Raw genomic sequence first — 55,323 nt, 5'->3', positions numbered from 1 at the left:
GTCATTCGATCTGGATACGCCCTCGGACGCACATCATGACAATCAGGCGGATAATTCCGAAGCAACGCCAGGTGTTGCTGAGCCTGATCGCGAAATTCAACATACAGCTACCATTCAAAAAACGATCCCGGATCGGGGTCTGGATATGAGGCTTTAGACGATGATCTCGGCAACCAATTCAGCGGCTCAGCCTGCTTCGCAGCAACAAACCACACAGCAATCGAAAAGCTCGGGCCTGACTTCAGATTTTGAGACCTTTCTGCTGATGCTGACAACGCAGGCCCGAAATCAAGACCCGCTCAAGCCCCTTGATTCTTCGGAATACGCCTCGCAGCTGGCGCAGTTTTCGATGGTTGAACAACAGGTTCAGACCAATGATATGCTCGCCACTCTTACTCAGGCTATGGGTAGCGTAAAGTTGGAAGAGTTGTCCAACTGGGTCGGCATGGATGTTCGCTCAGCTTCGGCCTTTCAATTCGACAACACCCCTGTCGAGATCTTTGCAAATCCCGAGGACACTGCTGATAAGGTCGTTCTTGTTATCAAGGATGCCGAGGGTACAGTCATTGACCGCATCACTGTATCGGCAACTGAAAATGAATTTACTTGGGCGGGCATGGATGAATCGGGGAATCCGCTGCCTGCTGGCAACTACTCGGCCTCTCTCGAAAGCTACAAAGACGGAAAGCTGCTGTCTGATAAACCTGGGTCGGTTTACAGCCGCGTGGTAGAAGCGCAGGTAAGTGAAGGCACCATCATACTAACACTAGAAGGCGGCACCGTGATTTCCGCAAGAGATGTGACCGCAGTTAGGGCAGGCGCTTGATCTGACAGGTGGGACAGGTCAAGTCTTGGCGAATTGCGATTCGCCCCAAGCCACTGGTAAAAAGCCCTGCCTGATCTTTCCTCACCTCCAACTGGTCTTATCGCGCAACTCTTTGACGAGGGGTTTGTCGCGGCCAACGCCAGTTTTGAAACGCTGTATGGAGGGCGCACCAATCGGGTATGGAAGGTTGTGGGTGGCGACGGTGACAAGGTTCTGAAGCTCTACAACTCAGAGCTACGAAACCCTCTTTTCCGGAACGATGCAGAGCTCGAGGCCCAATGTCTACACGCCTTTGATTCAACCGGTTTCGTGCCCCGCTTGCGGGCGGCCGGGGTCTTCGGACTGGATCGCTGGGTGTTTTATGATCATGCCCCCGGGACGCCATGGAACAGGCAAGCTGAAAACGTTGGGAAACTGCTCAAAAACCTGCATTCCCTTCGGGTAGATATAGATGCGCCTCAAGGGTGCAATGGTAGTGAGGACCTTGCTGATCATGGCGAGCGTATCCTGGCAGGTTGTCAGTCCAAGCGTGTTGCGCAGTTACGGCAATTGCGCCCGCGAAAACACGTAATACCTCTGACGCAAAGACAACTGATCCACGGGGATCCAGTGGCAGGGAACATCCTAGTCGCGCCGACCGGGCTCACACTGATTGACTGGCAATGCCCGGCTTTGGGTGATCCATGCGAAGATCTGGCAATGTTTCTCTCACCGGCTATGCAGCAGCTTTATCGTGGGCAGCCGCTGTCCGCGTCGGAGACTGCAGAGTTTTTAACTGGCTATGACCAGTCAGATGTTGCTGCCCGATATGAGGCCCTTCGCCCCTGGTACGCATGGCGTATGGCTGCGTACTGCCTCTGGCGCGTGGAGACCGGTGCTGTAGACTATAACGCAGGGTATGAACTGGAAATCACAGCCCTTCTATAGGCATCAGACATTCAGAGATCAGCCAATCCCATGAGTGCATAGGCCGGGGGCATCAATGCCCGGCGCCACGTTCCCAAAGGAAATCGGCCCGGTGGTTGTGATATAGGGGAAGGCAACTCAATACTGTGACCCAACGCCAAGCGGGCCAGCGCCTTGCCACAATAGGTTCCCATCGCAACCCCGTTTCCATGATATGCAAAGCCTGCGAACATTCCGGATTGTCTGGGCACCGGTCCGACATAGGGGGTTAAGCCGCTTGTCAGGCACACCATTCCTGACCACATATGTGTGGCTTCTACCTCTGCCCAGGCTGGAAACATTGTTCTGAAATCCTTGAGGGCTTTCTTGCGAATTCCAGCCTCTGCGCCGGGCGAAGACAACAAACCACCACGCATTCCGAACAGGAAACGACGATCCGGCATCAAGCGGAAATAATGGAGCAGGTTACGTGTATCATATGACATCTGATCCGATGTCCAGCCTTGCGCCTGAAGTTCCGCATCGGTTAGCGGACGCGTAACCATCGCCGTCGATTGAGTGGGCATGTAACGTCCAGCCATCCAACGCGGCAGATCTTCGCTGGAATATCCGTTGGTGCAGATAAGGACGGTACTGGCTTTGATGCGGCCACTTCGGGTCCGTAGTTCAAATCCTGATGCCGCCCGATTAATCTCGGTCACTGCGCTTTGCTGAAACAGTTGTGCGCCCTGCAACTGCGCTGCGGCAGAAATTCCAAACAGGTATTTTCGCGGGTTAAGACCAAACCCTAACGGGTTGGTGTAGCCGCCAAAGAAATTCCCCCCAAACCCCAGTTCCGGAAGATCTGCAGCTTCATGCAGCACGCCGGTTTCATCGGCATTCCGACGCAGCTTCTCCATAGCGCGTGGTGTATGCGCCAACTGCGTCTCGCCATTGGAGTGGATATCGGCGTCAACCTGATGTGTGGCCAATAGTTTCGCAACCAGAGATACGGCGTCTGTTTCGGCCTGCTCATAAGCCTCGGTTTCACCCGAACCATATCGCCTGACCATTTTGGCGTGATCGAGTTTCGATCCGCCGAGGCAGCAAAACCCCCCGTTGCGCCCGGATGCGCCCCATCCCGGCGTTTCAGCCTCAAGCACCGCAACCGAAGCGCCCGCCTCGGCGAGGTGCAACGCAGCAGAAATACCCGTAAACCCGCCACCAATAATTGCCATGTCGACACTAAGATCGCCTTCCTGAATCGGCCAATCCGGGCTGTCGATGGTTTCATCCCACCAGCAATTCGTGCGCGGACCGGGTCCGTAGGTGTAGTCTGGAAAAATCCGCCTCATTCTGCGCGCGCTGCTGCCATTTCATCCTGCCTTTGACGCATCATCGCGCGTTTGGTCACCAGCGACGCTGTGATGACGCCCACTGTGACAACAGCGATCATGATGGTGGACAAGGCATTGATTTCCGGACTGACTCCCAAACGCACCGCCGAGAAAATCTTGATCGGAAGTGTCGTGGCCGAAGGCCCGGAGGTGAAGGATGCAATCACCAGATCATCCAATGACAGGGTAAAGGCAAGCAACCAGCCCGAGATTACTGCAGGGGCAATGATGGGCAGCGTCACAAGACGGAATGCCTGAGCCGGAGAACAACCCAGATCGAGTGCGGCCTCTTCCAGCGATTGATCGAAAGTCACCAGACGTGAAGACACAACCACGGAAACGAAACACATCGAGAAGGTCGTATGCGCCAAAACAATGGTCAGGATACCCCGATCCAGCCCGATACCGATGAAGAGCAGCAACAACGACAAGCCAGTGATCACTTCGGGCATCACCAACGGTGCGTAGATCATTCCCGAAAACAGGGTTCTGCCAAAGAAACGGCCACCACGTACCAGAACATAGGCAGCTGCAGTCCCCAAAATAGTGGCGAGAGTTGAGGAGAAAACAGCGACACGCAAAGTAACCCATGCCGCATCAAGAAAGGCCTCGTTCTGGGCAAGTTCGCCATACCATTTCGTTGAAAACCCGGCCCAGACCGTCACCAGCTTGCTTTCATTGAAGCTGAAGACGATCAGGATAACCATCGGAATATAGAGGAAGGCAAACCCCAGCGTCAGGGATACTGCGTTGAACCAGCTCAGCCTGTTCATTGCTCGGCCTCCGTCTGTTTCTGCTGGTTCCGTTGGAACAGCACGATCGGAATGATCAGGATGAGCAACAGCACCACTGCCACTGCGCTGGCCACTGGCCAGTCGCGGTTCGAAAAGAATTCCTCCCACAGAACTTTGCCGATCATCAGAGTACCCGATCCGCCCAGCAAGGACGGGATCACGAACTCACCAATCACCGGAATCATGACGAGGAAACACCCAGCGATGATACCGGGGCGCGACAGCGGGATGGTCACCAGCCAAAAGGCTTGCAGGCGCGAGCATCCCAGATCCTCGGCCGCTTCGATCAAGGATCCATCCATACGCTCCAGTGCAGAATAGATGGGCAGGATCATGAAGGGCAGATAGGTGTAAACGATACCGATATAGACTGCAGTATTGGTGTTCAGAATCGTCAGAGGGGTCGAGATTATGCCTGTCCACAACAGCAGTTGGTTCAGATACCCTTCGTTGCTAAGGATACCCATCCACGCATAGACGCGGATCAGGAACGAGGTCCAGAAGGGCAGGATTACCAGCATCATCAAAGTCGGACGCCATTCTTCGGGTGCCCGGGCCATTCCATAGGCAATGGGATAGCCGACAATCAGGGTCAGAATGGTCGAGATCAGAGCGATTTTGACACTGGAAAGATAAGCCTTCCAATAGAGATCATCTTCGGTCAGCCAGACGTAGTTTTCGAAATCAAGCTGGCTGAAGAAGTCTTTCAAACCGGCCCAGCCCTCGGACAAATCCAAGGTTGGGGTGTAGGGTGGAATGGCCAGTGCTGTATCCGACAGCGAAATCTTCATGACGATAAAGAATGGCACCAGGAACAGCGCCAACAGCCATAGATAAGGAACGGCAATCAGAAAGGCGCGGCGCATCAGCTGGCCAACAGAACCGCAGCCGTGGCCGTGAACGACAGCCAGACCGGGTCTTCCCAGGTAAAGGACCGGCGCGAGATACGACGGGTATTTGCCGTTTGCGCCTTGATGATCGTGCCGTTCGGCAACTCAACGTGATAAGTCGATAGATTACCGAGATAGGCAATGTCGTGCACCTTGCCCTGTATCGCGTTGATTGCATCCGCAGGCCGTTCTGCGGAAATAGCCACCTTCTCTGGCCGGATCGCCAGATGACAGTTTTGCCCGTTCGAAAACCCGGCAGAAGAGGTCGCGGTCAGAGGTGCCTGACCTTCTGCCCAGTCGATCTGATAGGTTTCATCCCCGTTCGCGGATGCGCGACCTACGATGATATTCACGTCGCCGATGAAGTCCGCGACATAAACCGAATTTGGGTTTTCATAGATCCGATCAGGCGTTGCCACCTGCTTGAGCTGTCCCTGATCCATGACCGCAACGCGACTGGCAACGGTCATCGCCTCTTCCTGATCATGCGTCACAATCACGAAGGTGGTGCCGGTTTTCTCCTGAATATCCATAAGTTCGAACTGCGTATCCTGGCGCAGCTTTTTATCCAGGGCACCCAGAGGCTCATCCAGTAGCAACAGTTTCGGGGCCTTTGCCAATGATCGGGCAAGTGCCACACGTTGTCTTTGGCCACCTGAAATCTGATGCGGCTTGCGGCGCGCAAACTGTTCCAGTCGGGTCAGGCGCAACATCTCTTCTACCCGGTCTTCCAGATCCCGTTTTGGCATGTTGTCGCGACGCAGACCAAAGGCGATGTTTTCCCAGACGCTCAGGTGTGGAAACAGGGCGTATGACTGGAACATCATGTTCACCGCCCGCTTGTTCGGCGGGATCGGATCAATGTCCTGACCGCTTAGCAGAATGTGGCCTTCAGTCGGGGTTTCAAACCCGGCCAGCATTCGCATCATCGTGGTTTTGCCACAGCCCGATGGTCCGAGCAGAGCAAAAAATTCACGTTCGAAAATATCCAGCGACAGGTTGTCGATTGCAGTGAATGAACCAAAGCGCTTGGTAACATTCTGAAACTGGATCAAGGGTTTCGCCTGTGGGTCATCCCACGGCGCGAAGACGTCAGAGTTCAAAGCGGCCCCCGTATGTCGGTCTGGACAAATGATGTGCAAGGCGGGTCTGCCGCCTTGCACTGAGCAATCGGATCAGGTGCCCGATTTGATTTTGGTCCAAAGGCGGGTCACGACCCGCTGGGTCTTGGCCGGATAAGGAGTGGTGATATAGAGGTTCTGCATCGTAGCTTCATCCGGATAAATTGCCGGATCGCCAATCACGTCTTCTTCCAGAAACTCTTGTGAGGCTTTGTTGCCGTTGGCGTAGTACACATAGTTCGAAGCAGCTGCCATATTGTTGGCGTCCAGAATGAAATTCAGGAACTTGTGTGCGCCTTCAGGATTCGGTGCATCAATCGGAATTGCCATCTGGTCGAACCACATCAACGACCCTTCGGCAAAGGGGTAATATTCGATGTTCACACCGTTGTCGGCCTCGGCTGCGCGATCACGGGCCTGAAGGATGTCACCCGACCAACCCACCGCTACACAGATATCACCGTTGGCCAGAGCATTGATGTATTCTGAGCTGTGGAACTTCTGTACATACGGACGAACTGCGGTCAGAATTTCCTCGGTCTTTGCGATAACATCCTTGTCGTGGCTGTCCGGATCTTCACCAATGTACTGCAGCGCCATCGGGATGATTTCTGTTGGGGCATCAAGAAAATGCACGCCGCATTCGGCCAGCTTTTCCATATTCTCCGGCTTCAGGACCAGATCCATGCTGTTCAGCGCCACGTCCTCGCCCAGCGCTTCTTTGACCTTGTCAACATTTACGCCGATCCCTGTGGTTCCCCACATATAGTTGATCGAATAGGCATTATTTGGATCATAGCCTGCGGTGCGTTCCTGAATGACGTCCCAAAGATTGCCGGAGTTTGCTAGTTTCGACGTGTCGAGTTCCTGAAACGCCCCAGCCTGGATCTGGCGCTGCAGGAAAGTTCCCGAAGGAACAACAACGTCGTAACCCGATCCACCGGCTAGCATCTTGGTTTCCAGAACCTCGTTGCTGTCGAACACATCATAGATCAGCGTCAGACCGGTTTCTTCTTCGAACTTACTCAGCAGTTCTTCGTCGATGTAGTCTGACCAGTTATAGACGCGTACCTCTTCGGCGAATGCAGCCGAAGTCCCCAACGCGACGATCGCTGTCATTGTCAGCGTTTTGATTTTCATTTTCTTCTCCCTGCGTGTGTGAGGGTATTTTCCCTTTTTTTTGGATTTGATCAAGTTTTGCGTTTTCACTCGATACAGCGTATGGTTTCACGAGGCTAAGGAACATGACAAGAGAAGGTTCCTCAAAACGGTATGAACCACTTGGATTTGATCAAAAATAAGGCATCCTCGGAGCAGATGGACAACCCAAAGCAACCGGCACATGAACAAGTTTATCGCACACTGAAATCACAGATCATGTTTGGCGATTTGATACCCGGACAGCCGGTCACGATACAGGGTCTGACTGATTCTCTGGGCGTCGGCATGACCCCGGTTCGTGAAGCGATCCGCCGCCTGATCTCGGATGGAGCATTGATCTTTCAAGGCAATCGGCGCGTGAGTGTACCGCTGCTGAATGACGACGATATCGAGCAGATGATATTCGCACGAAAGTCAATAGAATCAGACCTTTCGAGAAGAGCGGCAAAGAATATGACTGTTGCCGACATAGACCAGCTCGAAAGGATTGATCAGCGTTTGGACCGCACCATCGCGGACGGGGATGTTGGTGGGTACCTGCGATTGAACCATGCTTTTCACGAAACACTCTATGCCCACGCTGACGCCCCGATTCTCAAGGATCTGGCAGAACGTTTATGGCTTCGGTTCGGTCCTTCACTGCGCGTTGTATGTGGACGATTCGGGACCCAAAGCCTGCCTGATCGCCACAAGGACATCATCGTGGCATTGCGCGATGGCGATGCCGAGAAAGCGGCAATCGCTACCGCACAAGACATCGAGCAGGGAATGGAACTTATGGCCGGCGCCCTCACGAACGCCTAGTTTTGTCTCGATTCGATTGACAGCACAAAATTTGATCATATTGTGATCCGCAACCGCTGTTGCAGGAGATTCTCCGATGTCTACCATCACAAACCACATGCCAACTGCTGAGTTGCAGGCCCTGGATGCAGCACATCACATGCATCCTTTTTCAGCCAATGGATCACTGGGCGAAGAAGGCGCACGCGTCATCACCCGAGCCAATGGTGTTTACCTGACGGACAGCGAAGGCGAGGAAATTCTGGACGCCATGGCGGGTCTGTGGTGCGTCAATATTGGTTATGGCCGCGATGAGCTGGCCGAAGTTGCAGCCCGTCAGATGCGCGAACTGCCTTATTACAACACGTTCTTCAAAACGACCCATGTTCCCGCCATCGCTCTGGCCGCGAAAATCGCGGAACTGGCGCCGGGTGATCTGAACCACGTATTTTTTGCCGCAGGCGGATCAGAGGCGAACGACACCAACATTCGTCTGGTTCGCACCTACTGGGCCGAAAAAGGCCAGCCGGACAAGAACATCATCATCAGCCGCAAAAACGCCTATCACGGTTCTTCGGTAGGCTCGGCATCGCTGGGTGGTATGGCTGGCATGCATGCTCAAGGCGGCATTCCGATCCCTAACATTCACCACATCAATCAGCCGAACTGGTGGGCGGAAGGTGGTGATACGTCGCCAGAGGAGTTTGGCCTTGCCCGCGCACGCGAGTTGGAAGAGGCGATACTCGAGCTGGGCGAAGACCGCGTTGCGGCCTTTATCGCCGAACCAGTACAGGGTGCGGGCGGTGTGATCGTTGCCCCCGATACCTATTGGCCGGAAATCCAGCGCATCTGCGACAAGTACGATATCTTGTTGATCGCGGATGAAGTGATCTGCGGCTTTGGTCGTACGGGCAACTGGTTCGGGTCCGAAACCGTTGGCATCAAACCGCATATCATGACCATCGCCAAAGGCCTCAGTTCTGGCTACGCCCCCATTGGTGGGTCAATCGTCTGCGATGAGGTTGCAGAAGTTATCGGCGGTACCGAATTCAACCACGGCTACACCTACTCGGGCCACCCGGTCGCAGCGGCGGTCGCGTTGGAAAACCTGCGCATTCTTGAAGAAGAGAAGATTGTTGAGCATGTGCGTGATGTCGCGGCCCCTTACCTGAAAGAAAAATGGGAAGCGTTGGTCGACCATCCGTTGGTCGGCGAAGCCAAGATCGTTGGCATGATGGCATCGGTTGCTTTGACTCCCGATAAGGCAAGCCGTGCAAAATTCGCGTCTGAACCCGGAACGATTGGGTACATCTGCCGTGACCGCTGCTTTGCCAACAATCTTATCATGCGCCACGTGGGCGACCGCATGATCATCTCGCCCCCGTTGATCCTGACTCCGGCGGAAATCGATGAGATGTTCGTGCGGATTCACAAATCGCTGGATGAGGCGCACGCTGAAATCATCGAAAGAGGTTTGATGAAGGCGGCTTCGTAAGAAAGCGGTTGCAAGCACGAAACAAAGATGGGGTGGCCAATTCAGGCCCACCCCTTTTTTGTACTAAATTTTGTAAGGCAGCACGACAGACAGCTTTGTCGCCCATGAAGCCTGCCTTATCCGTCACGCCCGGGTTCGTCTGGATTACTGGAGAACAGAGCGATCTTGTTGCCTTGAGGATCGCGAAGATAGCCAACATAAAAATTGGGTCCATACGAGTCACGAAAACCCGGCTGCCCCTCGTCAGAACCACCTGCAGCAAGCGCTGCAGCGTGAAGGTCGCGAACCTGCTTTTGACTACTGGCCTGAAACGCAACCATGTTGCCGTTCCCAGCTAAGGCAGGACGGCCATCATAGGGTGATTTCACGTAGAAATCCGGAGAAACGGGGGTCTGGCCCGGCTCTACCGGCAACACGTAACTCAGGTCTCCATGATACTCTTCCAGCTCGTAGCCAAGAGCTGGCAGGAACGCAGAATAGAAACGTTCCGCAAGCGTCATGTCGTCAACACCAACGGTGACGTAAGCAATCATTCTGCGTGTTCCTTTCGGCAAGTTTGCTTAATGCAAAGCAATAGCAATGCAACAGCAGCCAAGGCTATCCCAGGTGCGAACCTTTTATCGCAACCCTTCCAAAAGTTTCAGCGTCGGATACCCGTCCGGTACAAACCCTCGTGCCAATTGATATGCCCGCACTGCTTCGATCGTATTCGGCCCGGTACGTCCATCAATCCCTTGTGTGTCAAACCCGGCCTGCGTCAGACGTTGCTGCAACTCTTTGCGTTCGGTGAAGCTCAGCACTCTGTCGCTACGCGGCCAACCCGCCTGAAATGAGGGTTTTCCAATCAACCTGTCGGACAAATGACCGATACCGATCACATAAGCATCCGCGCCGTTGTAACGCTCGATCACCTTGAAATTGTCGAAAATCATCAGCGCCACACCTTTCCCACCTGCAGGTAACAGGATCGCGGCCTTACCATGATCGGGGACTGCTCTGCCATCTATGGACCGAACTCCACGCGCGCGCCATTCTGATGGCATCAGGGTGTGATCCCGCCGGGCCGTTGCATAATCGAAATCCTCCGGCAGGCGGACCTCAACTCCCCAAGGCTGACCCTTGGTCCAGCCGTGACGCGCCAGATAGGCTGCAGCAGACGCCAACGCATCCGTTGGATCATCGGACCAGATATCGCGTCGTCCATCCCCATCGAAATCCACCGCATGTTCCAGATACGAGGTTGGCATGAATTGGGTATGACCCATCGCGCCAGCCCAACTGCCGATCATGTTGCCGGTACTGACATCGCCCGCCTGTATGATCTGCAACGCTGCCACCAGCTGCGTTTCAAAGAACTGGGCACGACGTGCATCGAACGCCAAAGTCGCGAGTGAGCGGATGGTCTGATTGCCACCTCGATATGTCCCGAAAGAAGTTTCCAACCCCCAGATCGCCGTAACAACCTCTTTCTCTACCCCATATTCGGTTTCGATCCGCCCCAGCGTCTGTCGGTTCCGCTCCAGCGCCGCGCGACCATTGGAAATCCGCGTATCAGACACTGCTGAATCGAGATATTCCCAGATCGGTTTTGAAAACTCAGCCTGGTTGCGGTCTCTCTTTATGATGTCTTTATCATAACTTATTCCCGTCAACGCCCGATCCAGCGTTGTATGAGACAAACCCTGTTCTGCCGCGCGTTCCCGAAACGCGCCCAGCCAGGCCTGAAATCTGGCATTTCCACCTGCTGACACGCGATGAACCTCAGCCGAAGGTCTTGGCATCGGACGAACCGATACGGTTACGTCTGCCGATGCCAGTTGGATGTTGTCCAACATTGGCCTGACCTGCGGCCGAAGTGAATTGTTTGTTGTGTCCGCCTGCACGATGGATGCCCACAATGCGGCGGTCATGACGCCACCTACGCATATACGCATTCCGATTTTTCCTGATTACTGCTCAACCTCAGGATAGCGCAAAAACGAAAATTCACAAAGCACTCAGGTTTGCGAGTCACGTTGTTTTGCTGTGTGTTCAGCCCGAATGCGAGCCAGCGCCTCACGCAGCAATGGCACGCGATTGGGCCTAAAGCTTTCATCGGTCACGGACATTTCCTGCATCCTGTCCAATCGAAACACGCGGAAATCCTGCCTTAAATGGCACCAACTGAGCAGCACGCTGGACCGGTCCATGTAGACGATGCTCAGCGGATTGACCTTTCGGCGTGTGTTGTCACCCTTTGCATCTGTGTAGGCAAATTCGATCGAACGCTCATCCCAGGCGGCCTGACGCAACTCGGCCACTTCGATCGTTGGCACAGCAGGCCGGTCAAAGCGAGTTGCAGCCAGGACCGCATGGCTCAGGCGATGCGACTGACGCTGCGGTAACCGCCCCTGCAGCTTTCGCAGTGCTTCAGCGGCGGCCTCGGATAGCGCGGGATCGCCGATGACCTGCACCTCCCGCAACCCCAGAACAAGTGCCTCCAACTCATCATCGGTAAACCCCAGCGGCGGCAGCGTAGCATCTTCGATCAGAGTGAATCCGAAACCAGCTTCTCCGTCGATGACAGCTCCCAGCGCACGCAGGGCGTCGATATCGCGATGCACAGTACGCGCCGAAACACCCAGATCCTGCGCCAACTGGACCGAGGTCTTTGGCGACGGACCAGAACGCAAAGCTTGCATCAGTTGAAACAGACGGGCGGTACGAGACATGACAAACCCTAGCTTAAACCTAATGACACTTTCTGTCATCAGAGACGGGTATCCATCTGGCATCCCCACCATGGAGCCGATGATGCTGACCCTTCTGACCTACCCCTCTGCCTTTGGCCTGTTCAGTGCCAGTCCGTTCTGCGTGAAAACCGCCTATATGCTGCAGCAATCCGGTCATCGATGGCAAAGGTCCGACATGCTTGACCCGCGCAAGATGCCCCACAGCAAACTGCCCGTGCTACGCACGCCCGAGCGGCTTGTCCCTGACAGCGATCTGATCCGGGACTGGCTAGAGGCGCAGGGTGCAAATTTTGATACCGGCCTCAGCGACATTCAAAGGGCGCAATCACGTACCCTAATCAGAATGGCTGAAGAGCATCTGTATTTTCAGATCGTGCAGGATCGCTGGGCCAATGACGAGGTCTGGCCAATTCTGCAAAAGACGTTCTTTATCGAAATACCCGCGTTAATCCGAAAGCCTGTCTCAAACTCAATCCGAAAATCGGTTCTAAAAGGCCTTGTTGCACAAGGTGTTGCCCGTTTCTCGCCAGCCGAACGCCTGGACCGGGTCGAACGGGATCTCGAAGCAATCTCTGCCTATCTCTGGCAATCGCCATTTCTGCTGGGGGATCGCCCAACCTCGGCGGATATGAGCGTCGGGCCCATGCTGGCCGCGATGCGCGCAACGCCGGCAGATACACCGCTGACCCGGCGCATCAAAGAGGATAGTCTGATCAACAGCTATGTAGACAGAATGGAAAAAGCGATCCCACTGGCATGAGACCTTTTGAAGACCCCGCCATTTCTGCAGCTTTTGATGCCCTGCCTCAGGACACCCGTACCGGTGTCCTGAAGCTGCGAGAGCTGATCTTTGAAACGGCGCAGGAATTGCCCAAAGCACTACCGTTGCAAGAGGCGCTGCGCTGGGGTCAGCCAGCCTATCTGGCACCCAAAGGGTCTACTATCCGTCTGGGCGGTCACAAATCTGCGCGGTTCGCACTCTTTGTCCATTGCCAAAGCAGGTTGATGGGCGAATTCACATCGGCCTTTCCGGGCGAAGACCGGATCGACGGGAACCGGGCGATCCTGTTCGACAGCCCGGATCAGATAGATGAAACCCGCCATGGCTGGCTGATCGCCCGGGCGTTGACCTATCACCTCTGACGGCGTTTGCGCTCGACCTTGCGTTTGATCTTGTCTTTCTTCCGCTTGGTACTGACGGCCTTGCGTCTTGCCGGCCGTCCTTTTGACCCGCGCCCGCGCGGTAGGGCCTGATCGTCAATCGACAGCAATTCCAACTCCAGCCCGCCAGTAACCGGCGTTGCCTCGGTCAGGCGCACTGTCACGCGTTGACCAATTGCGATAATCAACCCCGTGTCGGACCCCATCAGCGTTCCCGCCTCACGGTCGAAATGAAAGAATTCGCGTCCAAGGGAACGGACGGGCACCAGACCGTCCGCGCCGGTCTCGTCCATCTTCACAAAAGCCCCGAACCGGGCGATCCCGCTGATACGCCCGGAGAATTCGTTTCCGACACGTTCGCTAAGATAGGCCGCCAGATACCGATCCGTGGTATCCCGCTCGGCCATCATCGAGCGGCGCTCGGTGTCCGAGATATGGGTGGCCGTTTCCTCCAGCCTGCCGATCTCTTCCTCGGTCAGACCGTCTTTGCCCCAGCCATGCGCGGTGATCAGTGCACGGTGCACGATCAGGTCTGCATATCGGCGGATGGGTGAGGTGAAATGCGCATAATTCCGCAGCGCTAGGCCAAAATGACCAAAGTTCTCCGGGTTATAGTAGGCCTGCGCCATGGACCTGAGCGTACTGAGATTGATCAGCTCAGCATCCTCAGTCCCTGCTGCCGCGTTCAGCAGGGCATTCAGATGGCGGGTTTGCATCACCTGACCTTTGGCAAGGTTCAAACCGGCGGCTTGTGCAGTCTCCCTCAGGCTCTCCAGCTTTTCGGGTGCTGGTTCCTCGTGCACCCTGAAAAGCAATGGCCGTCGTTTGGCGATCAGGGTCTCGGCAGCGGCAACATTGGCGAGGATCATGAACTCCTCGATCAGACGGTGCGTGTCGAGACGATCGCGAAACGCAACACTTTCGACCTCCCCAGCATCGCTGAGTACAATTTTACGCTCAGGCAGGTCCAGATCCAGCGGCTGGCGCTCGGCCCGCGCCTTTTTCAGCGCTTCATAGGCGGCATAAAGCGGTTTCAGAACGGGTTCCAGCAATGGCCCCGTCCGATCATTCGGTTTGCCGTCAATGGCCTCTTGCACTTCTGCGTAGTGCAAAGAAGCAGCGGATCGCATCAACCCCCTGACGAACCGATGACCGATCTTGTGACCGTCTGCATCGATTTGCATCCGTACGGCGATACAAGCGCGCGGGACACCTTCGTGCAGCGAACACAAATCGCCTGACAGACGATCCGGTAGCATCGGCACCACACGGTCAGGAAAATAGCTGGAGTTGCCACGCTTGCGCGCTTCGCGATCCAATGCCGTGCCGGGTTGAACGTAAGCGGCGACATCAGCGATGGCGACCCAGATTACATGACCGCCCGGGTTCTTTGGATCATCATCAGCATGGGCATAACAGGCATCGTCATGATCGCGCGCATCTGATGGATCAATGGTCAGCAAGGGCATCTCGCGCAAATCTTCGCGACCTTTCAGACCGGCAGGTTTGGCCTTGTCAGCCTCGTCGATCACCTTGTCAGGGAAGTCATCCGGAATGCCGTGCTGGTGAATCGCGATCAACGAAACGGCCTTCGGAGCTGACGGATCCCCCAGCCGTTCCACGATGCGCGCGCGGGGCAAGCCCATGCGGTTCTTTGGACCGGCCTGCTCGGCCTCCACCAACTCACCATCTTTGGCGCCGTGAACTGCTCCTTCGTGAACCAGCCAGTCGGTCTGACCATTCTTGTCGATGGGCACGATCCGCCCGCCTTCGGCGCCCTTGCGAAAAATACCCACAATGCGGCGCGGGTTCGAGCCAATGCGCCGGATCAAGCGGGCTTCGTAATTGTGGTCCTCCTCATGCACCACTGTCAGGCGAGCCAGAATGCGGTCGCCCTCGCCCAACGCCGGATCACTGGCGCGCGCAACGATCAAAACGATGGGCTCCACCCCTTCGCCGTGCCATTCCAGCGGGCGCGCAAACAGATCGCCATCCGAATTGGGTGCCTTGACCTGCAGCACGCTTACCGGCGGCAAGCGGTCAGGGTCGCGATAGCTGCGCTTGCGTTTTTCCAGATGCCCCTCGGCCTCAAGCTCTTTCAACATGCGCTTTAGATCGATCCGGTCCGCGCCCTTGATGCCAAACGCCTTGGCGATATCGCGTTTCGAAGTGAGGGTGGGGTTCGCCGAGATCCAGTCAAGGACCTCCTGCTTGGTTGGAATGCGTGTCATGTCTCCGCCCTAGCACGGGGATGCGACTGCGTCATGACCAAAAAACGGCGCTTTGGGTCAGGTACGCAAATCAGCGACAGTATCCACGTCGCGCAACGGGTCCAGCATCGCGACCCGAAGATCCGGTACCGAGGCAAGCGTGTCGGCCAAAGCGTGTTCCGTCGACCAGCGCACATCACGAAACAGACCTTCTGGCAACGCACCGTATCGCTGCGCACCGACCAGCCAATAACCGCCGTCGGGTGCTGGTCCAAACACCATCTGAGCCTTCCCCAACTCATGAAAGGCGCGTGCAATATTTCGACGCGTGATGCCGGGGATGTCAGCACCGATCAGGCAAACCGGTCCTTTCGGCACTGCCCGCAACATCCGCCCCATCCGATGCCCCAGATCACCCCGCCCCTGTGCAGCACGGGTGAGATCGGCAGGCCAGACCCGGCTGTTCAGCCCCTCGCGATCGGGGGATACAGCCAACACAATCTGCCAGCGCGGATCACGCAGGCGCCGGATCAATGAACGTGTCTGATGCCGGAACCACCAAGCCGCGCCAACCATGCCAATATCGCGCCCAAGACGCGTCTTGACCCGCCCCGGCCGGGGTTCTTTGACCATGATGACCAAGGAACGCTGCATGGATCAGGAAAAATAGTCGGTCAGTATTCGCGAATAGATCGCCTTGAGCTGGTCAATTTGCGCAACTTCAACACACTCATCAACCTGATGCATGGTGCGACCTACCAGACCAAACTCCACCACCGGGCAATGGTTCTTGACGAAACGAGCATCCGAGGTCCCCCCTGTGGTCGACAGCTCTGGCTGAATACCAGTTTCGGCTTTGACTGCGTTCGCCACCAGATCCGACAGCGACCCCGGGAGTGTCAGAAAACTTTCACCTGAGATTTTGATTTTTGTCTCGATCGCCACATCAAAAGCCTTGGCAACGGCATCGGCTTCGGTCTGCAGCCATTCGCTGAGGCTGGCACCAGAATGAAGATCATTGAACCGGATGTTTACCGCTCCTGTACACTGCGCCGGGATGACATTTGTCGCTGAATTACCCGTATCAATGTTCACAACCGCAAGCGTCGAGGCATCAAAATGATCGCTGCCTTGATCCAGCTCGTGACTGGCCAACCGGTCCATCAGGCGCGCCATGGCCGGCAGCGGGTTCTTTGCACGATGCGGATAGGCCGAATGCCCTTGCACACCCGTCACGGTAAACCACGCCGTCATCGAACCACGCCGCCCGATCTTGATCATCTCACCCATCTGGTTGGGGCAAGTTGGCTCTCCGACCAAACAGACCGACATACGTTCGTCAGCCTGGTCCATATAGTCCAGCAAAGCGGTCGTCCCATCCACCGCATCCCCTTCTTCATCACCCGTGATTGCCAGAATGATCGCCCCGTCCGGAGGCGTTTCACGCACAAAATCAATCGCAGCGGCGGCAAATGCTGCAACACCCGACTTCATGTCGGTCGTGCCACGCCCATACATCACTCCATCATGAACCTCGGCGCCAAAAGGCGGCTTCGTCCATGCGGCTTCATCCCCCACTGGAACAACGTCGGTGTGGCCATTAAAACCGAAACTGCGAGCATGCCCTTTTTTGCCCCAGCGCGCGTACAGATTACTGACATCGCCACGGTCTGCCCGAGCGCATTCGAACCCGGCGTCCGACAGGACACGCTCCAAAAGAACAAGTGCACCACCTTCCTCGGGTGTGACCGATGGGCAACGGATCAGATCCGCTGTCAACTGAACTGGATCGGTCATGGGATACCTCTCAATCTCATTTGCGCCGGGGTTCGCGCACAGATTCAACGAATTGGAAGGATTGCCAACCCCAACCGGTCAAATTCTTCGTGTGATCTGTGCCTTGCCCTGAAACAACACCGCAAGAAATCATCAACCTTTACCCTGCGACTGTCTTGCCGCGCCTTCCTCATTTGCGTTAGAGGGCCGCGAAACAGGTAAATTGACAATGATGCGCGTAGTTTTCGCCCTGCTCTGCCTGACTTTCGCAGTACTTGCACAGCAAAGCCAGGCCCAGACCCTTACGGTCACGACTGTGACCCGTCCCCCGTTCTCGTACGTCGAGGACGAGGTGCAAACCGGATTCTCGATGGATTTGCTTCAGGCACTGTCTGAGTCGCTGGGCTGGGATTACACCATCAATCGCGTAGACGCCTTCGCCGATATGCTGGACGCCGTGCAGAACGGAACAGCAGATCTTGCCATCGCGAATATCTCGATTACCGCCTCTCGCGAGGCTCGCATGGATTTCAGCCAGCCCATATTCGAGGCTGGACTGCAGATCATGGTCCCCTCAGATGCGGCGCGCAGACCATCGTTGCTGCAGGCGCTATTGTCAGCCGAATTGTTCATCGCGATCGGTCTGGCCTTTGCCATCCTTCTGGGCGGTGGCATGTTGATGTGGAGTTTTGAGCGGCGCGCGCAACCCTATTTTGACCGCAAGCTGAACGAAGCGTGGTTCCCGTCGTTTTGGTGGGCACTGAACCTGGTCGTGAATGGCGGATTTGAAGAACGTATGCCCCGCACACCGTTTGGACGGTTTTTGGGTGTTGTACTTGTTGTGTCTTCGCTTTTCATTGTTTCAGTATTCACCGCCCGTATCACATCGGTCATGACCGTCGAGGCGATTGCTGGCAACGTGAATTCGGTCAACGACCTGTACGGCAAGCAGGTGGGCACAATATCCGGTTCGACTGCCGCCAGTTTCCTTGAAAGGCGCGAGGTACAATACAGCGGTTATGCCGGACTGGAACAAATGCTGACGGCATTCAGGAACGAAGAACTCGACGCCGTAGTGTTCGACGCACCTATCCTGTCCTACTTTGCCTCACACGAAGGGCGCAAAATTGCGACCATGACCGGTGGTGTATTCCTGCGTGAGAATTACGGGATCGCCTTCCCAACCGGGTCCCCACTGGTCGAAGATGTCAATCAGGCGCTGCTGTTCCTGCGAGAAGACGGTACCTATGACGAAATCTACCGCAAGTGGTTTGGGGTACGAAACTAAGCTGTTTCCTGATCCCCGAAAAACGGTGTCATTTGCGCTACGATAACCGCATTTTCATCAAGCGCGCGCTGCATCAGAGCCCGTTCATCAGGTTCGATGTCATGTCCCTGTGCCTCGCGTTCGGCCAAAGTGCCATAACCTGTCACATCCAGTGGAGCTGTGTCGGCTTGCTTTAGGATGGCAACGGTCTCACGCACGGCTTCTGCCTCGTCCACGCCACTGGCGTAGCACATCAGCGCCGCCCCGGTCGCGCCTTCGGGCAGACCGTCGCCGTCTTTGCGACCAATCTGAACCAAAAGAGTATAGACTTGCTGGCGTGAGGGTTTCTTTTGCTTTTCCATAGAGGCGGCCTTAGCGACATGCCCGAATGTGGTCAAGTTCAACCAAGTCAACCTTGGTAATGACTGATTGGAACCGTCAGGAGCGCGCGTAGCAATCTAATCCAATGTTGAATGTGGAATTCTTGACTGTGCGAGACGTTGCTTGCGTTCGTCAAGAACGAGGGAAAACAACTGAAACCGCAGACTTAGGCGCATTTTCGATCAATACGTGCGCCCCGTGCACCTGCGCAATCCGCGCCACTAGGGACAAACCTAATCCAGAACCCTGTATGTTCTGTTGTCCTACGCCCCGATAAAATGGTTCCAAGACCTGCTGCTGCTCATTCCGGGGGATGCCTGGACCTTGGTCAGAAACTTTGAGCTGCACCTCATTTTCGTTGGTACGGACGGATACTTCTATCGGCGGAGCACCGTACTTTTGTGCATTCTCCAGCAGGTTTCGAATCAAATGGCGCAGCATCCTGCGGTCTCCTGACACTTCTACGTGGTTTCCAGTAACTGTACCTCCCTCCACGCGACTGACCTCTTCGGAGACAAGCGTCAGTAGATCCAGAGGCTCAAAACAGATCTCCGCTGCCCCAGCGTCAAAACGGGCCATGGCTATCAGGTCGTCGATCAAGGCATTCAACTCGCCAATGTCCTGCCGAAGGCCAGCGCGCCTTTTCGGCGTGTCTTTTGTGTCTAACAGTTCAAGCCCTATCCGAATACGCGCAAGCGGCGTGCGCAACTCGTGAGAGGCGTTGGCAAGCAGCATGCGCTGGCGGTTCAGCAGATCTTCGATGGTCTCCGTCGAGGCGTTAAAACTGGCCGCCAGTTTGGCGATTTCGTCATTTCCCTCCACCGTGACGCGCCTGGACAGATCACCGGTGCCGATCGCTTCGACCTCATTCTGGAGGCGTTCCAGACGGCGAGTAATGCGCCGAACCAGCGGATACATAAGCGAAAATACAAGCAAGACCAGAAGTCCAAAAACCAAAGTGACCGCCAAGCTGTCACCGGCAAATCCAAGAAGGCTAAGATCCGCAATGACAATACGCCCGTCCGCCAGGCGGCTGATCCAATGGGTGCCGTCGATCAACTCCTCCCATTGACCTTCCGTGACTGGTTGTAGCGAAAGCGGAACGGGTGGCCCGCTGGAGCCAATCAAATGGCCGTCTGGTCCGTAGACTGTCAGGTTAACAGAAAGACCTTCGGCAATTCGCTGGATCGCTGCCTGCTGCGTAGCGTCTGGCACCCCAGCCGCGGGCAACAGCAGCACGGATACATCAGAAGTCAGCTTGTCCACTGCCGCGTTGAAACGCGCGTCGAACACACGACTCCAAAAAACTGAGACCAACACAGCAAAAAGGACCAGCCCGGTGATCATCACCAGCGCCACCTGTATGAAAAGACAGTTTTTCATTTCAATCCTGAGACTTCGCAAACAGATAACCTGCCCCGCGAATGGTAATCAGCCTTTTGGGGTGCTTTGGATCGTCCTCTATGGCCGCGCGGATGCGTGAGACATGCACATCGATGGATCGATCGAAGGCATCAATATCCGTGCCCTGCAAATAATTCATGAGGTGATCCCGGCTCAGGACGCGTCCAGCGCGGGTCGCAAGAGCCGACAGCAACTGGAACTGATAGCTGGTCAGATCACATCGCTGCCCGTCGATCCGCGCCTCCATGGCATCGAGATCGATGCCCAGCCGCCCGAATGTCATAATCTGTGTCGGTTGATTGCGAGACCCACGACGGATGATCGATTTTAGCCGGGCAAGCAACTCGCGTGGTTCAAACGGTTTTGCTAGATAGTCATCGGCACCCAATTCAAGACCCAGGATGCGGTCCATCGGATCACCACGCGCTGTCAGCATGATGACCGGCAAGGCTGCCGATGCGGGAATGTTTCGGAACACGTCCAGCCCATCGATATCCGGTAAGCTGAGGTCAAGGATCAGTGCATCGAACTGACCATCGCGAAGAGCTTCAAGCCCTTCGACCCCACTTCCGATCACGGACACAGAGTAACCGAATCCCTGCAAGTACTCGCCGACCATTTCGGCAAGCCGGGCGTCATCATCGATCAGCAGAATGCGTTCCGCCATCGTAGCGGGCTCCTTTCCTCTTTGTTTTGGTGCGAACTGGCACATCTGAAAAGGCTGCTGCTGTCGACCTTTACATAACTTTACATTGCAGAAAGGCGGCAGAAAAACAGCAAGGCCATATGACGTTCGAAGTAAATCGGAGAACCGAAATGGCCCAGCGTGCCAAACTGAAAACCTCTACGCGGATATCACGCTCGAACGCGCAAATGACCTGCACACTGAATGACGCGCCGGTCTCAAAAACTCTTGAAACGTTGCATGGAAACGCCCGGAGTGACTGGTTGCCTATGCTGAAGTATGCCCCGCAAACGATCTGGGGCCTGCTGCGCGGCCAAAGCATGATGAAGGCGCTCACGCCCGAAATGCTGAAAGATGCCTACATCCCCGTGTCGCCCGAGCAGGGTCGCTATCTCTACAGTATGTCGGTGTCCACGAAGGCTCGGCACATCGTGGAATTTGGCAGCTCGTTCGGGATTGGCACGATCTATCTGGCTGCGGCCGCCAAGGATACCGGCGGCCATGTCATCACGACAGAGATTGAGCCCAACAAATGCGCAGCCACGCAGGAAAATCTGGATCAGGCAGGCCTTGGCAAGTATGCCACGATGCGCGAAGGCGATGCGTTGGAAACGTTGCAAGACGTCGATCCTGACGTGGATCTGGTATTCCTCGACGGCTGGAAAGACCTCTACAACGGTGTGCTGGACGTGTTGCTTCCCAAGCTCAAGAGCGGCGCGATTGTTATCGGCGACAATATCAACCTCGCTGAAGGCAAAGAGTATTTTGCCCGCGTTTCTGCGACGAATTCAGGCTTCATCACCACGGCGCTGAACCGGAACACATCAATCTCTGTCTTTGTCGACCAACAAGGAGAGCCTTCATGAAATGTATCCTGATTTTCACAGGCATCATCTGTATGGCTGCGGCTGTACTCCTCGGTGGTGTTGTCGGAGGCTTTTTCCTCAATCCCCGCCTGATCACGAGCGTAGCCTTCGGAGTGAATACGGCTCCGGTCGAGCTGCCCCTGCGCGTCAGTTTCAAGGACCGTGCTCCGGATGCCAAGACCTCGGCCATTGTCTCGGCTGCGGACGCCTTTCTTGGCTCGCTCGACACGACCCAACGGGATGCTGCCACATACTCGTTCTCCGACAATGAACAACGCTCGAAATGGTCGAACTTCCCCGAAGGTATGATTCCACGAGGCGGGCTGCGCATTGGTACACTGTCCGAGCAGCAATATGTTCTTATGGATACTCTGATCGCAGAATTCATGAGCGAAGACGGTGTTCGCAATATTGACTATCAGCTCGCCGCAGAGCGTACGTTTCCAACGGACGACCCCTTCGGCGAATACGGTGTCGATAAATTCTACGTCGCGTTTCTTGGCGAGCCCTCTGAAACGCAACCATGGATGTTCCAGTTCGGCGGCCATCATCTGGGAATCAACGTTACGGTTTATGGGGCTGACGTGACTTTCTCGCCCATGCTGACCGGTGGCCAACCACTTTACATCGACCATGAAGGCAAGAGGGTGTTCATCATTCAGGATGAAGTGGACGCGGCTCAGGCCGTGCTGGAGAGCCTGACCGACCTGCAAAAAACCGATGCCGTGCGTGGAGACGCGGCTATCAATTTGCTGCTCGGTCCCGGCGAGTATGGCACCGTTGTTGTACCAGAAGGTGTGAAAGGCAGTGACCTTTCCCCAAAGCAAAAGAACCTTCTCATCTCACTGATCCAAACGCGTCTCGGCTTCATCAATGACAACGACAACGCGGCCAAGATGAAGACCGTCTTGGCCGAATTAGACGACACATATTTCGGTTGGTGGGGACCACAGGACGCGCCCGGGTTCGCCTACTATCGGATCACCGCACCTTCGACGGTGATCGAATATGCTCCGCAGGACGCACTGGCTGAATCACCAGAGCAGGAGCACGCGCACAGCATGTTCCGGAACCCGTCGAACGATTATGGCGCAGCCTGGATCGGAGCAGAATGATGCGTATTCTTATGGCACTGCTCTTTCTGGCGGGCCCGCTTTCGGCACACCCGCACAGCAAAGTCGAACAGCAAGCCATGCTCTCTATCGATCTCGATCAAGCTGTCCTCAACATACGTATCGTGCCCTCGTATGATGAAGGCTCTGCAATATTCGCCCATATTGATCTGGACGGCGACGGAAAAGTCTCGGCCACCGAAGCCACACAGTTCGGAGAGGAGGTGCTTGCCGCAACAGAGCTTATCATCGACGAAACCACAGCCACATTCGACAACCGGTTGATTACGGTCCCCGATTTTCAGTTCGTTGCTGCAGGCGAAGGAGTTATTGAGGTAAAGGCTAATACCCGGTTTCGGAAACTCGACAACGCCAAGCACGTGATAGGCCTCTCGGTCAGTTATGAGGGTCTGTCACACGATTGGTTCATCCAGCCTTTCTTCTTTGGCAAATTGTCCCAAGTTTTCCCCAAGCAAGGCATAGAAAGGTCAGAGAACGGTTCGACGCTGACGATCAGATTGTCGGATAAATGATGTCAACCGGAAGAGAGGCAAGACACCGGTCTCGCAGCAGAAATATCCTATAGGCACAGATGCCGCCAAGGCGGAACAACACCGCGCGTCTTCTGACGGTCAAGCGAGCTTTCCGCTTTGACGCGGATTTTACTGAGGATGCTTTCAGCCCACTGGCGGCGTGATGCGTCGGTATAATTATCGAAACGCAATATCTGACGGATCGCATCATCATCCATCCCCATCAGGACCATATTGTAAACTGAGGTGCGCACTGAGGGGCTGTGTTTAACCGTGCCAAGGTGCCTTTCGCGTTGAGCCATATCATTCAGATAGGGCACCCCCTGAGGCCCCATCAGGCACAACCCGTGGAATACAGTTTGAAATCCGTCTTCGGGATCACCGTCCGCGATGCGTGCGTCGAGAAAATCAAACAGGATCGCGGCCTGGTCCGGCCCAATGATACCGCGCGACGCCATCAGGCCGCCGGCCATTTCGCGTCCCAAAGGGGTGGCGACCAATTGGTCGAGACGATCGGTGCGCGCAGCGATGTCTTCGGCGGGCTGATCTTCAGCCAGGCGCAGAATCTCAGCATATCGTTGTTTGGATTTTCCAGGCACCGGCCCTTCGCGTGCCGCGATCAACCGGTCCAGAATTGCATCGACCACGGGCATGAGCACTTCGGGTGGTGCATCGTCCAATACATGATACGCTGTCCTCTGCGGATCCCCCGGCGCTGACATCAGTGCCACAAACAAGGGCACATCCGATGGTTTGACGCCACCTCCGGTCAGCTTGCGCAGATAGCTGTTGGCAATCTTGATTCCTTTGGTGATTTCTATCGCGTCGCCTGATCCCAGGGCCGTCAGGGCGGCATCATAACGCGCAGTGGCCAATCTCTTGCGCATCTCAGCTTCTCGCTTTCGCAGAGCATCCCGCTGATCCCGGCTCAGATCAGCGTAAGCCTCGAAACTTGGTAAAACAATGTCACCGGGCAGAACAGCTTGATAGAGGGCTACGCGCGACAGGTCGGGAACGGGGCTGGCCAGTGAAACCATTTCTTTGGGTGGAGCCAGCGAAAGGCCCAAATCAAGCCCATTGCCATCCTCCGAAAAGAACACCATCGGCACGGACAATTTGTTACGAAATCCCGTTGTTGTCCGGTATGATAACCGCAGATTATCTCCGTTGCGCAGGAACAGTTCGGTACGTTTGTCATCCCGGACCTGGCCCGGAGCATCACCCGGCACATCATAGCCCTGGATCACTACGTCAATCTGTTCTGCCATGGGCCCTTCTGCAAAGCAGTAACCGTCCAGTTCAGCCTCGGCAATCGCGATGCGCAAGGTCGATGAGGCCTGATTTAGCGGCCACGGGCACAACCCGATCCCTGCCGGAACGAGCCCCCAGGTGGCAGAACCGGCAGGAGGTGTAGCGGGGTCGCCCTCTTTGATCCGCTCAAAACGGCCAAGCACCACCTGAATATCCGGTGATGACATCAGCAACTCGGCACAGGTTTGACCGCATCGGTCGGCGTTGGAAAACAGCCCAACAACCAACCCCTGAGCCTTTGCCCCGGACAAAGGCACATCCTCGGCGACCGCAAGTGGAAGAGCTTTGTCGACTTGTTGGTTGTGATAGATCGGAACTACATACATCACCCCAGCGACCAGCGCCGCGCTTAGCCCAAAGAGAACCAACCCGTGCGCCCGCCTGAACCCCGGTAAATGACGCAGCACTGTTCGGATGAGCAGGTAAATCCCCAGAATCCCGGTGGGAATCGGCACGTACATCAGGGCCACTGCCAAAGGTATGCCAACCATGCTGAGCATGAGCACGATCAAAAGGCCCTGCCCCGCTTCGGACAATACAATTGCAGACAGAACAACGCCAACGCCGAACAACGCCCACAACCACTTCATACAGACCACTCCAACAGCTTTTTTGGGTAAATCTGGATGGCAATCTGGGCCACAGTACGGCGAAGTTTTTATAAATCTCGTTTTGCAGCCATTGTTGATCAGCGCAGTCGGCTAAACGCTGGTATGGCTCGAGTCCACGAACCGACCAGATTCAAGCCTGCGATCCGTTTTCGCCTTTGTCCTTCTGGTTGTCAGAGTTAACCGAGCGGAACAGAGCGGCCAACAACGGACCTGCCAGTCCTCCCATCAGCGCGCCCAGAGGATCGCGGATGATCTGGCGAACGCCGTCGGCGATATCCGTTATTTCATCAAAGGCCTCTTCCAGATCGGCTTCTATGTCGGCAATCGCAATATCCCGTACCTCTACCAGAGGCTCCAGTTCCGACTCGGCGGTCATACGCATCGCGACCATGACCAGAATTCCCGCTATGACGAAATCGCCAGCGGCAAGGATAAGCCCCGCATTTGCATTCCCGACATGCTCGGCAATCACAAAGAATACGGCGACGTTAAGCATGATGATCCCGATCCCCGCAAGCAGCCCCGCAGCCGCAAGCATACCCGTCTGCATCCTGAGTACCGCAAAGCGTCTTCGGCTGATTGTCTTTTCGGCCCGAAACGCAATGTTGGCGTTGCGGCCAATACGGCGCGTGCTACGGCTGATTTCTTTGCGCAAAGAATAGCTCATGATGACCCTTTCACTTCGATGTACGTCCAAGGAGGAAACCGGCGGCGAATGCACCAACAATCGTCAGACGCGGGTATTGTTGTTGAAACCTATCCAGTTCTTCCGAAATCTCAGGCCAGAGTGTTTCGAGATCGCCCAGCTGCGACATTGGTTCATCACCGTTTGGAGGGTCATCATCGGGTGGCTCACCGGTCTCTGCGCCGGGCGAAGTCTTGGTTTTCCGGGTCTCAGCCAGTTTCGCCCTGAGGTCTTCAAGCTCTTCTAGAAGCTCAGCTTTTGTCGCCATATTTTGTCCGTCCGAAATTAGATAAAGGTGAATATCTGTCCTTTCGTAGCACATTTCCCGGAAACGGTCCTGACACGATTGCGAGCCTCTCAGCCCCGAGGTCTTTTGGTCTGAGTGCGTGGGAAACCACGATGCGCTAAGCAGATCATCGACCAAGGAATGGTCTCATTGGCGCAAATTGGCGTTTGCAGATTTACCAAATTCCACACGACGTTAATCAACTCAGGAGATCTCGCCAAGGGGCGGCGTGAACAGTTTTATAACGGTCGTCCTCTACTGCGTTATCCGTCAAGTCCCGTAGAAAACGCCAACTGGAGAAACAAATGGAAAGGGCCGAGCAGCTTGCAACGAATATACGACGCCGATCAGCTTCCTTTTGCGTTGAAAAGCACTGAGTTGGACTTTCTGACACTCTTGGAAGACGGATACAGGCCACCAATTGCATTCAAGAGTTGGGCGCATCTTGAAAACTGGTGCTCGACGCAGCCGGAGCTCGCGTCGGTCAAAGTTGGTCGAAGATTTGAGAACAGCACCAGATATCTAACCGGAAAAGTCCGTATCCCATCTAACAATGGCAGCTTGTTCTACTCTCAGCTTTGGGTTCGCGCATCTTATTCACTTTATCGGAAAGCTATGTTGGACGTCATCAAGTCGTCAGAGGATTTTGATCGCCCGCTACCCACGCACAATGTGGATCATATGGTTTCCAAATCCTGGCTGGAAAAATATTGGGGAAAAGATGCTGTGGTCAACGTGGTCTTTTCGGAGAAACGTATAAACCAAAGGGTTGGCTCACTTATTGAAACCAGACTACCGAGCCCTTCCTTCGGCACAACATCTGTGTCACTGAATGCCATAAGTCTCGCGAAACTGTTTTATGACAACGATCAAGATTCCAGCGACATCAACGAAATCCTGCAGGAAGCATTCTCCAGATTTCTGGTCTCTCCGGAAATAGATCAAATGTTGAATGACATTGGTCGCGAGTTGCTGCCCGGGTTTTGCAGGCAGCAAAAATGACCGCGACGACATCTGACGATTTGCTGTAGTTCTGAAATTGAGAAGGCCGCTCCGGTTATCGCAGCGGCCTATCTTAGATTACTTGGCTTGTACTTTGATCAGTCCCGCAGCAATTCGTTGATACCGGTCTTGGAACGGGTCTTTTCATCAACGCGCTTTACGATCACTGCGCAATACAGGCTGACGTTGTTCTTGGACGGCATCGAGCCCGCAACGACAACCGAATAGGGCGGCACTTCGCCATACATGACCTCACCGGTTTCACGATCGACGATCTTGGTGGACTTGCCGATAAAGACGCCCATGCCCAGAACGGAGCCCTCGCGGACGATGCAGCCTTCGACCACTTCCGAGCGTGCGCCGATAAAGCAGTTGTCTTCAATGATGGTCGGGCCAGCCTGCATCGGTTCCAGAACACCACCGATACCGACGCCACCCGACAGGTGTACGTTTTTACCGATCTGCGCGCAGGAGCCAACGGTGGCCCAGGTATCGACCATGGTGCCTTCGTCGACATAGGCGCCGAGGTTTACGAAAGACGGCATCAGAACGACGCCGGGGGCTACGTAGGCAGATTTGCGGACCACACAGTTCGGAACCGCGCGGAAGCCTGCGGCGCGCCACTGGTTTTCACCCCATCCGGCGAACTTGCTGTCCACCTTGTCCCACCAGCCGCCGTCTTGCGGACCACCGGTCTGGATTTCCATGTCCTTGATGCGGAAGCCCAGCAGAACCGCTTTCTTGGCCCACTGATTTACATGCCAGTCGCCGCTTTCCAGCTTTTCCGCCACGCGCAGCGAGCCGCTGTCCAGTGCGTTCAGCGTATCTTCGATGGCTTCGCGCTGCTCACCGGTGGTTGCGGGCGTGATGGTATCCCGTGCCTCCCAGGCGGCTTCGATTGCTGTTTCCAGTTGCGCGTTGGACATGGGGCTACTCCCTGCAGAATCTGTTCACGTTGGTTTGGCCTATATGAGAGCCGGAACCAAGGCGCAATGCGACGCAGATTGACCGCTTTGCGGCTGATCCTAAGAGCAAAAGGGGAAAATCAGCTTGCGCGACGGATATGGCGAACCAAAATCGCGGTCGCGGTGGCCGCATCGCGACGCTTCATCGCCTGCACGATGGCTGCATGATCCGCATCTGCACGCTGTGCCCATCGTTGGCGCCAGTGTGCAAACAGATGCCGGGCGCTGGCGATATGCAGATCATCAATCGTGTGCAAAAGACGCGGCCTGGCACAGGGGGTCAAAATGGCCCGGTGAAAAATCCGGTTCCTGGTTTCCCAGGTCGGCATATCCTGCGCTTCATCACACGCGACGCGGGCGTCGTCTGCCAGCTTAAGCGCTGACGGTGTCAAATTCTGAATCGAATGCTGCAGTGCCAGGGTTTCAAGCGCGACCCGCATCTCGATGACTTCGCGAACCTCTGCAGGATCCAAGGCCGTGACCCGCATCCCGCGCCGCGGTTCGCTGCGGGCCAGTCCTCGCGCCTCAAGCCGCAACAGGGCCTCGCGCACCGGGACATGGCTGGTCTCGAAAGCACGTGCAATATGGTCTTGCCGCAGCTTTTCTCCTGCTGGCAGGTCGCCGGTCACTATGCGTTGGCTCAGAGTATCAAAGATGGAATCGGCGATGGTCGCAGTCATGGGATTATAGATAAAATCCCACGACGCGACCCTCAAGGCGATAATTCAGGCACTTAACGGATCCGGGGCAATGTTGCCGCCACAGATCAGTACGGCGACCCGTTCGCCCGGTTCCGGCTGGTAAGCGCCGGATGTCAGCGCAGCCAGAGCGGTCGCTCCGGCAGGTTCGACAAGTATGCGATGCGCCTGCCACAACTTGTCCTGCGCATCAGCAATGGCCTCATCCGATACCAGTACAGACGTCATCCCCTGCGCCAGTTCAAAACAAATCTGACCAATCCGCCGAGCGCCCAAAGCGTTCGCCGCGATCCCTGAAACCGAGACATCAATGGGCTCGCCGGCTTGCAATGCCGAATGCAGGGCACAGGAGGTTTCCGGTTCAACGGCCACAATCTTACGCGCGCCCTGAAACCAAGCCAAAGCCCCCGCAATCAACCCGCCGCCACCGACAGCGACCAGCACTGTGTCCGCCTGAAGGCCTTGTGCCTCCCACTCGGCAAAACAGGTGCCCTGCCCTGCCACAGTCGCAGGTGCATCATAGGCATGAATCTGCATCGCCCCGCTTGCCTCTTCATGTGCGCGCGCCATGGTCAGGGCGTTGGCATATTCACCAGAAACAACGCTCAGGTCTGCACCGATCCTTTCGATCAATCCGATTTTTGAAGGCCCCGCCAGCTCGGGCACAAAAATCTTCGCAGGATGGCCAAGCGCCCGCGCGGCATAAGCTGCGGCAGCTCCATGGTTGCCGCCGGATGCGGCCACAACACCTGCTGCAGGCACATCAAGGCTCAACAATGTGTTGAACGCTCCGCGCGCCTTAAAGCTGCCGGTGTGCTGCATGTGCTCCAGCTTCATTTCAATCGGGTAATCCAGACCCAATGACTGACTTTGCATGACCGGCGTGATCTGCGCATAACCATTGATGCGATCAGCCGCCGCCAAAATTTCCGCTTTCCAATCCATTCTCGTCTTTCCGTGACTGGCACTCTGCCCGCGAACCCTATAGCTGTTTTAAAAACACGCAAGCAGGGATCCCCAGCAATGAGAGAAGACCGCCTCAGCCCCTTCCGCGACGCTCAGACCGACCGCTCGACCGCAAGCGAAGTGCCGGACACGCCGCAAACCCGCTCGTCTGCCTATCGCCTTGCCTTTGCTGACGATGATTTTCTGTGCCGGGACGAGTTGCGCCCGGTACGCCTGCAGCTGGAATTGCTGAAACCCGAAATGATCATGAGCGAGCGCGAGATCACCTCGACTATCGTCATGTTTGGTGGTGCCCGCATTCCCGAGCCTTCTCAAAAGCACACCGCTCGCACTGAAACGCTGGCAGGCCTTTCCACGTATTATGACGAAGCGCGCGAATTCGCCCGGCTGATGACCGAAAAATCCAATGAAAGCGGATGCCGTGAGAACGTGATTGTCACCGGCGGTGGCCCTGGCGTTATGGAGGCAGGCAACCGTGGTGCACAGGATGCCGGTGGCTGTTCGATCGGGTTGAATATCGTTCTGCCGCATGAACAGGCGCCGAATGAATATGTCACCCCGGAACTAAGCTTCAACTTCCACTATTTCGCGATCCGCAAGATGCATTTCCTGATGCGCGCGCGCGCCATCACCATCTTCCCCGGTGGCTTCGGCACTATGGATGAGCTTTTTGAATCCCTGACCCTGATCCAAACCGGTCGCATGGAGCGCGTACCGTTCCTGCTGTTCGGGCGCGAATTCTGGGAAAAGGTAATCAACTGGGAAGCGCTGGCAGACGCAGGCACGATCTCGGACGAAGATCTCGACTTGTTCCGTTTTGTCGATACCGCACAAGAGGCGGTAGACATAATCGAAAACTGGGAGCCCGCCCCACCACGCGATGTCATTCCGGGACGTTAAACCATGAAGACACCCAAAACCGGCGAGATGCTCCACCTGCGCGGCAATGCACTGGACAAAGGTGAACCTGTTGCCCTGCCGCTAACGCAAAGCAGTATGTTTCACCTACCCGGAGCGCCAGATGGACATGCGACTTATGGGCGAGTTGATAACCCGACATGGGTGCATCTGGAACACGTACTGTCCCATCTGGAAGACGCACCCTGCCTGACTTTCCCGTCCGGAATGGGTGCAATTTCGGCGGCGCTGTTTGCCACCGTCACAGCCGGTTCACGCATTCTGATCCCCTCAGACGGGTATTATGTAACCCGATTGCTGGCGGATCGGTTTTTGTCTCGGTTGGGTGTTTCGGTCGAGGAACGCGCAACAACCGAATTCAGCACCGGCGGTTTCGAAGGGTTTGATGTGGTCTTTGTCGAAAGCCCCTCAAACCCAGGTCTCGATATGATTGATCTTGCAACAGTTGCAGCTGAGGTTCGCGCTGCCGGTGGGATCACCATCGCCGACAACACGACCATGACCCCGCTGGGCCAGCGCCCGCTGGATCTGGGTATCGATGTCGTGGTCGCCTCGGACACCAAAGCCATGGGCGGGCATTCCGATCTGTTAATGGGGCACGTGGCCAGTCGAAACACCCAGATCATGAAACGGATCGAAGAATGGCGACGCGTTTCCGGTGCGATCCCGGGTCCGCACGAGGCTTGGTTGTTGCACCGCGGACTGGAAACGCTGGATGTACGGTTCGATCGCATGTGTTCTTCGGCTCAGGTGCTGGCTGAACGGCTTGCCGCACATGCCGAAGTAAAACAAATCCGCTACCCGGGACTGCAGGATGATCCCTCACACGCGCTTGCGAAATCGCAAACCTCACGCTTTGGATTTCTGCTGAGCCTGACACTCGAAAACGAAGCAAAGGCCGAGCAGTTCATCAATTCCTGTACACTGCTTCGCCCCGCCACATCCTTTGGCGGTGTTCACAGCTCAGCGGAACGTCGCGCGCGTTGGGGCGATGAAGTTGACCCCGCCTTCGTCCGTTTGTCGGTTGGCTGCGAACCGGTTGAGGAACTGTGGCAGGCCATGAAGACCAGCCTTGATACTTTGGCCTAGTTACTTTTTCGGCTCACGCAGTTCTTTGAAAACGTAGATCGGCAGCACCACGCTGGCGATCAACGCCCCCAGCCAGACTAGCAATGTGGCGGCCAGCAGGTTCGAGATGCCACCAACCGTCAGACCGGCGGTAATCCAATCCGTCACAAGCAGACCCACGAACGTCACGATCAGGGCAATACCACCTTTGATCGCTGGTGCTTTCTTCTCTCCCAGTTTCAGGATCAGCGGCTCTGCAATGACCTGAACAACGGTAAAGACAAGCACTACCACGATGAACGACAGGGGCCGGATCGAAAAACCGGACAGCAACAGCATCGCCAGCAACAGGCCAACAGCATTCCCGGCCAACAGGGCCAGAGCGGACTTAATTCTGCGCGACATCCTTGGATCTCCGTCAGTTATCATCTCGAAACATGCAGATGTTAGCAGGATTGCGAAATTTTACGAGGTAATTCAATCGCCTCTTCATTTTGACCTGTTGAAATCGCATGATAGAACACATTCATCTAGATCAGACCTGCCCCCGACCCGCGAGAGTGAGATGAGCGACGATCCATATTCGGTGCTTGGTGTATCCAAAAACGCCAGCGACGCCGAAATCAAGAAAGCCTATCGGCGCATTGCAAAAGAGTGCCATCCCGACCTCAAACCCGGTGACGCCGAGGCCGAGGCAAAATTCAAAGCGGCAGCGGCCGCCTATGATTTGCTCAAGGACCCTGAAACCCGCGCCCGCTACGACAATGGCGAGATCGACGCCTCAGGTCAGGAGCGCCCGCAGCAACACTACTATCGCGAATACTCCGAGGCGGCGGGCAACCCCTATCGCTCGGGCGCGACTTATGGCGATCCGGACGACATGTCCGACATATTTGCCGAGTTTATGCGTAACCGAGGCCAAGGCGGTTTCGGCCAGCAGCGCACGCATGAATTTCATGCCCCGGGCCACAATCTCAATTATTCCCTCCAGATCAGTTTTCTGGACGCGGTTTTCGGCGCCAGCCAAAAGCTGACATTGCCAGATGGTGATCGGATCGAGGTGAAAATCCCTGCCGGGATCACCGATGGCCAGACCATTCGCCTGCGCGGCAAGGGCGCACCGGGATATGGTGAAGGGCCACCCGGTGATGCATTGGTCACAATCTCGGTCGCCGATCATCCGGTTTTTGAACGCAAAGGCGACGACATTCACATTTCCCTGCCTATCACGATTGATGAGGCTGTTCTGGGTGGCAAAGTTCCTGCACCCACAATTGACGGTGGCGTGAATGTTAGTGTTCCTGCCGGTACCAGCAGCGGCAAGACCCTTCGCCTGCGCGGCAAGGGTGTCAAAAAACGGGGATCGTCCGACCGTGGGGATCAACTGATTGAGCTTACAATCGCGATGCCGGGCAAAATCGACGATGAATTGAAGCAATTCATGGAGACATGGCGCGAAACCCACAGCTATGATCCGCGCAAAGGAATGCCGTCATGACCCGCTACCTGACAGAAGACGAGCTTATCACGACGATTACCCGCCTGACCTCGGATCGGCTGTCTGAATATCTTGCTGCCGAGATCGTGATCCCGCAGCAGTCCGAACAGGGCTTGGTCTATCAGACCTTGGATGTTGCCCGGCTGGAACTGGCCTGCGAGTTGCACGAGCAATACGACATGGAGGCGGATGCCCTGTCGATGATGATCTCTCTGATTGATCAGATGCACTGCCTGCGGGCAGAACTGCGAGAGGTGTTGAACGCGGTCGAGGCCCAGCCTGAACCAGTTCGTGAAACGCTGATCAAGGTGATCGGAACAGCGCGGTTCAGTCGCAGCTAAGCTGCGGATGCATGGCGGGTTTGCTCTTCTGGACTCGATGAAACTGCCTTAGAAGGCCCCATCGATCCAGAGCCCGGTGCATCCATGACCCAATCCAGATCCGAATTGCTGATGCCTGCGGGCAATCTGCGCAAATTGAAACTCGCCATTCTTTATGGGGCGGACGCGGTTTATCTCGGCACACCTGACATGTCGCTGCGCACGAAATCCGAGTTCTCGCTGGAAGAGGTGATCGAAGGGGTCGAGTTCTGCCATCAGCACGGTCGTCGCGCCTATCTGACGCTGAACCTGTTTTCGCACAACAAGGACATCCCGAAGCTGGATGAGTACATTGACACCGTGCGCAAGGTGAAACCCGACGGGCTGATCATCGCCGACCCCGGCGTGTTCCAATATGTGCGTGAGCGCGCGCCAGAACTGCCACTGCATATCTCGACCCAAGCCAACATCTGTTCCTGGCTGTCGGTGAAGTTCTGGCAGGATCAGGGGGCCGAGCTTGTGGTTCTGGCACGCGAAGTGTCCTACCCCGAACTGGTCGAAATTCGAGAGAAATGCCCTGACATCAAATTAGAGGCATTCGTCCACGGTGCCATGTGCATGACCTATTCGGGCCGTTGCCTGCTGTCGAATTTCATGGCCGAGCGCGGCGCGAACCAAGGCAACTGTGCCAATTCCTGCCGCTGGAACTATGGCCTGAAGTTACGCCTCAAGGACGGCACGCATCAGGAGCTCCGCATCACCGAAGAAAACGCCGACCTGTTCGAGTTCCTGCTGGAAGAAGGCTGCCGCCCCGGTGATCTGATGCCCATCGAAGAGGATGATCGCGGCTCGTACATACTTAACTCACGCGATCTGTGCATCATGCCCAAACTGGATGAGTATCTGAAGATCGGGGTCGACAGCCTAAAGGTCGAAGGGCGCGGAAAATCGGAATACTACGCTGCCATCGTTGCACGTGCCTATCGTATGGCCATTGATGACTATAATGCGGACCCCGATAACTGGGATCCAAAACCCTATATGCGTGAGCTCGAAACCGTCGGGAACCGCGGCTATACACTGGCTTTCCATGAGGGCCGTCTGACCAACTATGCGCACGATTACGAACACACGGCATCTATCGCGCAGTGGGAGTATGCCGGGATCGTCACTGAGGTCACCGAGGATGCATTTCTGGTCGAGGTAAAGAACAAGCTGGAACCGGGTGACGTTCTGGATTTCGTCTCGCCGATCTCGCGCGAAACGGTTCTGCTGCGGGTCTACGATTTCGAACGCGCATCCGACGGCGCACGTCTGGATGTTGTGCATGGCAGCACGAAAACCGTAATCCGCATGCCTTTCACCCTTTTCGATCATGAAAATATCGATGACTTGCGCGCCCGTTTCCCGACCTATTCCGTTCTGCGCAAGGAACGTGCCCTGACCGATGAACATTGGAGCCGAATACGGTTCGATAAACTGGTGCAGGGGCTGGAGACATCAGGTCGCGACAATCCCAAAGCCTATACCCGCCGCCGCGACGAACTGGTTGAAAAAATCGGTGAGGACGTTAACGAACGCCGGTTCAAGACCAACCGGATCGGCACCGAGGGTTGCTGCGGCAAAGGCTGTAATGGCTGCCTGATCTTCTGGCAGGACGAAAAATACGCCTTGGCCCGCGAAGTGTTGTCCAAGCGTAAACAAGGTGAGCAACTCAGCCGCAGCGAAGCGACAGCGTTGAAGCTCCCGGACAATGTGAACTAAGGCGGTCAGTTACCGACGCGATACTCTTCGGGCACAAAAAACGTGTAGTCGCGGTCGGCAACGGCCTCATGGCACTCGTGACAATAGGCAACAGCGGCGGAGCGGTCTCCCATCGTGTCGCCAAACAGTGACCCGTCCGGCATCACCATGATATAGCGCCAGTCGGCGGTTGCAGGGCTGGCCCCTTTGGGCAGCTTCTCCATCACGAACAGCGCGCCTGGGTGGACGTTGCCCTCATCGGTCACGGTCATGCTGTCTTTTGCAAGAACGGAACCCATCGGCAGTTCTTCACCTTCCTGCAGCGTACCGTAATTATGGGCCATGCGATTGGCATAGCTGTTCACATATCGCTGCCCATGAGTGGCCGAGATATATGGGGCATCATTGAACAACGGCCAGTTCTGGTAGTTGAGAAGGATGTCCAGCTGTGCAGCGGCATAGCCGCGCTCCATCCGCTTGGTCAGCGATCGATAATACGCTTCCGCGTCCTCTTTGCTCAAATCTGCGGGGTTTTCGATGGCAAGATGTGCATCCTCATCATTCGCTATTGCGGCACCGGTCATTAAGACCGCGAAACAAAGCAACATCGCCGCGTTTCTTAGAACTTTCTTATTGATTACAATCATTTTTTGGCCTACCTGTATGAACAGTTCGCCTTAATGCCGCCTGCCAGCTCTTGTACAAATGATAGCGGCCCTAAAATAACTTGCCATGACCACCCCAGTCACCTCACCACCTTGTGCGCAAAGGTGAAAGCGAACCATCCTTGGTCAGAACGGGTTAAATATACCAGAATTTGAATGCAAAATCAGGTTCTGAAATATTAAAATTAGCTTCGCTACCACTGGCTGAACGAGTGCTTTAGCTATTCAACCCGGCCTCGGCTTCTATCTGCTTGCGCGACTTTCGGGCGCGTTCAGTGGCCGATTTCAACTGACCGCAGGCTGCCATGATATCTTCGCCACGCGTCTTGCGAATGGGTGAGGCATATCCTGCTTGATAGATGATGTTGGCGAAGGCCCGAATACGGTTGTTCGAGCTACGCTTATACGGCGCACCAGGCCATTCGTTGAACGGGATCAGGTTGATTTTGGCCGGGATGTTATGGCGCTTGATGTGATCGATAAGGCGATGTGCATCCTCGTCACTGTCATTCACACCATCCAGCATGACGTATTCAAAGGTAATCCGTTCCGAATTAGATGCGTTCGGATAGCTGGACAGCGCTGCTAACAGTTCCTCGATGTTCCAGCGCTTGTTGATCGGCACCAGCACATCGCGCGTTTCATCCGTGGTCGCGTGGAAAGAGATCGCAAGCAGACACCCGATTTCTTCGGCAGTCCGTGCGATTTCAGGCACCACGCCCGAAGTCGACAGGGTGATACGACGGCGTGACAGGGAAATCCCTTCGGGATCCATGGCAATCTTCATCGCATCGCGGACGTTGTCGAAGTTATAGAGCGGCTCGCCCATGCCCATCAGGACAATGTTCGATAACAGGCGCGTTTCGTCTTTGGGCGCGCCGGGGGTCGGCCATTCCTCAAGATCGTCGCGGGCCATCATCACCTGACCAACGATTTCAGCAGCCGTCAGATTGCGCACCAGCTTCTGGGTACCTGTGTGACAGAAGGAACAGGTCAGTGTGCAGCCTACCTGAGACGAGATACACAAAGTCCCGCGGTCTTCTTCGGGGATGTACACCACCTCGACCTCATGGCCGCCTGCAATCCGGCAAAGATATTTGCGAGTGCCGTCCTCGGATACCTGACGCGTCACAACCTCGGGAATTTCGATGACGAAATGCTCAGCCAACTGCGCACGATAGGCTTTGGCCAGATTGGTCATGTCGGCGAAGTCGCGCACACCCCACTGATAGATCCACTGCCAGATCTGACCAGTACGCATCTTGGCCTGCTTTTCCGGTGTGCCATGTTCGATAAGGGTCTCGCGCAATTGATCACGCGTCAGCCCGACGAGGTTGATCTTTCCCTCCGGCAATTTGCGAGGGATTGTCATGACATCTTGAGTGATCGGCGCGTTGACAGACATGGCGAGACCTGAAGGATTCTGGCTTGGGATGCGCCTCTATATAGGAATGTACGCCAAGATCAAAAGAAATCGTGCAAATCAATTTGCAAAGCGCAGCAACTCATCCACACGCGCCCGGCCCAGGTCGACACGACACGAGGTTATGGCGATCCCGGTACCAGAGCCGCCTCCGTACGATGCACCCACCGCATCACACTGCGCATCCCGAAAGGTCACCCACGCACTTTGCGATGCTTCCAGCGCGGGCACAGCCTCGACCCGCCCAGTTACATCATCCAACTCTTTTGCGGCTTCGACAGCGAAGGAGTAGCTGGTTTCGATCGCTACATTCACTCGTTCTTCCATCTTAGCGACACAGGACCCGATCTCGACCTGAGAACTTGAATCGGAACACTCCAATGCCGGATCTGCCATCACGGTGAATGGAATGAATAGAAACGCCACTAACCAACGCATGAACTCACCTCCGGAACGCAAAGGAACAAACACCGCCAACTTAACACGGTAACAAAGGTAGGCCCAAATGGTTTGGTCGCGGTGGCTTAACCCAACCGCGACCAGGTCATCAGTTGACTGCAGGAGGAATGTAACAGTCCGCGGCATCCAGCTTTTTAACCGGGTCTTCCGGTCCACATTGTTCGCCAGACACCGGATAAGTGTCACTGGTGTTTTCGCACGCGCTTAGAACTGCGGCGGAGATCATCAGTAATGCGACAAGAGATTTGTGTATCATGAGGTTGGCTCCTAACTACACCTGAACTGATTAGTTCAAATACAGCAGAAGAAAGCCTTGATACGGATCAAGTTGATGACTGGACGTTGCGTAAACAGGATTGCTTTTCTTTTTGTCGCAGAAAACAAAAAACCCCGCCGGCAGGCGGGGTCACATCAAGAACTGATAGCTGATTAATTTGTGCAGCGCTTCTCGGCATCTTCGATCGCTGCGGTAAAGCCCAGCAACGAGAATGTGTCTTTCGTCTGCGTCCCACGTTCGGATCGCGCGGTCAGAACCGCCTCGCTGCCCCGCTTCATTGCAGTCACGATCTTGGCGTCGTCGGCTGCCGTTGCAGGCCACGCCCATTCGCCTTCGGTGAACAACTCGAACTCATTGCCGTCAACCGCAAGGTTTACCGTCGAGCCTGAAGCAAACGGGTAACCTCCGGTAAAGGTGATCTGACCTTTGACCTCAGCATTCGGGCGATAAAAGACGAACAGCAGGATATCGCTGCGACGCACCGAAACAACTCGGCCACCGCGCGTGTTCACAGTTTCCTTCGGCGCAGATACGCTCCAGCATTCGGTGGGATCATCTTCGACAAAGACGCTCCAGTCGGTCTTTGCCGCAACCCGGTTAGTGCTTGTCGCCTGTTGAGCGATTGCAGAAGTGGCCATCCCTGCCACGCACAGGCCCGCGATCACGCGGACGAGCTTTGATCCCATTTGTCCAGCCTCCTAGCTCGACCCATACCTCATAGTCATCAAGGATGCTCGCGAACCCTGCCTGGTTCGTCTATGAACATTGCGCATCCCGATGATTGCCGACATACACACACTAACGCAGGTTTCGCCACAGGCGAAAGGGCGATTGGCAGAATTTTGCGCATAAAATCGGAGGTCCAGATGACGCAGCCCATACCAATGACCGAACTGTGGCGTGGACCTCTGCTCGAGAGCCTGCATCTTGGGCATGCAGTGATCTGTGATGACACTGGCCAGATCGTCCAAAGTTGGGGTGATCCTCAGGCCGTCATTTACCCCCGCTCTTCTGCAAAGATGATACAGGCTTTGCCACTGATCACCTCAGGTGCCGCAGCCAAGTTCGGTTTGACTTCCGAACATCTGGCGCTTGCCTGTGCCTCTCATAGCGGCGCGCACATTCATACTGATCGGGTTACCGCTTGGCTGGATCACCTCGGTCTGTCCGAGCCTGATCTGCGCTGCGGCCCACAAGAACCGCAGGATATGGCCGCTCGCGACGGTTTGATTCTGGCGGATGACACACCTTGCCAAATCCACAACAATTGCTCGGGCAAGCACTGCGGGTTTCTGACGGTCGCACAACACATGGGTGCAGGACCGGAATATCTGGAAATCGATCATCCGGTTCAGCAGGCCTGCCTGTCCGCTATTGAAGAAACTACAGGTGAAACCAGCCCTTGCTACGGAATTGATGGCTGCTCTGCCCCAAACTTTGCGACATCGCTTGTTGGGCTGGCACGTTCCATGGCCTGGTTCGCCTCAGCTGCTGATCGCTCGGATCGGGCCAGTGACGCGGCCCAACAACTGACCGCAGCCATGATGAAGCATCCAGAGTTGGTCGCGGGTGAAACCCGCGCATGCACCGAACTGATGCGGGCCATGGACGGTCGGGTGGCAATTAAGACCGGAGCCGAGGCCGTCTTTGTGGCCATCATCCCAGAAAAACGAATGGGCATAGCACTCAAGGTCACCGACGGGACCACGCGCGCCAGCGAATGCGCCATTGCCGCCCTATTGGTAAGCCTCGGCGTGCTGGAGGCCGATCACCCGGCCACCCGCAAGTTCCTGAATGCTACGCAATACAGCCGTCGGGGACTGGAATGCGGTGTGATCCGACCGGCGCCGGGCTTTCCCGGTTAAGGGCGTCACATCTCGATCTCGTGGACCTCTGCAACTTCGACCGAGCCTGACCCGTTGACCACCATCGGGCAGCCCTTGGCCATTTCGGTTGCGGCGTCGATGCTGTCGGCTTTTACAACCGTAAAGCCCGAGGCCGGATTTGCGCCGCCATTATCGGCGACACCCGACGAACTGACTGTATAGGATTGCCCAACAGGATTGCCGGGTATCTCCAATGCCTCTCCCATACCTTGGAACCATGCGCCCCAGGCAGCCATGGTCGCTTCGACTTCGGCGGGATCTGTTGGTGTGGTTCCACCGTGATAAACAAACAGAAATTGTGGCATAGTCAGTCCTCCCAATGAAAAGCTTATGAAAGATGTCCCTGCAATTTGCGCAGTGACGAGGTCCAGCCCATCTCATGATTGGCAGCGGCTTCCTGGTCGGCGAGTTCACGATGGTCCAGGATCAGGCGCGCGCCGCCGGGGGTCGCTTCGACCGAGAATGTCACGTGACTTTCGGCCCCCCGCTGGTCCTGATCGTCATGCCAGGCCCATGTAAAGCCAACGGATTTGGGTGGATCAATGTGAGTGACGTGACCGGATACTTTGTATCGCTGACCCTCATCATTCACCATGACCGAGTACCAAGGCCCTAGTCGCGAAAAGTCCAGATCGTGTTCGGGGACATGGAGCCCTTCCGGCCCCCACCACTGCAACAACTTTGCCCCGTCGCTGATCCATGAAAAGAGAGTCTCGGGGCTGGCGGAGAATTCCCGCTCCAGTCTCAGGTCGGCCATGAATTCTCCTTTTCCAGAATGTCACCCAGCCGGTCGAGGCTCGCCTCCCAGAACTGGCGTTTCGAAATGGTCCATTCGGCAATCGCGCGCAGGCCTTCTGGCTGTATCGAGTATATTCTTTGCGTACCCCGGACCTGTTGCTGTATCAGGCCAGCCTCACGCAAAACCTTTAGGTGGCGCGAGATGGCAGCGCCGGACATGCCCTTGCCTTCGATCAGGTCGCCTGCGGGCAGTTCACCTTGCTCCATCAGTTGCTCGATAATCGAAAAGCGGGTCGAATCGGATAATGCCGAAAAAGCGGCCAGAAGAGTGTTCATGACTACTTATTAACACAAATGTTAAATTAAAGAAAGGCGCGAACCGATCAGATGCCGGCAAACTCGGTTCGGCTATAGCCCTGAAGATAAAGCAGTGCTGTCAGGTCACCGTGATTGATCCGCACATCGCATTGCTCGGCCACCGAAGGTTTCGCGTGCAAAGCCACGCCTGTGCCAGCACGGCCCAACATGCCCAGATCATTTGCCCCGTCACCCACGGCAATCACATCCGATTCAGAAATTCCCAGCCGTTCTGTGATCTGCTCCAACGCTTTGATCTTGGCCTGCCGGCCCAAAATTGGGCGCTGAACATCACCGTTCAGCCTGCCGTTTTCAGCCAGCAGGGTATTTGCCCGGTTTTCATCGAACCCCAGCAACTCTGCCACCCGAGCCGTGAACGCGGTAAAGCCACCCGAAACCAGCGCGGCATAGCCATCGGTCTTGCGCATTGTGGCGACCAGTTCCTTGCCACCGGGCATCAGGGTGATCCGTTCGTTCAACACTTTGTCGATAACGCTCTCGTCCAGGCCGCCTAACAAACCAACCCGCTCGATCAGCGCGCCTTCGAAATCCAGCTCACCATTCATTGCGCGGGCAGTGATGTCTTTGACGCGGTCGCCAACACCAGCCTCATCGGCCAGTTCATCAATGCATTCCTGTTGAATCATGGTGCTGTCCATATCAGCCAGCAGCATCTTTTTGCGACGCCCCTCGGCCTTTTGAACAACCAAATCCACACCCATCTGCTGCAGATCCGCCCAGACATCCCATCGGTTGCCCGGCATCTCGCTCAGTGAAAATTCCGCTGCTTCATCCGGGCTCAGCCAAACGATCTCACCGCCGCCCCATGCGTTCCGCAATGACTCGACCAGCGACAACTCCAGCGTCGGCGCGTTGGGGTTGGTCAACAGGGTGGCAACGTACATGTTTGATCTCCGGCAAGCTCACCTGCGAATATCGCAGGTGCAGCATTTTCGCCAGAGACAGTTTCGAACTAGCCCAAAATACCCGGCAGGCGCAGCCCATGGGCCCGCGCGCAATCCTTGGCAGTGTCGTACCCTGCATCCGCATGGCGCCAGACGCCCGAGGCCGGGTCATTCCAAAGAACCCGCTCCAATCGCCGGGCGGCATCTTCGGTGCCATCAGCACAGATCACCACACCCGCGTGTTGGCTGAAGCCCATTCCGACACCCCCGCCATGGTGCAGCGATACCCACGTCGCACCACTGGCCGTGTTGATCAGGGCATTCAACAAAGGCCAATCACTAACCGCGTCCGAGCCGTCCAGCATCGCCTCAGTCTCTCGGTTAGGGCTTGCAACCGACCCCGAATCCAAATGGTCGCGACCGATCACAACCGGCGCTTTCAACTCGCCATTGGCAACCATTTCGTTAAAGGCCAGCCCAGCGCGATGCCGATCACCAAGCCCGATCCAGCAGATTCGTGCGGGCAGCCCCTGAAACGCAATCCGTTCCTGCGCCATGTCGATCCAGCGATGCAGGTGCTCATTTTCAGGGAACAGTTCCTTCATCTTGGCATCTGTCTTGTAGATGTCCTCAGGATCACCCGACAGGGCACACCAGCGAAACGGACCTATGCCCTTGCAGAAAAGCGGGCGGATGTACGCAGGCACAAAACCAGGGAAAGCAAAGGCGTCCTCAAGCCCCTCATCCTGCGCCACCTGCCGGATGTTGTTGCCGTAATCCAGCGTGGGCACTCCGGCATTCCAGAAATCCACCATCGCAGCGACATGCTGTTTCATCGAGGCACGAGCGGCCTTTTCCACCGCTTTAGGGTCTGTTTCACGCTTTTCGCGCCACTCGCCCATGGTCCAGCCCAACGGCAGGTAGCCGTTAATCGGATCATGCGCGCTGGTCTGATCGGTGACGATATCCGGACGCATGCCACCGGCTGCCATCCGGCGGTATATCTCGGGGAATACTTCTGCCGCGTTGCCCAACAGGCCGACCGACTTCGCTTCGCCTGCTTTGGTCCAGCGATCGATCATCTCAAGCGCCTCATCCAGCGTTTCCGCCTTTTCGTCGAGGTACTTTGTACGCAGACGGAAATCGATGCTTTCCGGGTTGCACTCAACGGCCAGACAACAGGCCCCGGCAAACACGGCCGCCAGCGGTTGCGCACCGCCCATACCGCCCAGTCCTCCAGTCAGAATCCATTTGCCGGTCAGATCGCCGCCATAGTGCTGACGTCCGGCCTCGGCAAAGGTCTCATAGGTACCCTGAACGATGCCTTGAGTGCCAATATAGATCCACGAACCGGCCGTCATCTGGCCGTACATCATCAGACCCTTCTTATCGAGCTCGTTGAAGTGATCCCAGGTTGCCCAGTGGGGCACGAGGTTCGAGTTTGCGATCAGAACACGTGGCGCATCCTTGTGCGTGCGAACAATTGCGACGGGTTTCCCGGACTGAACGATAAGGGTCTCGTCCTCTTCCAGATCCTTCAAACCGGCAACAATAGTGTCGAAATCCTTCCACGTTCGCGCCGCACGCCCGATACCGCCATAGACCACCAGTTCATGCGGATTCTCGGCCACGTCCGGGTGCAGGTTGTTCATCATCATCCGCAAGGGTGCCTCGGTCAACCAGCTTTTGGCATTCAGCTCGGTTCCGGTGGGCGGGTAGATATCGCGTGTGTTCTTGCGCGGGTCGCTCATTTCAGGGCTCCTTTTTCGGTCAATGCGCCCGACAGGGCGAGGTCGCGAAGGCGTTCAAGCATGTTTTTCAGGTGTGGGCGGAGGGTGTCGGCGCGGTCGTCGCGATAGTTCCATGGCGCGACCTCAGTCATGTAGGCACGCTGCGACAATTCCATCTGAATCGCGTGGAACCCCTCATCGGGGCGGCCATAATGGCGGGTCGTCCATCCACCCTTGAACCGACCATTCAGCACCGATGTGAACCCGGTTGCTTTCGCCGCAGTCTCATGTACCGCATGTTCGACAACAGCGTCGCAGGTCGCACCGTTGTTGGTGCCGGTGTTGAATACTGGCAGCTCTCCGTCAAACAGAAACGGAATCAGAGAGCGGATCGAATGGCAATCGAACAGGATCGCAACACCATGTTTGGCCCGCACCCGCGCAAGCTCCTGCTCAAGCGCTGCGTGATAGGGTGCATGGTATTTCTGACGCCGATCTTCGACTTCGTCCGTGGAAGGTTCCTGCCCATCAACCCAGATCGACTTTCCGTCGAAATCCGTTAAGGGCACCAATGTTGTCGTGTTCTGCCCAGGGTACAGGGAAACACCTGAGGGGTCCCGGTTGGCGTCGATAACATAACGGTGGATATGTGATTGTACGACCGTCGCATCGCCCAATAGCCCTTTATAGAGCCTGTTTATATGCCAATCGGTATCCGCCAGCCCACGCCCGTTGTCGTTTAGACGTTCTGCGACTGGTTCAGGTACATGTGTGCCGCCGTGCGGTTGACCCAGAACAATCGGACCATCTCCGCGATCAACGCTGAAGCCCTGCATCATGAGAGCTCCGGCATCTGGACATCGACCGCATTGAGAATTGCACCCTCGGCGACCAAGTGCTTGGCGGTTTCCAGTTCGGGCGCGAGATATCGGTCATCTTTCAATGACGGAACATCTTTGCGGAGACGTGCGATGACACGTTGCAGTGGTGCGCTGGTTGTCAGTGGCGCGCGGAACTCGACCCCTTGGGCAGCACAAAGAAGCTCGATGCCAAGAATATAGTTCAGGTTGTTCGTCATCCGCACCAAACGCCTCGCGCCGTGGGCTGCCATGGACACGTGATCTTCCTGATTGGCGGATGTCGGTGTGCTGTCGGTGACACAGGGGTTGGCCAGATGCTTGTTCTCACTCATCAAGGCCGCGGTTGTCACCTCGGCAATCATCAGACCTGAGTTCAATCCGGGCTCGGGCGTCAGGAATGGTGGCAGATCGAAGCTGAGCGCAGGGTCGACCATCAATGCAATACGTCGCTGAGCGATGGCACCGATCTCGGACAGGGCGAGCGCGATCATGTCAGCGGCAAAGCCCACTGGTTCAGCATGGAAGTTACCGCCCGATACAATGGCATCCGGGTCTGTCAGAACCAGCGGATTGTCGGTCGCGGCGTTAGCCTCGATCACCAGAGTCTCCGCTGCCTGCCGGATCACATCCATCGCGGCTCCGGTGACCTGAGGCTGGCAGCGAATGCAATAGGGGTCCTGAACGCGCGTGTCCCCGTCCCTATGGCTTTCTCGGATTTCAGACCCCTCCAGTGTTGCGCGCATCGCGCCTGCAGCCTCGATCTGACCGCGATGGCCACGCAAGGCATGTATCTCGGGCTGCAAAGGTGCCGTTGAACCCATGATTGCATCTGTTGATGCCGCAGAAACCACCAAAGCGTTTTGTGCTGCCTGCCAAGCGTCAAACAAGCCTGCCAGGGCGTAAGCCGTGGAAAATTGCGTTCCATTGATGAAGGCTAGGCCTTCTTTCGGGCCCAGTTGAATAGGCTCTAATCCAGCAGTTTTCAGCGCTTCAGCACCGGAAAGGATGGCTCCATTCACTTCGGCTTCGCCCTCGCCGATAACAACAGCCGTCATATGCGCCAGTGGTGCCAGATCCCCTGATGCGCCAACAGATCCTTGCGCAGGGATCACCGGCGTCACACCACGTGCCAACATATTCTGTAAAAGCTCAACCAACTCCCACCGAACACCTGATGCACCGCGACCAAAGGATAGCAACTTGAGTGACATCATCAGGCGCGCCAATCGGCGAGGGACGACCTCACCAACGCCGCAGCAATGGCTGAGAATGAGATTTCGCTGGAGGGTTGAGGTATCTTCGGCCGCAATCTTGTGACTGGCCAACTTACCAAAACCCGTGTTCACGCCATAAACCGGATCAGCCCCCGAGGCAGCCTGAGCGATACGTGCCGCAGCCATATCAACCTTAGGACGGCATGATCCATCCAGCGTGATTGCCGCTTCGTTCCGATAGATATCCTCCAGTTGCGTCAGAGAAACCTGACCCGGAACAAGAGAGATGGACCTCATTAAATGCCTCCGAAAATGCGTTTGTGCAGGGGGTTAAAGCCGATGCGATATGAAAGCTCGGCGGGATGGACGACGTCCCAGACCGCCAGATCTGCGCGCATCCCTGCGGCTGCCACACCCGTGTCGTTCAGCCCCAGCGCCTTGGCGGCGTTTCTGGTTGCACCAGCAAGCGCTTCCTCGGGAGTCAAACGGAACAGGGTGCATCCCATGTTCATCGTCAGCAGCAATGATGTCAGCGGTGATGATCCGGGATTACAATCCGTTGCCAATGCAATGGGCACATTCTGCTCACGCAACAATTCCACCGGGGGCATCTGGGTTTCGTGCAGAGTATAGAAAGCTCCAGGCAGCAGAACCGCGATTGTTCCCGCGTTAGACAATGCAGCTACGCCCTCGGCATCGAGATACTCGATATGATCGGCGGAAAGCGCGCCGTATGATGCCGCTAATTTTGCCCCACCCAGATTGGACAACTGCTCTGCGTGTAGCTTGACTGGCAAACGCAGCTCCCTCGCCACATCAAAGACACGTGCGATTTGAGCGGTGTTAAAGGCGATACCCTCACAAAACCCGTCAACCGCATCAACCAGTCCCTCTGCGTGAGCTGCGCGCAGAGTCGGAATGCAGATTTCATCGATATATTCATCCGCGCGGTCTTTGAACTCAGGCGGCACCGCGTGTGCGCCCAGAAAACTGGTTTTGATCCGAACCGGGCGATGCTGCTGAATACGACGTGCTGACCGCAACATGCGCAATTCAGTCTCTAAATCGAGGCCATAGCCTGACTTGACTTCTATACAGCTGACGCCTTCGGCAAGTAGCGCATCCACACGCGGTAAGGCGCTGTCCAGCAGTTCATTCTCGCTGGCCTCACGCGTCGCACTGACAGTCGAGATAATACCGCCCCCTGCCCGGGCCACCTCTTCATAGGTGGCACCGTTCAGGCGCATCTCAAACTCGGCTGCGCGATTGCCGCCAAAAACCACATGCGTGTGCGCATCAATTAGCGCCGGTGTGATCAGGCGGCCTCCAAAGTCGTCGACTTCCCAATCCGCGAACCTGACCGGCAGATCCCGCTGCTTACCTACCCACTCAATAGTTCCAGCGTTCAGGGCAATCGCAGCGTTCTCGATCAGACCATATGGCACATCACCTTCGACCATCGTCGCGATGCGGTCGGCGCGAAATACAACTTTTTTTGTCATGGCGAATCTTTTGGGCTCCCCCTGCGTCAGGATTTTTCGTATACGGGTAAAAACTTAAAGTCTACACAAAATGGAAACGCTATGACAGTTCATGCCAAAACAGCCTTATTAGGGTCTGAATGGGTGCAGGATTTGCGTTTGGAAATCGAAGATGGCCGAATTTCCCGGATCGAAGCTGGGGTAGCCAAACAACCCGAAGACACGGCTACAGACGTGCTATTGCCAGCACTTGGAAACCTGCACAGCCATGCCTTTCAACGCGCCATGGCAGGCATGACCGAGGTGCGGGCTGCCGGGAAAGAAAGCTTCTGGACCTGGCGCACCTTGATGTATCGCTTTCTGGATCGGCTGACGCCTGAACAGGTCGAGGCGATAGCAGCCCTGGTGTTCATGGAAATGCAGGAAGCGGGCTATGCCTCGGTTGGTGAGTTTCATTATGTCCACCACCAGCCCGGCGGCCAGCCGTATACGCGGTTGTCCGAACTGAGCCAACGTATCTTTGCAGCAGCAGATCAGACAGGAATCGGCCTGACCCACCTGCCTGTTCTCTATACATACGGGGGTGTTTCGCAGGAGCCTCTGGTTGGCGGGCAGTTGCGTTTTAGCAATGATATTGACCAGTACCTGGCTCTGCTAGAGGAATGCCGGAGCACTCAACGACACGCGAATTTCGACTCTGTTGTGGGGGTAGCGCCGCATTCCCTACGTGCGACTTCGCCCGCAGATCTCAAGACTCTGTTGGCCAATGTTCCTTCAGGGCCCGTCCACATCCATATATCCGAACAGGTAAAAGAGGTTGCAGATGTCGAGGCCGCCCTGGGTCAGCGCCCGGTTGCCTGGCTGTTGGATAATGCAGAGGTGAACGACAGATGGTGCCTGATCCACGCAACCCACATGACTGACGTTGAAACCAAGGCAATGGCACGATCCGGTGCAGTCGCAGGGCTTTGTCCGATCACCGAAGCAAATCTTGGTGATGGTATCTTTAACGGCGCTGTCTATGTCGAAGCCGACGGGGTATTCGGCGTCGGATCAGACTCTAATGTTCGCATATCACTGCCTGAAGAATTGCGGACGCTCGAATACTCTCAGCGACTGCGTGACAAAGCACGCACTGTTCTGGTCCATGGCGAAGGCTCAGCTGGACACACACTCTATATCGGCGCTGCCCGTGGTGGTGCGCAAGCGCTGGGCCGCGACGCAGGGGAAATCGCCGTTGGCAAACTTGCTGATCTTGTCGCTATCGACCGCACCCATCCGACGCTTTGTACGTTGAAGGACGATCAGTTGCTGGACGGGCTGTGTTTTGCGGCACCCGACGGTACAGTGACCGATCTGTGGTCGGCAGGCCGTCACATGGTGCGCGACGGGCGGCATGTTGCGCGGGATGCGATCTTGCCTGCCTATCGTGCGGCCGTTGCCCAACTCTTGGCCAGCGCATAGACATCAAACTCCCAACTTCAGAGCCACAATGACCCAACCGAGCGAAAACACCAGCTACAAAGACATAAAGCAGACCGTGCTGGATCGCATTCGGTCCGGAGAGTGGCGTCCCGAGACCCTGCTACCGAATGAGCAGGAGCTTGCGATCGAGTTTTCTTGCACTCGGACAACCGTGAACCGCGCATTGCGGGAACTGGCCGACGAAGGATTTCTTGAACGCCGCCGCAAGGCAGGGACACGCGTCCTTGCCGCACCGCAACGGCAGGCGAGGTTTACAATACCGCTGGTTCGGGATGAGGTCGAAGCACTAGGCGGCACCTACAGATATGCCTTGGTTTCCTCTGAAACCATCCCCGCTCCGGAATGGTTGAGCGCCCGGCTGGCGCTGAAAGCTGATCCTCGTGTCTTGCACGTCCGCTGCATGCACTATTCCGGCAACACGCCATTTCAGTACGAAGATCGTTGGATCGTGATTGAAAGCGTCCCCCAAGTCGAACAGGCCGATTTCACCGAAACCGGACCGAATGACTGGCTGGTGCAAACAGTGCCATTCACCAATGTCGAGCTGACATTCATGGCCAGTCGTGCGGATTCAACTGTGGCCGGATTTCTGGACGTGCCGGAGGGCGAGCCGGTCTTTACCGCCGAACGTATCACCTGGCTGCAAGGCCAGCCGGTTACCTTTGCCAAACTGTATTTTGCAGCAGGCTACCGCATGACCACCCAAATTTGATTTCGCGCTTTATCTGATCCTTTGCTCTTTACCACCCTGAAATTCCGATACAGATTCCAGGTGGTTCGAACTGGAAGGAAAACGAAATGGGTAACCCGCTTTATGATCGTCTGTTTGGCATCCACGCGGGCAAAAACACTCCATTTCTGCATTTGCCCGATGGGCGGACGCTGACCCATTCAGATTTTCTGGACATGGCAGCCCGCATTGCAAATGCGCTGGTCGGGATGCAGTTAGAACCGGGCGACCGGGTTGCGGTTCAGGTAGAAAAGTCCCCTGAAACCCTTGCGCTCTATGCAGCTTGTGCGCAGGCGGGTCTTATCTTTCTGCCACTCAACACCGCCTACACGACACATGAGTTGTCTTACTTCATTGAGAATAGCGGTGCGTCTCTGGTTGTCTGTGATTCAGCCAACGAAACAGAACTGACACCAATCGCTCAGGCGCAAAATGCCAAGATAGAGACGCTGAATGCAGATGGATCGGGTAGCCTTACGCGGCGTGCGTTAGGAATGTTGCCAGCTTTCGAACCGGTCAGCCGCACCGAGGATGATCTGGCTGCGTTCCTTTACACCTCGGGCACCACTGGCCGGTCCAAGGGTGCGATGCTGACCCAGGCCAATCTTTTGTCCAATGCTGAGATGCTGGTCCGTGAATGGCGGTTCACCAGCGATGACGCACTTCTGCATGCCCTGCCGATCTTTCACACTCATGGGCTGTTTGTTGCAACGAATGTTGTACTGGCCTCGGGCGGGTCGATGATCTTTCTGCCAAAATTCGATCTGGAAGACATCTTGCGACTGATGCCGCAAGCCACATCGATGATGGGCGTTCCGACATTTTACACCCGATTGTTGGGGGACAACCGTTTCACCAAGGAACTTGCTCAGCATATGCGGCTGTTCATTTCGGGATCCGCACCTCTGCTTGCTGAAACGCACGAACAATTTGAGGCGCGCACCGGTCATCGCATTCTTGAACGCTATGGCATGACTGAAACCAATATGAACACCTCCAACCCCTTTGACGGAGAGCGACGCGCTGGAACGGTTGGATTTCCACTACCCGATGTTGAATTGAAAGTTACCGATCCAGAAACTGGTGAAACCTTGCCTCAGGGTGAAATCGGCATGATCGAGGTGCGCGGTCCAAACGTGTTCAAGGGTTACTGGCAGATGCCAGAAAAGACTGCTGCCGAATTGCGCGAAAACGGTTTTTTCATCACCGGAGATCTTGGGCGGGTTGATGAAGATGGGTACGTCCACATCGTCGGTCGCGGCAAGGATCTGATCATCTCAGGCGGATACAACATCTACCCCAAGGAAATCGAATTGCTGCTGGATGATCAGCCCGGAGTGCTTGAGAGCGCAGTGATTGGCGTTCCACACCCTGATTTCGGAGAAACCGTTCTGGGTATTCTTGTGCCTGCAAATGGAGAGACCCCCGATCTGGAGCAGATCATGCAGACGGTTCAGTCGGATCTCGCCCGGTTCAAGCACCCGCGCAAACTAATCCTGCTGGACGAATTGCCCCGCAACACAATGGGCAAGGTGCAGAAGAACCTGCTGCGCGACACATACAAAGACTTGTTTGTCGAAGGCTAAGGTTCCAGCGGAACGCGCCCCACATCCTTCAGCAGCCAGCAAGAACGTCCTTCGAAGACCGCCACTTCAGCCGGTCGACCATATCCTGCGCCGCTGTCCAGATTGATGCGGTTACCATAGTGAGTAGCCTTTTCTACAGGCGTGTGCCCATGGACAATCAGCTTGGGATGCGGATCGGTATGGGTGTGGAATGTCTTCCTGATCCAAACCAGATCGTTCTCACGCTGTTCGTTTAGTGGCACACCCGGTCGAATACCCGCATGCACAAATGCAACTTCGGGCGTTTGATAGATCGCCACAAGGTCGCGCAGGAAATTCACATGCGAAGTGGGAACAGCCGCCTTGGCCATGGCGTGCAGATCTTCCAACCGCGTTCGATCATCAAATTCGACACCATAGCTGCGCAATGTTTCTACGCCACCCAAACGCTCATGCAGCCAGTGGTAGCCGACCAGCAAATGCGGATCGTGTCGCGGTGTTTCTTCCATGAACCACGCAAACATCCGGTCGTGATTTCCCAACAGAGTAATCCAGTCGCGACCTTTGTCGTGCCCCTCTATCAGGCGTTCCAACAGACCACGGCTGTCGGGGCCCCGATCAACATAATCCCCCAAGTACACAATACGCGCATCAGGTCCGCCATCGCGTTCTATCAAGGTCAAGACCCGCTCAAACTCTGCAAGCTGGCCGTGCAAATCTCCGACTGCATAAACTGGAGTGGTCATGACAGGCCCCGATTATCTGAATTGCCGTTCTTGTGACGGAAAAGCGTGATGCGGAAAAGACAATGCCCGCGCTTTGGGTGGCGCGGGCATCGAACTGTTTCACAAACTCAACAAAGGTGATCAGACAACGTCAAACTCCAGAGGCTTGATCTGTGTGAACAAGCCGGTCTCAGCAAGTTTCGCACGTGCTTCAGCCGGCACCGGTTCGTCGACGTATAGCAAGGCGATTGCCTCACCGCCCGCCTCGGCACGGCCAAGGGTAAAGTTGGCGATGTTCACACCGTTTTCGCCCATGGTCTGACCCAGCGTCCCGATGATACCCGGCACGTCTTCATTCGTTGTGTAAAGCATATGAGCACCGACTTCGGCATCGATATTGATGCCCTTGATCTGAATAAAGCGGGGCTTGCCATCACTGAACACGGTGCCGCCGATAGACCGCTCGCGCTTGTCTGTAACAACGGTGACTTTGATATAACCCTCGAACGCGCCCGACTTGTCCTGATTGGTGGTCGAAATCTGAATGCCACGCTCTTTGGCGACAACCGGGGCCGAAACCATATTCACCTCGGGATTGAACTTCTTCATGATCCCGGCGACCACAGCGCAGTTCAGTGCAGCAAGGTTCATCTCGGCCGCGACACCATCATAGAGGATGTTGATCGCCTTGACCGGCTCGTCAGTCATCTGGCCGATGAAGCTGCCCAAATGACCTGCCAGCTTGATCCAAGGCCCCATGACCTTTGCCTCTTCGGCGGTCACGCTAGGCATGTTCAGCGCGTTCTCGACAGCGCCGGTCAGCAGATAATTCGAAATCTGCTCTGCAACCTGGAGTGCGACATTCTCCTGCGCCTCAGTCGTGGCCGCACCAAGATGCGGCGTGCAGACAACATTGGGCAGGTTGAACAGCGGGTTCTCTTTCGCCGGCTCGATACTGAACACGTCAAACGCCGCACCCGCTACGCGCCCGGTTTGCAGCATTTCGGCCAAGGCCTCTTCGTCGACCAGCCCGCCACGCGCACAGTTGACGATACGCACACCCGGTTTGGTCTTTTCAAGATTCTCGCGGCTCAGGATATTCCGTGTCTGGTCGGTCAGCGGCACATGCAGGGTGATAAAATCTGCACGCTCGAGCAGTTCGTCCAGCTCAACCTTTTCCACACCCATCTTGGCAGCTTTCTCTTCGCCCAGATATGGATCATAGGCGACGACTTTCATCTTCAGGCCCAGGGCACGTTCACAGACGATGCCACCAATGTTGCCTGCACCAATGACACCCAGTGTCTTGTTGGTCAGTTCGATCCCCATGAACTTGGACTTTTCCCACTTGCCCGCATGGGTCGAGGTGCTGGCCTCGGGGATTTGCCGCGCCACTGCGAACATCATCGCAATCGCGTGCTCGGCGGTAGTGATCATGTTGCCGAAGGGCGTGTTCATAACGATCACGCCTTTCTTGGATGCAGCGTCCTTGTCAACGTTGTCCGTGCCGATTCCGGCACGACCGATGACCTTTAGGTTGTCGGCTTTTTCCAGCAGCGTCGGCGTGACCTTGGTGGCCGAACGGATGGCAAGGCCATCATACTGGCCGATCACTTCAGCCAGCTTGTCCTTGTCCTTGCCCAGATCGGGCATGAAATCCACATCGATCCCGCGATCACGAAAGATCTGCACGGCGGTTTCGCTGAGCTTGTCAGATACGAGTACTTTGGGGGCCATTTTCTCTGGTCCTTGAATTTTGGGAAACAACCGGGCCTCATACGGCCCGGCAAATGCAGGAAAGCTCAGGCAGCTTCGGTTTGTGCCGCGATCTCGGCCTCAAAGGCCCATGCCAGCCAAGGCAGCATCGCTTCGATATCCGAGGTCTCAACCGTACCGCCACACCAGATACGCAGGCCCGCAGGCGCGTCACGATAGGCTCCGATGTCCAGCGCGATGTTCTCAACTTCAAGCCGTTTTGCCACGGCCTTGGCAAAGGCAGCGCCATCCTGAATGCGGGCGTCGGTGAACTTCAGGCAAACGGATGTGTTCGATTGCGTTGCCGCATCTTCAGCCAAATTGGCGATCCAATCATGCTGTGCGCAGAAACTATGTACTGCACCGGCATTGGCATCCGCTCGGGCGATCAGTCCTTGCAACCCTCCGACCGAGCGCGCCCAATCTAGCGCGAACAGATAATCTTCAACCGCCAACATCGAAGGTGTGTTGATCGTAGCGCCAGTAAAGATGCCCTCAATCAGCTTGCCACCTTTAGTCAGGCGGAAAATCTTGGGAAGCGGCCATGCGGGTGTGTAGTTCTCCAACCGCTCAACGGCACGAGGGCTGAGGATAAGCATGCCGTGTGCAGCCTCACCGCCCAGCACTTTCTGCCAGCTGAAGGTGGTAACATCCAGTTTGTCCCATGGCAGATCCATCGCGAAGGCCGCCGAGGTTGCATCGCAGATCGTCAGGCCCTGACGGTCATCCGCGATCCAATTGCAATTTGGAACCCGCACGCCCGAGGTCGTGCCGTTCCATGTGAATACCACGTCATTGGTGAAATCGACCGAAGCCAGATCAACGATCTGCCCGTAATCAGCGGTCTTCACCTCTGCATCAATCTTCAACTGCTTGACCACGTCGGTCACCCAACCGGAACCGAAGCTCTCCCAGGCCAGCATTTCGACCTTGCGCTCGCCCAACAGCGACCACAACGCCATCTCAACCGCGCCTGTATCAGATGCAGGGACGATACCAATGCGATAGTCTGCGGGGATACCCAGCAGCTCACGCGTACCTTCGATGGCCGCCTTCAGCTTGTCCTTGCCAACAGCTGCACGGTGCGACCGCCCCAATGCTGCATCGGCCAGTTTGGTCAGATCAAATGTGGGGGGTTTGGCGCAGGGGCCAGAGGAAAAACGCGGATTGGCCGGCCGCGTTGCCGGTTGTTGAGTGCTCATCTGTATTACCCTTCCAGATACACGCCCCTCGTTGGGGAGGGGTGTCCCACGGACAGACCTATGGGGCCTTCGCATCTGCAGCAAGCAGAAAAGACGCTTCGTTGGGTAAAAACGACATCAAAAACAGGCTCAAATCAGAACACAGGTTTCCGATTGGCGAAAACCCCGCCGATCTCTCGGCGGGGTTTTCTCTATTACTCTGCGGCTTCTTCGTATTCTGACATTGGCGGGCATGTGCAGATTAGGTTTCTGTCGCCGTATGCGTTGTCGACGCGGTTGACGGGGGACCAGTATTTGTCGACGCCCATGGAGCCCG

The 55,323-nt window shown here is 55.9% G+C and carries 58 protein-coding genes (1 of these 58 only partly in view); 21 read left to right on the top strand and 37 right to left on the bottom strand.

Annotation, left to right across the window (positions count from 1 at the left end; genetic code table 11):
• From fliK to ACR0CW_RS18100, 3 genes are all read left to right on the top strand, one after another.
• A protein-coding gene (gene fliK, locus ACR0CW_RS18110; protein ID WP_480788857.1) for a flagellar hook-length control protein FliK crosses the window boundary here: on the top strand, window positions 1-157 show its end. Its footprint begins 1,088 nt before the window's first position; 157 of the gene's 1,245 nt are visible here — the last part of the coding sequence; its start codon lies off the left edge, out of view; the stop codon is at window positions 155-157.
• A gap of 3 nt (window positions 158-160) precedes the next feature.
• Window positions 161-826: a FlgD immunoglobulin-like domain containing protein gene (locus ACR0CW_RS18105; RefSeq protein ID WP_480788856.1), complete on the top strand. Its 666-nt coding sequence runs from the start codon at window positions 161-163 to the stop codon at window positions 824-826.
• Between the two features lie 66 nt (window positions 827-892).
• Window positions 893-1,753: a phosphotransferase gene (locus ACR0CW_RS18100; protein WP_480788913.1), complete on the top strand. Its 861-nt coding sequence runs from the start codon at window positions 893-895 to the stop codon at window positions 1,751-1,753.
• An 11-nt stretch (window positions 1,754-1,764) separates the two neighbouring features.
• Here ACR0CW_RS18100 and ACR0CW_RS18095 read toward each other — a convergent pair whose 3' ends face one another.
• From ACR0CW_RS18095 to ACR0CW_RS18075, 5 genes are all read right to left on the bottom strand, one after another.
• A complete protein-coding gene (locus tag ACR0CW_RS18095; RefSeq protein WP_480788855.1) occupies window positions 1,765-3,066 on the bottom strand; it encodes an NAD(P)/FAD-dependent oxidoreductase in 1,302 nt (433 codons plus the stop codon).
• Complete coding sequence (locus ACR0CW_RS18090) at window positions 3,063-3,881, bottom strand: ABC transporter permease (protein WP_155145888.1); 819 nt, start codon at window positions 3,879-3,881, stop codon at window positions 3,063-3,065. The genes ACR0CW_RS18095 and ACR0CW_RS18090 overlap by 4 nt, the downstream gene beginning before the upstream one ends.
• Window positions 3,878-4,768, bottom strand: a complete 891-nt coding sequence (locus tag ACR0CW_RS18085) for an ABC transporter permease subunit (protein ID WP_155145890.1) — start codon at window positions 4,766-4,768, stop codon at window positions 3,878-3,880. Before ACR0CW_RS18085 ends, ACR0CW_RS18090 begins: the two co-directional genes overlap by 4 nt.
• Window positions 4,768-5,895 carry an ABC transporter ATP-binding protein gene (locus tag ACR0CW_RS18080; RefSeq protein ID WP_480788854.1) on the bottom strand — a complete coding sequence of 376 codons (1,128 nt, stop codon included), beginning with the start codon at window positions 5,893-5,895 and terminating at the stop codon, window positions 4,768-4,770. Before ACR0CW_RS18080 ends, ACR0CW_RS18085 begins: the two co-directional genes overlap by 1 nt.
• A gap of 72 nt (window positions 5,896-5,967) precedes the next feature.
• Window positions 5,968-7,053, bottom strand: a complete 1,086-nt coding sequence (locus ACR0CW_RS18075) for a polyamine ABC transporter substrate-binding protein (RefSeq protein WP_155145894.1) — start codon at window positions 7,051-7,053, stop codon at window positions 5,968-5,970.
• Between the two features lie 177 nt (window positions 7,054-7,230).
• Here ACR0CW_RS18075 and ACR0CW_RS18070 point away from each other — a divergent pair, with 177 nt between their 5' ends.
• The gene (locus ACR0CW_RS18070; protein WP_480788853.1) at window positions 7,231-7,878 is read left to right on the top strand and encodes a GntR family transcriptional regulator; all 648 of its coding nucleotides are present in this window, start codon (window positions 7,231-7,233) and stop codon (window positions 7,876-7,878) included.
• Between the two features lie 76 nt (window positions 7,879-7,954).
• Complete coding sequence (locus ACR0CW_RS18065) at window positions 7,955-9,352, top strand: aspartate aminotransferase family protein (RefSeq protein WP_155145898.1); 1,398 nt, start codon at window positions 7,955-7,957, stop codon at window positions 9,350-9,352.
• Window positions 9,353-9,468: 116 nt separating this feature from the next.
• Here the strand turns inward: ACR0CW_RS18065 and ACR0CW_RS18060 are convergent, their stop codons facing one another.
• The 3 genes from ACR0CW_RS18060 to ACR0CW_RS18050 form a co-directional block, all read right to left on the bottom strand.
• Window positions 9,469-9,885 carry a VOC family protein gene (locus ACR0CW_RS18060; RefSeq protein WP_480788852.1) on the bottom strand — a complete coding sequence of 139 codons (417 nt, stop codon included), beginning with the start codon at window positions 9,883-9,885 and terminating at the stop codon, window positions 9,469-9,471.
• Between the two features lie 84 nt (window positions 9,886-9,969).
• Window positions 9,970-11,286 carry a lytic murein transglycosylase gene (locus ACR0CW_RS18055; RefSeq protein WP_480788851.1) on the bottom strand — a complete coding sequence of 439 codons (1,317 nt, stop codon included), beginning with the start codon at window positions 11,284-11,286 and terminating at the stop codon, window positions 9,970-9,972.
• A gap of 63 nt (window positions 11,287-11,349) precedes the next feature.
• Entirely contained in the window at window positions 11,350-12,063 is a 714-nt protein-coding gene (locus ACR0CW_RS18050; protein WP_480788850.1) for a helix-turn-helix transcriptional regulator, read from the bottom strand.
• Window positions 12,064-12,085: 22 nt separating this feature from the next.
• Here ACR0CW_RS18050 and ACR0CW_RS18045 point away from each other — a divergent pair, with 22 nt between their 5' ends.
• The gene (locus tag ACR0CW_RS18045; protein WP_480788849.1) at window positions 12,086-12,844 is read left to right on the top strand and encodes a glutathione S-transferase family protein; all 759 of its coding nucleotides are present in this window, start codon (window positions 12,086-12,088) and stop codon (window positions 12,842-12,844) included.
• Window positions 12,841-13,227, top strand: a complete 387-nt coding sequence (locus ACR0CW_RS18040) for a DUF1801 domain-containing protein (RefSeq protein WP_170336901.1) — start codon at window positions 12,841-12,843, stop codon at window positions 13,225-13,227. Before ACR0CW_RS18045 ends, ACR0CW_RS18040 begins: the two co-directional genes overlap by 4 nt.
• Here ACR0CW_RS18040 and rnr read toward each other — a convergent pair.
• The 3 genes from rnr to dapE are packed head-to-tail and all read right to left on the bottom strand — an operon-like array spanning window position 13,218 to window position 17,252.
• Complete coding sequence (rnr, locus tag ACR0CW_RS18035; RefSeq protein ID WP_480788848.1) at window positions 13,218-15,476, bottom strand: ribonuclease R; 2,259 nt, start codon at window positions 15,474-15,476, stop codon at window positions 13,218-13,220. The genes ACR0CW_RS18040 and rnr overlap by 10 nt on opposite strands.
• 57 nt (window positions 15,477-15,533) lie before the next feature.
• Window positions 15,534-16,109, bottom strand: a complete 576-nt coding sequence (locus ACR0CW_RS18030) for a TIGR04282 family arsenosugar biosynthesis glycosyltransferase (RefSeq protein ID WP_480788847.1) — start codon at window positions 16,107-16,109, stop codon at window positions 15,534-15,536.
• A 3-nt stretch (window positions 16,110-16,112) separates the two neighbouring features.
• Window positions 16,113-17,252, bottom strand: coding sequence for a succinyl-diaminopimelate desuccinylase (gene dapE / locus ACR0CW_RS18025; RefSeq protein ID WP_480788846.1), 1,140 nt, complete (start codon window positions 17,250-17,252; stop codon window positions 16,113-16,115).
• Between the two features lie 208 nt (window positions 17,253-17,460).
• On the opposite strand from dapE, the gene ACR0CW_RS18020 reads away from it, so the two are divergent.
• Window positions 17,461-18,519 carry a transporter substrate-binding domain-containing protein gene (locus tag ACR0CW_RS18020; RefSeq protein ID WP_480788845.1) on the top strand — a complete coding sequence of 353 codons (1,059 nt, stop codon included), beginning with the start codon at window positions 17,461-17,463 and terminating at the stop codon, window positions 18,517-18,519.
• On the opposite strand, the gene ACR0CW_RS18015 is transcribed toward ACR0CW_RS18020, so the two are convergent.
• The 3 genes from ACR0CW_RS18015 to ACR0CW_RS18005 all read right to left on the bottom strand — a co-directional run bounded on the left by ACR0CW_RS18015 (window position 18,516) and on the right by ACR0CW_RS18005 (window position 20,950).
• A complete protein-coding gene (locus ACR0CW_RS18015) occupies window positions 18,516-18,860 on the bottom strand; it encodes a hypothetical protein (RefSeq protein ID WP_170336908.1) in 345 nt (114 codons plus the stop codon). The genes ACR0CW_RS18020 and ACR0CW_RS18015 overlap by 4 nt on opposite strands.
• A 151-nt stretch (window positions 18,861-19,011) precedes the next feature.
• A complete protein-coding gene (locus tag ACR0CW_RS18010; protein ID WP_480788844.1) occupies window positions 19,012-20,262 on the bottom strand; it encodes a sensor histidine kinase in 1,251 nt (416 codons plus the stop codon).
• Between the two features lies 1 nt (window position 20,263).
• Window positions 20,264-20,950, bottom strand: coding sequence for a response regulator transcription factor (locus ACR0CW_RS18005; RefSeq protein WP_480788843.1), 687 nt, complete (start codon window positions 20,948-20,950; stop codon window positions 20,264-20,266).
• A 149-nt stretch (window positions 20,951-21,099) separates the two neighbouring features.
• Between ACR0CW_RS18005 and ACR0CW_RS18000 the strand changes: the two genes are divergently transcribed.
• Genes ACR0CW_RS18000 through ACR0CW_RS17990 form a run of 3 tightly spaced genes read left to right on the top strand, consistent with a single transcriptional unit; the run spans window position 21,100 to window position 23,479 of the window.
• Window positions 21,100-21,834 (top strand): O-methyltransferase, encoded by a 735-nt coding sequence (locus ACR0CW_RS18000; RefSeq protein WP_480788842.1) that lies wholly within the window; start codon window positions 21,100-21,102, stop codon window positions 21,832-21,834.
• The gene (locus ACR0CW_RS17995) at window positions 21,831-22,949 is read left to right on the top strand and encodes a DUF3500 domain-containing protein (protein ID WP_480788841.1); all 1,119 of its coding nucleotides are present in this window, start codon (window positions 21,831-21,833) and stop codon (window positions 22,947-22,949) included. The genes ACR0CW_RS18000 and ACR0CW_RS17995 overlap by 4 nt, the downstream gene beginning before the upstream one ends.
• Window positions 22,949-23,479 carry a hypothetical protein gene (locus ACR0CW_RS17990; protein ID WP_480788840.1) on the top strand — a complete coding sequence of 177 codons (531 nt, stop codon included), beginning with the start codon at window positions 22,949-22,951 and terminating at the stop codon, window positions 23,477-23,479. The genes ACR0CW_RS17995 and ACR0CW_RS17990 overlap by 1 nt, the downstream gene beginning before the upstream one ends.
• Window positions 23,480-23,526: 47 nt before the next feature.
• On the opposite strand, the gene ACR0CW_RS17985 is transcribed toward ACR0CW_RS17990, so the two are convergent.
• The 3 genes from ACR0CW_RS17985 to ACR0CW_RS17975 all read right to left on the bottom strand — a co-directional run bounded on the left by ACR0CW_RS17985 (window position 23,527) and on the right by ACR0CW_RS17975 (window position 26,354).
• On the bottom strand, window positions 23,527-25,380 hold the full coding sequence (locus ACR0CW_RS17985) for a hypothetical protein (protein ID WP_480788839.1): 1,854 nt from the start codon (window positions 25,378-25,380) through the stop codon (window positions 23,527-23,529).
• Between the two features lie 151 nt (window positions 25,381-25,531).
• A complete protein-coding gene (locus ACR0CW_RS17980; protein WP_480788838.1) occupies window positions 25,532-26,068 on the bottom strand; it encodes a phage holin family protein in 537 nt (178 codons plus the stop codon).
• 10 nt (window positions 26,069-26,078) lie between these two features.
• Window positions 26,079-26,354 (bottom strand): hypothetical protein, encoded by a 276-nt coding sequence (locus tag ACR0CW_RS17975; protein WP_480788837.1) that lies wholly within the window; start codon window positions 26,352-26,354, stop codon window positions 26,079-26,081.
• Window positions 26,355-26,468: 114 nt separating this feature from the next.
• On the opposite strand from ACR0CW_RS17975, the gene ACR0CW_RS17970 reads away from it, so the two are divergent.
• Complete coding sequence (locus ACR0CW_RS17970; protein ID WP_480788836.1) at window positions 26,469-27,374, top strand: hypothetical protein; 906 nt, start codon at window positions 26,469-26,471, stop codon at window positions 27,372-27,374.
• Window positions 27,375-27,472: 98 nt separating this feature from the next.
• Here the strand turns inward: ACR0CW_RS17970 and dapD are convergent, their stop codons facing one another.
• The 3 genes from dapD to ACR0CW_RS17955 all read right to left on the bottom strand — a co-directional run bounded on the left by dapD (window position 27,473) and on the right by ACR0CW_RS17955 (window position 29,982).
• On the bottom strand, window positions 27,473-28,300 hold the full coding sequence (dapD, locus tag ACR0CW_RS17965) for a 2,3,4,5-tetrahydropyridine-2,6-dicarboxylate N-succinyltransferase (RefSeq protein WP_170336928.1): 828 nt from the start codon (window positions 28,298-28,300) through the stop codon (window positions 27,473-27,475).
• Window positions 28,301-28,419: 119 nt separating this feature from the next.
• On the bottom strand, window positions 28,420-29,019 hold the full coding sequence (locus ACR0CW_RS17960) for a GntR family transcriptional regulator (RefSeq protein ID WP_155145940.1): 600 nt from the start codon (window positions 29,017-29,019) through the stop codon (window positions 28,420-28,422).
• Between the two features lie 45 nt (window positions 29,020-29,064).
• Complete coding sequence (locus tag ACR0CW_RS17955; RefSeq protein WP_480788835.1) at window positions 29,065-29,982, bottom strand: threonine/serine dehydratase; 918 nt, start codon at window positions 29,980-29,982, stop codon at window positions 29,065-29,067.
• 78 nt (window positions 29,983-30,060) lie between these two features.
• Here ACR0CW_RS17955 and ACR0CW_RS17950 point away from each other — a divergent pair, with 78 nt between their 5' ends.
• Together ACR0CW_RS17950 and ACR0CW_RS17945 are read left to right on the top strand one after the other, a co-directional pair.
• Window positions 30,061-30,903: an LOG family protein gene (locus ACR0CW_RS17950; protein WP_155145944.1), complete on the top strand. Its 843-nt coding sequence runs from the start codon at window positions 30,061-30,063 to the stop codon at window positions 30,901-30,903.
• A gap of 3 nt (window positions 30,904-30,906) precedes the next feature.
• A complete protein-coding gene (locus ACR0CW_RS17945) occupies window positions 30,907-32,010 on the top strand; it encodes a cystathionine gamma-lyase (protein WP_480788834.1) in 1,104 nt (367 codons plus the stop codon).
• Here the strand turns inward: ACR0CW_RS17945 and ACR0CW_RS17940 are convergent, their stop codons facing one another.
• The gene (locus tag ACR0CW_RS17940) at window positions 32,011-32,394 is read right to left on the bottom strand and encodes a hypothetical protein (RefSeq protein ID WP_155145948.1); all 384 of its coding nucleotides are present in this window, start codon (window positions 32,392-32,394) and stop codon (window positions 32,011-32,013) included. It lies immediately after the preceding gene.
• Between the two features lie 160 nt (window positions 32,395-32,554).
• Here ACR0CW_RS17940 and ACR0CW_RS17935 point away from each other — a divergent pair, with 160 nt between their 5' ends.
• The 3 genes from ACR0CW_RS17935 to ACR0CW_RS17925 all read left to right on the top strand — a co-directional run bounded on the left by ACR0CW_RS17935 (window position 32,555) and on the right by ACR0CW_RS17925 (window position 35,571).
• A complete protein-coding gene (locus ACR0CW_RS17935) occupies window positions 32,555-33,487 on the top strand; it encodes a DnaJ C-terminal domain-containing protein (protein ID WP_480788833.1) in 933 nt (310 codons plus the stop codon).
• A complete protein-coding gene (locus ACR0CW_RS17930; RefSeq protein WP_155145952.1) occupies window positions 33,484-33,828 on the top strand; it encodes a hypothetical protein in 345 nt (114 codons plus the stop codon). The genes ACR0CW_RS17935 and ACR0CW_RS17930 overlap by 4 nt, the downstream gene beginning before the upstream one ends.
• A gap of 84 nt (window positions 33,829-33,912) precedes the next feature.
• A complete protein-coding gene (locus tag ACR0CW_RS17925) occupies window positions 33,913-35,571 on the top strand; it encodes a U32 family peptidase (protein WP_480788832.1) in 1,659 nt (552 codons plus the stop codon).
• Window positions 35,572-35,576: 5 nt separating this feature from the next.
• Here the strand turns inward: ACR0CW_RS17925 and ACR0CW_RS17920 are convergent, their stop codons facing one another.
• The 5 genes from ACR0CW_RS17920 to ACR0CW_RS17900 form a co-directional block, all read right to left on the bottom strand.
• Window positions 35,577-36,158, bottom strand: a complete 582-nt coding sequence (locus tag ACR0CW_RS17920; RefSeq protein ID WP_480788831.1) for a cytochrome P460 family protein — start codon at window positions 36,156-36,158, stop codon at window positions 35,577-35,579.
• 274 nt (window positions 36,159-36,432) lie between these two features.
• Window positions 36,433-37,620 carry a dual-specificity RNA methyltransferase RlmN gene (gene rlmN, locus ACR0CW_RS17915; RefSeq protein ID WP_480788830.1) on the bottom strand — a complete coding sequence of 396 codons (1,188 nt, stop codon included), beginning with the start codon at window positions 37,618-37,620 and terminating at the stop codon, window positions 36,433-36,435.
• 78 nt (window positions 37,621-37,698) lie between these two features.
• Window positions 37,699-38,076: a lysozyme inhibitor LprI family protein gene (locus tag ACR0CW_RS17910; protein WP_480788829.1), complete on the bottom strand. Its 378-nt coding sequence runs from the start codon at window positions 38,074-38,076 to the stop codon at window positions 37,699-37,701.
• Window positions 38,077-38,185: 109 nt separating this feature from the next.
• On the bottom strand, window positions 38,186-38,353 hold the full coding sequence (locus ACR0CW_RS17905) for a hypothetical protein (protein WP_480743833.1): 168 nt from the start codon (window positions 38,351-38,353) through the stop codon (window positions 38,186-38,188).
• Window positions 38,354-38,526: 173 nt separating this feature from the next.
• Window positions 38,527-39,060 carry an invasion associated locus B family protein gene (locus ACR0CW_RS17900; RefSeq protein ID WP_155145968.1) on the bottom strand — a complete coding sequence of 178 codons (534 nt, stop codon included), beginning with the start codon at window positions 39,058-39,060 and terminating at the stop codon, window positions 38,527-38,529.
• A gap of 180 nt (window positions 39,061-39,240) precedes the next feature.
• On the opposite strand from ACR0CW_RS17900, the gene ACR0CW_RS17895 reads away from it, so the two are divergent.
• Entirely contained in the window at window positions 39,241-40,239 is a 999-nt protein-coding gene (locus ACR0CW_RS17895) for an asparaginase (RefSeq protein ID WP_480788828.1), read from the top strand.
• Window positions 40,240-40,244: 5 nt separating this feature from the next.
• Here ACR0CW_RS17895 and ACR0CW_RS17890 read toward each other — a convergent pair whose 3' ends face one another.
• The 8 genes from ACR0CW_RS17890 to hutI form a co-directional block, all read right to left on the bottom strand.
• A complete protein-coding gene (locus ACR0CW_RS17890) occupies window positions 40,245-40,565 on the bottom strand; it encodes a YciI family protein (RefSeq protein ID WP_480743828.1) in 321 nt (106 codons plus the stop codon).
• 23 nt (window positions 40,566-40,588) lie between these two features.
• Window positions 40,589-41,017, bottom strand: a complete 429-nt coding sequence (locus ACR0CW_RS17885; protein ID WP_480743826.1) for an SRPBCC family protein — start codon at window positions 41,015-41,017, stop codon at window positions 40,589-40,591.
• A complete protein-coding gene (locus ACR0CW_RS17880) occupies window positions 41,005-41,334 on the bottom strand; it encodes an ArsR/SmtB family transcription factor (protein WP_170336945.1) in 330 nt (109 codons plus the stop codon). The genes ACR0CW_RS17885 and ACR0CW_RS17880 overlap by 13 nt, the downstream gene beginning before the upstream one ends.
• Window positions 41,335-41,381: 47 nt before the next feature.
• Window positions 41,382-42,260, bottom strand: coding sequence for a phosphoserine phosphatase SerB (gene serB / locus ACR0CW_RS17875; RefSeq protein ID WP_480788827.1), 879 nt, complete (start codon window positions 42,258-42,260; stop codon window positions 41,382-41,384).
• Between the two features lie 68 nt (window positions 42,261-42,328).
• Window positions 42,329-44,011 (bottom strand): urocanate hydratase, encoded by a 1,683-nt coding sequence (hutU, locus tag ACR0CW_RS17870; RefSeq protein WP_480788826.1) that lies wholly within the window; start codon window positions 44,009-44,011, stop codon window positions 42,329-42,331.
• A complete protein-coding gene (hutG, locus tag ACR0CW_RS17865; protein ID WP_480788825.1) occupies window positions 44,008-44,826 on the bottom strand; it encodes an N-formylglutamate deformylase in 819 nt (272 codons plus the stop codon). Before hutG ends, hutU begins: the two co-directional genes overlap by 4 nt.
• The gene (gene hutH / locus ACR0CW_RS17860; RefSeq protein ID WP_480788824.1) at window positions 44,826-46,361 is read right to left on the bottom strand and encodes a histidine ammonia-lyase; all 1,536 of its coding nucleotides are present in this window, start codon (window positions 46,359-46,361) and stop codon (window positions 44,826-44,828) included. Before hutH ends, hutG begins: the two co-directional genes overlap by 1 nt.
• Window positions 46,361-47,566, bottom strand: coding sequence for an imidazolonepropionase (gene hutI, locus ACR0CW_RS17855; protein WP_480788823.1), 1,206 nt, complete (start codon window positions 47,564-47,566; stop codon window positions 46,361-46,363). Before hutI ends, hutH begins: the two co-directional genes overlap by 1 nt.
• Window positions 47,567-47,647: 81 nt before the next feature.
• Between hutI and ACR0CW_RS17850 the strand changes: the two genes are divergently transcribed.
• The 3 genes from ACR0CW_RS17850 to ACR0CW_RS17840 all read left to right on the top strand — a co-directional run bounded on the left by ACR0CW_RS17850 (window position 47,648) and on the right by ACR0CW_RS17840 (window position 51,346).
• A complete protein-coding gene (locus ACR0CW_RS17850; protein WP_480788822.1) occupies window positions 47,648-49,009 on the top strand; it encodes a formimidoylglutamate deiminase in 1,362 nt (453 codons plus the stop codon).
• A gap of 28 nt (window positions 49,010-49,037) precedes the next feature.
• Complete coding sequence (locus ACR0CW_RS17845; protein ID WP_480788821.1) at window positions 49,038-49,742, top strand: UTRA domain-containing protein; 705 nt, start codon at window positions 49,038-49,040, stop codon at window positions 49,740-49,742.
• An 86-nt stretch (window positions 49,743-49,828) separates the two neighbouring features.
• Window positions 49,829-51,346 carry a malonate--CoA ligase gene (locus ACR0CW_RS17840; protein WP_480788820.1) on the top strand — a complete coding sequence of 506 codons (1,518 nt, stop codon included), beginning with the start codon at window positions 49,829-49,831 and terminating at the stop codon, window positions 51,344-51,346.
• Here the strand turns inward: ACR0CW_RS17840 and ACR0CW_RS17835 are convergent.
• The 3 genes from ACR0CW_RS17835 to ACR0CW_RS17825 all read right to left on the bottom strand — a co-directional run bounded on the left by ACR0CW_RS17835 (window position 51,343) and on the right by ACR0CW_RS17825 (window position 55,007).
• A complete protein-coding gene (locus ACR0CW_RS17835) occupies window positions 51,343-52,071 on the bottom strand; it encodes a metallophosphoesterase family protein (RefSeq protein ID WP_480788819.1) in 729 nt (242 codons plus the stop codon). The genes ACR0CW_RS17840 and ACR0CW_RS17835 overlap by 4 nt on opposite strands.
• A gap of 120 nt (window positions 52,072-52,191) precedes the next feature.
• Entirely contained in the window at window positions 52,192-53,787 is a 1,596-nt protein-coding gene (serA, locus tag ACR0CW_RS17830) for a phosphoglycerate dehydrogenase (RefSeq protein WP_480743804.1), read from the bottom strand.
• A gap of 65 nt (window positions 53,788-53,852) precedes the next feature.
• Window positions 53,853-55,007 carry a phosphoserine transaminase gene (locus tag ACR0CW_RS17825; RefSeq protein ID WP_480788818.1) on the bottom strand — a complete coding sequence of 385 codons (1,155 nt, stop codon included), beginning with the start codon at window positions 55,005-55,007 and terminating at the stop codon, window positions 53,853-53,855.
• Between the last annotated feature and the right edge of the window lie 316 nt (window positions 55,008-55,323).

Source organism: Ruegeria sp. CH6 (assembly GCF_056537005.1).
Note: the sequence above shows the minus strand (reverse complement) of the source record. Positions and strands in the feature narration are given on the sequence as shown.

Coding starts and splice junctions, on each gene's coding strand:
- ACR0CW_RS18105 (WP_480788856.1), top strand. CDS start 161: ATGATCTCGGCAACCAATTCAGCGGCTCAGCCTGCTTCGCAGCAACAA.
- ACR0CW_RS18095 (WP_480788855.1), bottom strand. CDS start 3,066: ATGAGGCGGATTTTTCCAGACTACACCTACGGACCCGGTCCGCGCACG.
- ACR0CW_RS18090 (WP_155145888.1), bottom strand. CDS start 3,881: ATGAACAGGCTGAGCTGGTTCAACGCAGTATCCCTGACGCTGGGGTTT.
- ACR0CW_RS18085 (WP_155145890.1), bottom strand. CDS start 4,768: ATGCGCCGCGCCTTTCTGATTGCCGTTCCTTATCTATGGCTGTTGGCG.
- ACR0CW_RS18075 (WP_155145894.1), bottom strand. CDS start 7,053: ATGAAAATCAAAACGCTGACAATGACAGCGATCGTCGCGTTGGGGACT.
- ACR0CW_RS18070 (WP_480788853.1), top strand. CDS start 7,231: ATGGACAACCCAAAGCAACCGGCACATGAACAAGTTTATCGCACACTG.
- ACR0CW_RS18065 (WP_155145898.1), top strand. CDS start 7,955: ATGTCTACCATCACAAACCACATGCCAACTGCTGAGTTGCAGGCCCTG.
- ACR0CW_RS18060 (WP_480788852.1), bottom strand. CDS start 9,885: ATGATTGCTTACGTCACCGTTGGTGTTGACGACATGACGCTTGCGGAA.
- ACR0CW_RS18055 (WP_480788851.1), bottom strand. CDS start 11,286: ATGCGTATATGCGTAGGTGGCGTCATGACCGCCGCATTGTGGGCATCC.
- ACR0CW_RS18050 (WP_480788850.1), bottom strand. CDS start 12,063: ATGTCTCGTACCGCCCGTCTGTTTCAACTGATGCAAGCTTTGCGTTCT.
- ACR0CW_RS18045 (WP_480788849.1), top strand. CDS start 12,086: ATGACACTTTCTGTCATCAGAGACGGGTATCCATCTGGCATCCCCACC.
- ACR0CW_RS18040 (WP_170336901.1), top strand. CDS start 12,841: ATGAGACCTTTTGAAGACCCCGCCATTTCTGCAGCTTTTGATGCCCTG.
- rnr (WP_480788848.1), bottom strand. CDS start 15,476: ATGACACGCATTCCAACCAAGCAGGAGGTCCTTGACTGGATCTCGGCG.
- ACR0CW_RS18030 (WP_480788847.1), bottom strand. CDS start 16,109: ATGCAGCGTTCCTTGGTCATCATGGTCAAAGAACCCCGGCCGGGGCGG.
- dapE (WP_480788846.1), bottom strand. CDS start 17,252: ATGACCGATCCAGTTCAGTTGACAGCGGATCTGATCCGTTGCCCATCG.
- ACR0CW_RS18020 (WP_480788845.1), top strand. CDS start 17,461: ATGATGCGCGTAGTTTTCGCCCTGCTCTGCCTGACTTTCGCAGTACTT.
- ACR0CW_RS18015 (WP_170336908.1), bottom strand. CDS start 18,860: ATGGAAAAGCAAAAGAAACCCTCACGCCAGCAAGTCTATACTCTTTTG.
- ACR0CW_RS18010 (WP_480788844.1), bottom strand. CDS start 20,262: ATGAAAAACTGTCTTTTCATACAGGTGGCGCTGGTGATGATCACCGGG.
- ACR0CW_RS18005 (WP_480788843.1), bottom strand. CDS start 20,950: ATGGCGGAACGCATTCTGCTGATCGATGATGACGCCCGGCTTGCCGAA.
- ACR0CW_RS18000 (WP_480788842.1), top strand. CDS start 21,100: ATGGCCCAGCGTGCCAAACTGAAAACCTCTACGCGGATATCACGCTCG.
- ACR0CW_RS17995 (WP_480788841.1), top strand. CDS start 21,831: ATGAAATGTATCCTGATTTTCACAGGCATCATCTGTATGGCTGCGGCT.
- ACR0CW_RS17990 (WP_480788840.1), top strand. CDS start 22,949: ATGCGTATTCTTATGGCACTGCTCTTTCTGGCGGGCCCGCTTTCGGCA.
- ACR0CW_RS17985 (WP_480788839.1), bottom strand. CDS start 25,380: ATGAAGTGGTTGTGGGCGTTGTTCGGCGTTGGCGTTGTTCTGTCTGCA.
- ACR0CW_RS17980 (WP_480788838.1), bottom strand. CDS start 26,068: ATGAGCTATTCTTTGCGCAAAGAAATCAGCCGTAGCACGCGCCGTATT.
- ACR0CW_RS17975 (WP_480788837.1), bottom strand. CDS start 26,354: ATGGCGACAAAAGCTGAGCTTCTAGAAGAGCTTGAAGACCTCAGGGCG.
- dapD (WP_170336928.1), bottom strand. CDS start 28,300: ATGTCCAACGCGCAACTGGAAACAGCAATCGAAGCCGCCTGGGAGGCA.
- ACR0CW_RS17960 (WP_155145940.1), bottom strand. CDS start 29,019: ATGACTGCGACCATCGCCGATTCCATCTTTGATACTCTGAGCCAACGC.
- ACR0CW_RS17955 (WP_480788835.1), bottom strand. CDS start 29,982: ATGGATTGGAAAGCGGAAATTTTGGCGGCGGCTGATCGCATCAATGGT.
- ACR0CW_RS17950 (WP_155145944.1), top strand. CDS start 30,061: ATGAGAGAAGACCGCCTCAGCCCCTTCCGCGACGCTCAGACCGACCGC.
- ACR0CW_RS17945 (WP_480788834.1), top strand. CDS start 30,907: ATGAAGACACCCAAAACCGGCGAGATGCTCCACCTGCGCGGCAATGCA.
- ACR0CW_RS17940 (WP_155145948.1), bottom strand. CDS start 32,394: ATGTCGCGCAGAATTAAGTCCGCTCTGGCCCTGTTGGCCGGGAATGCT.
- ACR0CW_RS17935 (WP_480788833.1), top strand. CDS start 32,555: ATGAGCGACGATCCATATTCGGTGCTTGGTGTATCCAAAAACGCCAGC.
- ACR0CW_RS17930 (WP_155145952.1), top strand. CDS start 33,484: ATGACCCGCTACCTGACAGAAGACGAGCTTATCACGACGATTACCCGC.
- ACR0CW_RS17925 (WP_480788832.1), top strand. CDS start 33,913: ATGACCCAATCCAGATCCGAATTGCTGATGCCTGCGGGCAATCTGCGC.
- ACR0CW_RS17920 (WP_480788831.1), bottom strand. CDS start 36,158: ATGTTGCTTTGTTTCGCGGTCTTAATGACCGGTGCCGCAATAGCGAAT.
- rlmN (WP_480788830.1), bottom strand. CDS start 37,620: ATGTCTGTCAACGCGCCGATCACTCAAGATGTCATGACAATCCCTCGC.
- ACR0CW_RS17910 (WP_480788829.1), bottom strand. CDS start 38,076: ATGCGTTGGTTAGTGGCGTTTCTATTCATTCCATTCACCGTGATGGCA.
- ACR0CW_RS17905 (WP_480743833.1), bottom strand. CDS start 38,353: ATGATACACAAATCTCTTGTCGCATTACTGATGATCTCCGCCGCAGTT.
- ACR0CW_RS17900 (WP_155145968.1), bottom strand. CDS start 39,060: ATGGGATCAAAGCTCGTCCGCGTGATCGCGGGCCTGTGCGTGGCAGGG.
- ACR0CW_RS17895 (WP_480788828.1), top strand. CDS start 39,241: ATGACGCAGCCCATACCAATGACCGAACTGTGGCGTGGACCTCTGCTC.
- ACR0CW_RS17890 (WP_480743828.1), bottom strand. CDS start 40,565: ATGCCACAATTTCTGTTTGTTTATCACGGTGGAACCACACCAACAGAT.
- ACR0CW_RS17885 (WP_480743826.1), bottom strand. CDS start 41,017: ATGGCCGACCTGAGACTGGAGCGGGAATTCTCCGCCAGCCCCGAGACT.
- ACR0CW_RS17880 (WP_170336945.1), bottom strand. CDS start 41,334: ATGAACACTCTTCTGGCCGCTTTTTCGGCATTATCCGATTCGACCCGC.
- serB (WP_480788827.1), bottom strand. CDS start 42,260: ATGTACGTTGCCACCCTGTTGACCAACCCCAACGCGCCGACGCTGGAG.
- hutU (WP_480788826.1), bottom strand. CDS start 44,011: ATGAGCGACCCGCGCAAGAACACACGCGATATCTACCCGCCCACCGGA.
- hutG (WP_480788825.1), bottom strand. CDS start 44,826: ATGCAGGGCTTCAGCGTTGATCGCGGAGATGGTCCGATTGTTCTGGGT.
- hutH (WP_480788824.1), bottom strand. CDS start 46,361: ATGAGGTCCATCTCTCTTGTTCCGGGTCAGGTTTCTCTGACGCAACTG.
- hutI (WP_480788823.1), bottom strand. CDS start 47,566: ATGACAAAAAAAGTTGTATTTCGCGCCGACCGCATCGCGACGATGGTC.
- ACR0CW_RS17850 (WP_480788822.1), top strand. CDS start 47,648: ATGACAGTTCATGCCAAAACAGCCTTATTAGGGTCTGAATGGGTGCAG.
- ACR0CW_RS17845 (WP_480788821.1), top strand. CDS start 49,038: ATGACCCAACCGAGCGAAAACACCAGCTACAAAGACATAAAGCAGACC.
- ACR0CW_RS17840 (WP_480788820.1), top strand. CDS start 49,829: ATGGGTAACCCGCTTTATGATCGTCTGTTTGGCATCCACGCGGGCAAA.
- ACR0CW_RS17835 (WP_480788819.1), bottom strand. CDS start 52,071: ATGACCACTCCAGTTTATGCAGTCGGAGATTTGCACGGCCAGCTTGCA.
- serA (WP_480743804.1), bottom strand. CDS start 53,787: ATGGCCCCCAAAGTACTCGTATCTGACAAGCTCAGCGAAACCGCCGTG.
- ACR0CW_RS17825 (WP_480788818.1), bottom strand. CDS start 55,007: ATGAGCACTCAACAACCGGCAACGCGGCCGGCCAATCCGCGTTTTTCC.